51 protein-coding genes, 1 other RNA gene and 1 pseudogene (1 of these 53 cut by a window edge) are annotated in these 56,482 nt (G+C 65.9%); 24 read left to right on the plus strand and 29 right to left on the minus strand.

The window, feature by feature from the left end; translation table 11 throughout:
- The 6 genes from ssrA to ACR652_RS08580 all read left to right on the plus strand — a co-directional run.
- Positions 1-251, plus strand: a transfer-messenger RNA (tmRNA) gene (gene ssrA, locus ACR652_RS08555); the annotation flags it as partial.
- A gap of 69 nt (positions 252-320) precedes the next feature.
- Complete coding sequence (locus ACR652_RS08560; protein ID WP_434506091.1) at positions 321-920, plus strand: SspB family protein; 600 nt, start codon at positions 321-323, stop codon at positions 918-920.
- Positions 921-933: 13 nt separating this feature from the next.
- The gene (locus ACR652_RS08565; protein WP_434506092.1) at positions 934-1,137 is read left to right on the plus strand and encodes a DUF4169 family protein; all 204 of its coding nucleotides are present in this window, start codon (positions 934-936) and stop codon (positions 1,135-1,137) included.
- Complete coding sequence (locus ACR652_RS08570) at positions 1,134-1,400, plus strand: ribbon-helix-helix domain-containing protein (protein ID WP_434506093.1); 267 nt, start codon at positions 1,134-1,136, stop codon at positions 1,398-1,400. Before ACR652_RS08565 ends, ACR652_RS08570 begins: the two co-directional genes overlap by 4 nt.
- A 110-nt stretch (positions 1,401-1,510) precedes the next feature.
- Positions 1,511-1,768 (plus strand): hypothetical protein, encoded by a 258-nt coding sequence (locus ACR652_RS08575; protein ID WP_434506094.1) that lies wholly within the window; start codon positions 1,511-1,513, stop codon positions 1,766-1,768.
- A gap of 87 nt (positions 1,769-1,855) precedes the next feature.
- Complete coding sequence (locus tag ACR652_RS08580) at positions 1,856-4,177, plus strand: ATP-dependent helicase (protein ID WP_434506095.1); 2,322 nt, start codon at positions 1,856-1,858, stop codon at positions 4,175-4,177.
- Positions 4,178-4,193: 16 nt separating this feature from the next.
- On the opposite strand, the gene murA is transcribed toward ACR652_RS08580, so the two are convergent.
- Positions 4,194-5,489, minus strand: a complete 1,296-nt coding sequence (murA, locus tag ACR652_RS08585) for a UDP-N-acetylglucosamine 1-carboxyvinyltransferase (RefSeq protein ID WP_434506096.1) — start codon at positions 5,487-5,489, stop codon at positions 4,194-4,196.
- Between the two features lie 324 nt (positions 5,490-5,813).
- Entirely contained in the window at positions 5,814-7,031 is a 1,218-nt protein-coding gene (locus ACR652_RS08590; RefSeq protein WP_434506097.1) for a beta-ketoacyl-[acyl-carrier-protein] synthase family protein, read from the minus strand.
- A gap of 231 nt (positions 7,032-7,262) precedes the next feature.
- On the opposite strand from ACR652_RS08590, the gene ACR652_RS08595 reads away from it, so the two are divergent.
- The 3 genes from ACR652_RS08595 to ACR652_RS08605 all read left to right on the plus strand — a co-directional run bounded on the left by ACR652_RS08595 (position 7,263) and on the right by ACR652_RS08605 (position 8,961).
- Entirely contained in the window at positions 7,263-7,877 is a 615-nt protein-coding gene (locus ACR652_RS08595; protein WP_434506098.1) for a 50S ribosomal protein L25/general stress protein Ctc, read from the plus strand.
- A gap of 74 nt (positions 7,878-7,951) precedes the next feature.
- Positions 7,952-8,557 (plus strand): aminoacyl-tRNA hydrolase, encoded by a 606-nt coding sequence (gene pth, locus ACR652_RS08600; protein ID WP_434506139.1) that lies wholly within the window; start codon positions 7,952-7,954, stop codon positions 8,555-8,557.
- Between the two features lie 104 nt (positions 8,558-8,661).
- Complete coding sequence (locus tag ACR652_RS08605) at positions 8,662-8,961, plus strand: ComEA family DNA-binding protein (RefSeq protein ID WP_434506099.1); 300 nt, start codon at positions 8,662-8,664, stop codon at positions 8,959-8,961.
- Between the two features lie 141 nt (positions 8,962-9,102).
- Here ACR652_RS08605 and ACR652_RS08610 read toward each other — a convergent pair whose 3' ends face one another.
- The 14 genes from ACR652_RS08610 to msrB form a co-directional block, all read right to left on the minus strand.
- On the minus strand, positions 9,103-10,320 hold the full coding sequence (locus ACR652_RS08610) for an LL-diaminopimelate aminotransferase (RefSeq protein WP_434506100.1): 1,218 nt from the start codon (positions 10,318-10,320) through the stop codon (positions 9,103-9,105).
- A gap of 74 nt (positions 10,321-10,394) precedes the next feature.
- The gene (locus ACR652_RS08615; RefSeq protein WP_434506101.1) at positions 10,395-11,678 is read right to left on the minus strand and encodes an MFS transporter; all 1,284 of its coding nucleotides are present in this window, start codon (positions 11,676-11,678) and stop codon (positions 10,395-10,397) included.
- A 14-nt stretch (positions 11,679-11,692) separates the two neighbouring features.
- Positions 11,693-12,544 carry an NADPH-dependent oxidoreductase gene (locus tag ACR652_RS08620; protein ID WP_434506102.1) on the minus strand — a complete coding sequence of 284 codons (852 nt, stop codon included), beginning with the start codon at positions 12,542-12,544 and terminating at the stop codon, positions 11,693-11,695.
- Positions 12,545-12,704: 160 nt separating this feature from the next.
- The gene (locus ACR652_RS08625) at positions 12,705-14,069 is read right to left on the minus strand and encodes a glycerate kinase type-2 family protein (protein WP_434506103.1); all 1,365 of its coding nucleotides are present in this window, start codon (positions 14,067-14,069) and stop codon (positions 12,705-12,707) included.
- Positions 14,070-14,262: 193 nt separating this feature from the next.
- The gene (locus ACR652_RS08630) at positions 14,263-15,237 is read right to left on the minus strand and encodes an HpcH/HpaI aldolase/citrate lyase family protein (RefSeq protein WP_434506104.1); all 975 of its coding nucleotides are present in this window, start codon (positions 15,235-15,237) and stop codon (positions 14,263-14,265) included.
- Positions 15,238-15,318: 81 nt separating this feature from the next.
- Positions 15,319-18,066 (minus strand): phosphoenolpyruvate carboxylase, encoded by a 2,748-nt coding sequence (locus ACR652_RS08635; protein WP_434506105.1) that lies wholly within the window; start codon positions 18,064-18,066, stop codon positions 15,319-15,321.
- A 99-nt stretch (positions 18,067-18,165) separates the two neighbouring features.
- Positions 18,166-19,050, minus strand: a complete 885-nt coding sequence (sucD, locus tag ACR652_RS08640; protein WP_434506106.1) for a succinate--CoA ligase subunit alpha — start codon at positions 19,048-19,050, stop codon at positions 18,166-18,168.
- An 18-nt stretch (positions 19,051-19,068) separates the two neighbouring features.
- Entirely contained in the window at positions 19,069-20,241 is a 1,173-nt protein-coding gene (locus tag ACR652_RS08645) for a malate--CoA ligase subunit beta (RefSeq protein ID WP_434506107.1), read from the minus strand.
- Between the two features lie 137 nt (positions 20,242-20,378).
- On the minus strand, positions 20,379-21,008 hold the full coding sequence (gene fchA, locus ACR652_RS08650) for a methenyltetrahydrofolate cyclohydrolase (protein WP_434506108.1): 630 nt from the start codon (positions 21,006-21,008) through the stop codon (positions 20,379-20,381).
- Position 21,009: 1 nt separating this feature from the next.
- Positions 21,010-21,870 carry an NADP-dependent methylenetetrahydromethanopterin/methylenetetrahydrofolate dehydrogenase gene (locus tag ACR652_RS08655; RefSeq protein ID WP_434506109.1) on the minus strand — a complete coding sequence of 287 codons (861 nt, stop codon included), beginning with the start codon at positions 21,868-21,870 and terminating at the stop codon, positions 21,010-21,012.
- A gap of 85 nt (positions 21,871-21,955) precedes the next feature.
- Positions 21,956-22,897, minus strand: a complete 942-nt coding sequence (locus ACR652_RS08660) for a D-2-hydroxyacid dehydrogenase (protein WP_434506110.1) — start codon at positions 22,895-22,897, stop codon at positions 21,956-21,958.
- An 89-nt stretch (positions 22,898-22,986) separates the two neighbouring features.
- The gene (locus ACR652_RS08665) at positions 22,987-24,180 is read right to left on the minus strand and encodes an aminotransferase class V-fold PLP-dependent enzyme (protein ID WP_281804749.1); all 1,194 of its coding nucleotides are present in this window, start codon (positions 24,178-24,180) and stop codon (positions 22,987-22,989) included.
- Positions 24,181-24,265: 85 nt separating this feature from the next.
- Positions 24,266-26,002 carry a formate--tetrahydrofolate ligase gene (locus tag ACR652_RS08670; RefSeq protein WP_434506111.1) on the minus strand — a complete coding sequence of 579 codons (1,737 nt, stop codon included), beginning with the start codon at positions 26,000-26,002 and terminating at the stop codon, positions 24,266-24,268.
- A gap of 621 nt (positions 26,003-26,623) precedes the next feature.
- On the minus strand, positions 26,624-27,040 hold the full coding sequence (msrB, locus tag ACR652_RS08675; RefSeq protein WP_434506112.1) for a peptide-methionine (R)-S-oxide reductase MsrB: 417 nt from the start codon (positions 27,038-27,040) through the stop codon (positions 26,624-26,626).
- Between the two features lie 119 nt (positions 27,041-27,159).
- On the opposite strand from msrB, the gene ACR652_RS08680 reads away from it, so the two are divergent.
- Positions 27,160-28,734, plus strand: a complete 1,575-nt coding sequence (locus ACR652_RS08680) for a phytoene desaturase family protein (protein WP_434506113.1) — start codon at positions 27,160-27,162, stop codon at positions 28,732-28,734.
- Here the strand turns inward: ACR652_RS08680 and ACR652_RS08685 are convergent.
- From ACR652_RS08685 to ACR652_RS08695, 3 genes and pseudogenes are all read right to left on the minus strand, one after another.
- Positions 28,721-29,137 (minus strand): META domain-containing protein, encoded by a 417-nt coding sequence (locus ACR652_RS08685; protein ID WP_434506114.1) that lies wholly within the window; start codon positions 29,135-29,137, stop codon positions 28,721-28,723. The genes ACR652_RS08680 and ACR652_RS08685 overlap by 14 nt on opposite strands.
- 79 nt (positions 29,138-29,216) lie before the next feature.
- A complete protein-coding gene (aqpZ, locus tag ACR652_RS08690) occupies positions 29,217-29,933 on the minus strand; it encodes an aquaporin Z (RefSeq protein WP_434506140.1) in 717 nt (238 codons plus the stop codon).
- A 168-nt stretch (positions 29,934-30,101) separates the two neighbouring features.
- Positions 30,102-30,554 (minus strand): annotated as a pseudogene (locus ACR652_RS08695) (HdeD family acid-resistance protein); the annotation flags it as partial.
- A gap of 228 nt (positions 30,555-30,782) precedes the next feature.
- Between ACR652_RS08695 and ACR652_RS08700 the strand changes: the two are divergent.
- Complete coding sequence (locus tag ACR652_RS08700; protein WP_434506115.1) at positions 30,783-31,553, plus strand: ABC transporter permease; 771 nt, start codon at positions 30,783-30,785, stop codon at positions 31,551-31,553.
- Between the two features lie 51 nt (positions 31,554-31,604).
- Here ACR652_RS08700 and ACR652_RS08705 read toward each other — a convergent pair whose 3' ends face one another.
- Positions 31,605-31,832, minus strand: coding sequence for a hypothetical protein (locus ACR652_RS08705; RefSeq protein WP_434506116.1), 228 nt, complete (start codon positions 31,830-31,832; stop codon positions 31,605-31,607).
- Positions 31,833-31,843: 11 nt separating this feature from the next.
- On the opposite strand from ACR652_RS08705, the gene ACR652_RS08710 reads away from it, so the two are divergent.
- Entirely contained in the window at positions 31,844-32,896 is a 1,053-nt protein-coding gene (locus ACR652_RS08710; protein WP_434506117.1) for an alginate O-acetyltransferase AlgX-related protein, read from the plus strand.
- Between the two features lie 9 nt (positions 32,897-32,905).
- Here the strand turns inward: ACR652_RS08710 and ACR652_RS08715 are convergent, their stop codons facing one another.
- Both ACR652_RS08715 and ACR652_RS08720 read right to left on the minus strand, forming a co-directional pair.
- Positions 32,906-36,049 carry an efflux RND transporter permease subunit gene (locus tag ACR652_RS08715; protein WP_434506118.1) on the minus strand — a complete coding sequence of 1,048 codons (3,144 nt, stop codon included), beginning with the start codon at positions 36,047-36,049 and terminating at the stop codon, positions 32,906-32,908.
- Between the two features lie 8 nt (positions 36,050-36,057).
- Positions 36,058-37,221 carry an efflux RND transporter periplasmic adaptor subunit gene (locus ACR652_RS08720; protein WP_434506119.1) on the minus strand — a complete coding sequence of 388 codons (1,164 nt, stop codon included), beginning with the start codon at positions 37,219-37,221 and terminating at the stop codon, positions 36,058-36,060.
- A gap of 248 nt (positions 37,222-37,469) precedes the next feature.
- Here ACR652_RS08720 and ACR652_RS08725 point away from each other — a divergent pair, with 248 nt between their 5' ends.
- The 3 genes from ACR652_RS08725 to ACR652_RS08735 all read left to right on the plus strand — a co-directional run bounded on the left by ACR652_RS08725 (position 37,470) and on the right by ACR652_RS08735 (position 39,129).
- Positions 37,470-37,766 (plus strand): HdeA/HdeB family chaperone, encoded by a 297-nt coding sequence (locus ACR652_RS08725; RefSeq protein WP_434506120.1) that lies wholly within the window; start codon positions 37,470-37,472, stop codon positions 37,764-37,766.
- Positions 37,767-37,781: 15 nt separating this feature from the next.
- Complete coding sequence (locus tag ACR652_RS08730) at positions 37,782-38,075, plus strand: HdeA/HdeB family chaperone (RefSeq protein ID WP_434506121.1); 294 nt, start codon at positions 37,782-37,784, stop codon at positions 38,073-38,075.
- Positions 38,076-38,313: 238 nt separating this feature from the next.
- Complete coding sequence (locus tag ACR652_RS08735) at positions 38,314-39,129, plus strand: outer membrane protein (protein WP_434506141.1); 816 nt, start codon at positions 38,314-38,316, stop codon at positions 39,127-39,129.
- Positions 39,130-39,349: 220 nt separating this feature from the next.
- Here the strand turns inward: ACR652_RS08735 and ACR652_RS08740 are convergent, their stop codons facing one another.
- From ACR652_RS08740 to kdsA, 7 genes are all read right to left on the minus strand, one after another.
- A complete protein-coding gene (locus tag ACR652_RS08740; protein ID WP_434506122.1) occupies positions 39,350-39,706 on the minus strand; it encodes a hypothetical protein in 357 nt (118 codons plus the stop codon).
- A 287-nt stretch (positions 39,707-39,993) separates the two neighbouring features.
- Positions 39,994-41,364: a glycosyltransferase family 4 protein gene (locus ACR652_RS08745; RefSeq protein WP_434506123.1), complete on the minus strand. Its 1,371-nt coding sequence runs from the start codon at positions 41,362-41,364 to the stop codon at positions 39,994-39,996.
- A gap of 72 nt (positions 41,365-41,436) precedes the next feature.
- Positions 41,437-43,404, minus strand: a complete 1,968-nt coding sequence (locus ACR652_RS08750; protein ID WP_434506124.1) for a beta-galactosidase — start codon at positions 43,402-43,404, stop codon at positions 41,437-41,439.
- A gap of 165 nt (positions 43,405-43,569) precedes the next feature.
- Positions 43,570-44,091 carry a chromate transporter gene (locus tag ACR652_RS08755; protein ID WP_434506125.1) on the minus strand — a complete coding sequence of 174 codons (522 nt, stop codon included), beginning with the start codon at positions 44,089-44,091 and terminating at the stop codon, positions 43,570-43,572.
- Positions 44,088-44,651 carry a chromate transporter gene (locus ACR652_RS08760; RefSeq protein WP_434506126.1) on the minus strand — a complete coding sequence of 188 codons (564 nt, stop codon included), beginning with the start codon at positions 44,649-44,651 and terminating at the stop codon, positions 44,088-44,090. The genes ACR652_RS08755 and ACR652_RS08760 overlap by 4 nt, the downstream gene beginning before the upstream one ends.
- Positions 44,644-45,558: a hypothetical protein gene (locus ACR652_RS08765; protein ID WP_434506127.1), complete on the minus strand. Its 915-nt coding sequence runs from the start codon at positions 45,556-45,558 to the stop codon at positions 44,644-44,646. The genes ACR652_RS08760 and ACR652_RS08765 overlap by 8 nt, the downstream gene beginning before the upstream one ends.
- A gap of 150 nt (positions 45,559-45,708) precedes the next feature.
- Entirely contained in the window at positions 45,709-46,557 is an 849-nt protein-coding gene (gene kdsA / locus ACR652_RS08770) for a 3-deoxy-8-phosphooctulonate synthase (protein ID WP_434506128.1), read from the minus strand.
- A 203-nt stretch (positions 46,558-46,760) separates the two neighbouring features.
- Here kdsA and ACR652_RS08775 point away from each other — a divergent pair, with 203 nt between their 5' ends.
- From ACR652_RS08775 to rfbB, 9 genes are all read left to right on the plus strand, one after another.
- Positions 46,761-47,549, plus strand: a complete 789-nt coding sequence (locus ACR652_RS08775) for a 3-deoxy-manno-octulosonate cytidylyltransferase (protein WP_434506129.1) — start codon at positions 46,761-46,763, stop codon at positions 47,547-47,549.
- Positions 47,546-48,190, plus strand: coding sequence for a histidine phosphatase family protein (locus tag ACR652_RS08780; RefSeq protein WP_434506130.1), 645 nt, complete (start codon positions 47,546-47,548; stop codon positions 48,188-48,190). Before ACR652_RS08775 ends, ACR652_RS08780 begins: the two co-directional genes overlap by 4 nt.
- A 229-nt stretch (positions 48,191-48,419) precedes the next feature.
- Positions 48,420-49,046: a hypothetical protein gene (locus ACR652_RS08785; RefSeq protein WP_434506131.1), complete on the plus strand. Its 627-nt coding sequence runs from the start codon at positions 48,420-48,422 to the stop codon at positions 49,044-49,046.
- Entirely contained in the window at positions 48,959-51,703 is a 2,745-nt protein-coding gene (locus ACR652_RS08790; protein WP_434506132.1) for a glycosyltransferase family protein, read from the plus strand. Before ACR652_RS08785 ends, ACR652_RS08790 begins: the two co-directional genes overlap by 88 nt.
- Positions 51,704-51,732: 29 nt before the next feature.
- Positions 51,733-53,256 (plus strand): hypothetical protein, encoded by a 1,524-nt coding sequence (locus tag ACR652_RS08795; protein WP_434506133.1) that lies wholly within the window; start codon positions 51,733-51,735, stop codon positions 53,254-53,256.
- Complete coding sequence (locus ACR652_RS08800; RefSeq protein WP_434506134.1) at positions 53,253-54,338, plus strand: hypothetical protein; 1,086 nt, start codon at positions 53,253-53,255, stop codon at positions 54,336-54,338. Before ACR652_RS08795 ends, ACR652_RS08800 begins: the two co-directional genes overlap by 4 nt.
- 113 nt (positions 54,339-54,451) lie before the next feature.
- Positions 54,452-55,165 (plus strand): hypothetical protein, encoded by a 714-nt coding sequence (locus ACR652_RS08805; RefSeq protein WP_434506135.1) that lies wholly within the window; start codon positions 54,452-54,454, stop codon positions 55,163-55,165.
- Entirely contained in the window at positions 55,158-56,249 is a 1,092-nt protein-coding gene (locus ACR652_RS08810; RefSeq protein WP_434506136.1) for a GSCFA domain-containing protein, read from the plus strand. The genes ACR652_RS08805 and ACR652_RS08810 overlap by 8 nt, the downstream gene beginning before the upstream one ends.
- Positions 56,250-56,400: 151 nt before the next feature.
- Positions 56,401-56,482: the 5' portion of a dTDP-glucose 4,6-dehydratase gene (gene rfbB / locus ACR652_RS08815; RefSeq protein WP_434506137.1), read on the plus strand. Its footprint extends 971 nt past the window's final position; the window shows 82 of its 1,053 coding nt (coding positions 1-82); its start codon is at positions 56,401-56,403; its stop codon lies off the right edge, out of view.

A 56,482-nucleotide genomic window follows, 5' to 3' on the forward strand; every position in this document is an offset into this window, starting at 1 on the left:
CCGGCGCCTCCACCCCAGCCCGTGCGCCGCGCGGGCTGCGGCGGGGGCGAAACAGGATCGACGGGGGCGTAAAGGGTGCTTTTTCGCTCGGCATGATACCGCCGTTATCGGGTCAAACCTTATAGTTGCCAACGACAACTATGCTCCGGTGGCCGTCGCTGCGTAATGCAGCGCTGGTACTGGGATCAAAGCCCTAGGGGGTAGCACCTCTAGGCGGGGCCCGGAGGCGCCTGGCAACAGAAGCCTCCACTTCTTTTTTGGCGCGGCCCAATTTGGACGGGGCGCGGCGGAGCCTGGCAGCGGGCCCCAGGGAAATGCGCATGTCGACCGATCTTATTCGTTACGACCTTCTCGTTCAGGACGCGATGCGCGGCGTGGTCCGCAAGGTTTTGGCGGATGTCGCGGCGAGCGGCTATCTGCCGGGAGACCACCATTTCACCATCAGTTTCCGCACCGACGCCGAGGGCGTGCAGATTTCGCGCCGCCTGCAGGAGCAGTGGCCGCAGGAACTGACCATCATCCTGCAACACCAGTTTTCAAATCTCGTCGTCGACGACGAGGGCTTCGGCGTGACGCTGTCCTTCCGCTCGATCCCCGAACATCTCTACATCCCTTACGCCGCCGTCACCGGCTTCTACGACCCCTCGGTCGAATTCGGCCTGCGCTTCGAGACCGCCGACATCGACGAAGAAGAGGAGGAAGAGGAGGAGGAGGACGCCGCGCCGCCGCCGCGTCCGAGCCTCGTGACCGCCCGCCCCGCTTCGGGGAAGGCGGAGAGCAGGCCCGCCCCCGCGAAGACTGAGAAGCCGGCGGCCGAGAAGGTCAAGAAAACCGAAGCGCCGGCAACTGGCGGCGAGGCCGCGGAGGGCGACGGCGCCGCCAAGGTCGTCTCCATCGACGCCTTCCGCAAGAAACCCTGATCGGGCGGATCGAATGGGCGACGTCGTCAATCTCCGCCGCGCCCGCAAGGATCGCGCGCGGCGCGAGAAGGAAGCGCAGGCGCAGGAAAACCGCGTCGCCTTCGGCCGCCCCAAGGGCGAGCGCGAGCTGAGCGCCGCGCAGAAGCGGCTGGACAACGCCCGTCTCGACGCGCACAGGCGTGAAACCCCGCCCGAGACTTCGGACGCGCCCGAATGACCGACGCGCCCGCGCCAGGGCCGGGCCGCGTGGTCAAACATTCGATCGTCATCGCCGGCCATCGCACCAGCATCTCGCTTGAGGACGCCTTCTGGCGCGCGCTGAAGGACATCGCCGCCGCCGACGGCCTCTCGCTCGCCGGACTGGTCGCGCGGGTGGACGCGCGGCGGGGCGGGGCGAATCTCTCCTCCGCGCTGCGGGTGTTCGTGCTGGAAAGAGCGATGGCGGGCGCGCTGCGCGCGGAGCGCCCCGCGCCTCTCTAGCCTCGCAATCTCCGCCCTCCCCGCCTGCCGCTTGCCAGTCTCCTCGAAATGGGCCAGCTTGGTCGGCGCCGATCCCTGAACCCCAGCGGATCGCCTCATGGAGGACGCCAATGAAGAAAAAAATCCTTCTGATCGCCGCGCTCGCAGGCGTCGCCTGGTTCGCGCAGGTCGAGACCTCCGAGGCGATCGTCTGCGCCCGCGGCTATTATCGCGCGGGCTGCGTCGGCCCCTATGGCGGCGCAGCTGTGCGCGGCCCGTACGGCGGCTATGCGGTTCGTGGCCCCTATGGCGGCGCGGCGGTGGGCGGTCCGCGCGGGGGCGTCGTGCGCGGACCCTATGGCGGAACGGCCGTCTATCGCCGCTGGTGAGGCCGTCGGCGAGGCCCTTTCTCTAAATCGGTGATTCGCCTTCCGTTCTCCTATATGTTCCGGCAGGAATCATGAGGAGCAGGCGGTTTGACCGATTTCGACGATTACGCGCCGCAGGCGGGCGGGCTTGCGGCGCGGGCCGCGGCGGCGGCGCAGAGGCCGCGCTATCTTGACGGGCTCAATCCCGAACAGCGCGCCGCCGTCGAGACGCTCGACGGCCCGGTGCTGGTGCTCGCCGGCGCCGGCACCGGCAAGACGCGCGCGCTGACGACGCGCATCGCCCACATCATGGCGCTCGGCAGGGCGCGGGCCTATGAGATCCTCGCCGTCACCTTCACCAACAAGGCCGCGCGCGAAATGCGCGAGCGCATCGAAATGCTGGTCGGCGAAGGCGCACAGGCCATGCAGTGGCTCGGCACCTTCCACGCCATCAGCGCCAAGATCCTGCGCCGGCACGCCGAACTCGTGGGGCTCAAGCCCAATTTCACCATTCTCGACACCGACGACCAGATCCGTCTGCTCAAACAGGTGTTGCAGGCCGAGAACATCGACGACAAGCGCTGGCCGGCGCGCGCGCTCGCCATGCGCATCGACGGCTGGAAGAATCGCGGCCTGTCGCCCAATCAGGTTCCGGCGGGGGAGGCGGAGAGCTTCGCCAGCGGCAAGGGGGCGCAGCTCTACACGCTCTATCAGGAACGTCTCAAAATCCTCAACGCCGTCGATTTCGGCGATCTTCTGCTCGAATCCCTGCGGCTCTTTCGCGAACACGCCGACGTGCTCGCGGAGTATCAGCGGCGGTTCAAATATATTCTGGTCGACGAATATCAGGACACCAACATCGCGCAATATCTGTGGCTGCGGCTGATCTCGCAGGGGCGGCAAAACGTCTGCTGCGTGGGCGACGACGATCAGAGCGTCTATGGCTGGCGCGGCGCGGAAGTCGAGAACATCCTGCGCTTCGAGCAGGATTTCCCCGGCGCCAAAATCGTGCGTCTCGAACGCAATTACCGCTCGACCGGACATATCCTCGCCGCCGCCTCGCATCTCATCGCGCATAATGAGGACCGGCTCGGCAAGACGCTGTTCACCGATGGCGAGGAGGGCGAGAAGCCGACGCTCACCGGCGTCTGGGACAGTCAGGAAGAAGCGCGCGTCATCGGCGAGGACATCGAGCAATTGCAGCGCAAGGGGCATTCGCTCGAAGAGATCGCGATCCTCGTGCGCGCCTCCTTCCAGATGCGCGAGTTCGAGGAGCGCTTCGTCGAGATTGGCCTGCCCTATCGCATCATCGGCGGGCCGCGCTTCTACGAGCGCGCGGAAATTCGCGACGCGCTCGCCTATCTGCGCTGCGTCGCGCAGCCCTCCGACGATCTCGCTTTCGAGCGCATCATCAACACGCCCAAGCGCGGCCTCGGCGACGCGACGGTGCAGATGCTGCACGCCTACGGGCGGCGCGAGCGCATTCCGCTGATGCAGGCGGCGCGCTCCCTCGTCGAGACGGAGGAGCTGAAACCCAAGCCGCGCGGGGCGCTCAAGAGCCTGATCGCTGATTTCGACCGCTGGAACGGTCTGATCGACGCGAAGCCCCAGCACGAACTCGCGGAAATGGTGCTGGACGAGTCTGGCTATACGGAGATGTGGCGGCAGGACAAGTCGCCGGAGGCCGCCGGCCGGCTCGAAAACCTCAAGGAACTCGTGCGCGCGATGGAGGACTTCCCCGACCTCGCCGCCTTCCTCGAACATGTCTCGCTGGTGATGGAGGCCGAGGACTCGAAGGAGCAGCAGCGCGTTTCGGTGATGACGCTCCACGCCGCCAAGGGGCTCGAATTCGAGACCGTCTATCTGCCGGGCTGGGAGGAAGGGCTTTTCCCGCATCAGCGCGCGCTCGACGAGCAGGGCCGCGCCGGTCTCGAGGAGGAACGGCGGCTCGCCTATGTCGGGCTGACGCGGGCGAAGCGGCGCGCCAGGATCTTCTTCGCCAGCAACCGGCGCATTCGCGGCCTGTGGCAGCCGACCGTGCCGTCCCGCTTCGTCGACAATCTGCCGCCGACGCATGTGGAGGTGGTGGAGGCGCCGAGCGGGTCGCACTATGGCGGCTACGCCGTGTCCCGCTTCGCCAATCTCGACGTCTACGGCTCGTCCTATTCGACGCCGGGCTGGAAGCGCGCGCAGGCGGCGCGCGCCGAGCCGGCGCGAGAGAAACGGCCGCACGCGAAACCGCCGCTGACCATCGAGGGCGAGGTCGTCGCGCGCTCCTCCGGAGGGTCGCGCTGGACCGCCGGAGCGCGGGTCTTCCACATGAAATTCGGCCCCGGCACGGTGGCCGCCGTCGACGGCAACAAGCTGACCGTCGACTTCGACAAGGCGGGACGCAAGATGGTGCTGGAAAGCTTTCTCCAGGCCGGGTGAGTTGCCGCGGGAGGCATCAGCCCTGCCCGCTGATGCGCTCGATCTGCGCGCCACAGTCGGAGAGCTTCTTTTCCAGCCGCTCGAAGCCGCGATCGAGATGGTAGACCCGGTTGATCGTCGTCTCCCCACGCGCGGCCAGGGCCGCGATGACGAGCGAGACCGAGGCGCGCAGGTCGGTGGCCATCACCGGCGCGCCGTCGAGATGATCCGAGCCCGTGACCACCGCCGTATCGCCGTCGAGCCGGATATGCGCGCCGAGCCGCGCCAGCTCCTGCACATGCATGAAGCGGTTTTCGAAAATGGTTTCGGTGATGCGCGAGACCCCGTTCGCGCGCGTCATCAGCGCCATGAATTGCGCCTGGAGATCGGTGGGGAATTCCGGGAAGGGCGCCGTCGTCACGTCGACCGGGGAGATGCCCGCGCCGTTGCGCGCGACGCGCAGGCCTTCATTGGTCTCGGTGATCTTCGCGCCGGCCGCGACGAGCGCATCCACCGCCGCCTGGAAGAGATCGGCGCGCGCGCCGGCGAGCAGCACGTCGCCGCCGGTCATCGCCACCGCGATCGCATAGGTGCCGGCCTCGATGCGGTCGGGCATCACGGCGTGGCGGGCGCCGGACAGCGAGGTCACGCCCTCGATCTCGATGGTGGACGTCCCGGCGCCCGAGATGCGCGCGCCCATCCGGGTGAGACATTCGGCCAGATCGACAATCTCCGGCTCGCGCGCGGCGTTGCGCAGGACGGTGGTCCCACGCGCGAGCGAGGCGGCCATCAGCGCCGTATGGGTGCCGCCGACCGTGACTTTCGGAAAGTCGATCTCGGCCCCGACGAGGCCATTCTTCGCCGAACCGACGACATAGCCGTTTTCAATCTCGATCCGCGCGCCGAGCTTGTCCAGCGCCATCAGCAGCAGATCGACGGGCCGCGTGCCAATGGCGCAGCCGCCCGGCAGCGACACGCGGCACTCGCCCATGCGGGCCAGAAGCGGCGCGAAGACCCAGAAACTCGCCCGCATGCGCGAGACGAGCTCATAGGGCGCCGTGGTGTCGACAATCTCGCGCGCGGTGAAATGCACCGTGCGGCCGGCGTTCTCCGTCTCGCCCCGGCGCTTGCCGGAGATGGAGAAATCGACGCCGTGATTGCCAAGGATGCGCTCGAGCTGGGTGACGTCCGCGAGCAGCGGCATGTTTTCGAGCGTCAGGGTTTCCGGAGTGAGGAGCGAGGCGATCATCAGCGGCAGGGCTGCGTTTTTCGCGCCGGAAATGGGGATGACGCCATTGAGCGGCGCGCCGCCGACAATCCTGATCCTGTCCATTACCCCTCGCTGTCCGTCTTTCGCGCTGCTGACCTCAACGCCCGTTCGCGGGCCTTGCGGCGCGCCAGATTGGCCCGGAGCGCCGCGGAAAGGGCGGCCGTTTTCTTCCGGGCTTCGGAGTCATGAGCTTTTTCGCTCGAATCCGACGCTTTTACGGCGGGGGAGGGCGATTTGCCTTGTTCCGTCATCGCTTCGACTTTCAGGAAAAACTCAAGCTCTTCCTAGGGCGTCGCGGCAGGGGTGGCAAGCGCGGGGGTTCCGGCTGGCGGAGTTGGTCCGAAGGCGGGGCCGACACAGGCTCCTCGCCGCCACGCCGGTCGCCCGTCAGAGCGCCTTCACGACAAGCGTCGCGTTGATCCCGCCGAAGGCGAAGGAATTCGACAGGGCGACCCTGATCGGCATCCGGCGCGCTTCATTGGCGATGGGGTCCACCGGACATTTAGGGTCCGGCTCGAGGAAGTTGATCGTCGGCGGCGCGATCTGGTCGCGCAGCGCGTTCACGGTCACGGTCAGCTCCAGCCCGCCGCTCGCGCCCAGCGCATGACCATGGATCGGCTTGGTCGAGGAAACCGGCGGCGGCCGGTCGCCGAAGACGAGGCGCATCGCCTCCGATTCGGTCATGTCGTTGGCGTAGGTCGCCGTGCCATGGGCGTTGAGGTAATCGACCGCCGACGGCTCGAGTCCGGCGCTCTCCAGCGCCTGCCGCATGCAGCGCGCCGGGCCTTCGACATCGGCGCGCAGCGGATCGAAGGCGTCGCTCGTCGTGCCGTAGCCAGCAAGCTCGCACAGCGGCGTGGCGCCGCGCGCCTGCGCGGATTCGAGCGTCTCCAGAACAAAGACGGCGGCGCCTTCGCCCAGCGTCATGCCGTTGCGTTTCGCCGAGAAGGGCCGGCAGAGATCGGGCGTGAGGACGCGCAGCGCCTCCCAGGCGCGCATTCCGCCATTGGTGACGCAGGCCTCGGCGCCGCCGGCGATGGCGCGGTCGGCGCGGCCCGCCCGCAGCATTTCAAACGCCTCGCCAATCGCCTGTGTCGCGGAGGAACAGGCCGAGGCGAGGGCGAAGGTCGGCCCCTTGGCGCCATAGCGCATGCCGAGCGTCGTCGGCGCGGCGCTCGGGATGAGGCGCGGCACCGACAGCGTGTCCGGCCGCTTGCCCTCGACATATTCGCCGTAGGAGGTCTCGTCGATCGTCGTGGCGCCGCCGATGCCGGTGCCGATCACCACCGCCGTGCGAACGCCGCCGACGTCCTTGCGGCCAAAGCCCGCCTGCGCCACCGCCTCGTCGGCGGCGACGATGGAGAACTGGGTGAACGGATCGCAATAGGGCAGAAGCTCCGGCTCGATGAAGGCGGCGGGGTCGAATTCCGGAACCTGGGCGGCGATCTTGATGCGGCCCGGATAGGGGCGCGGCAGCCGCAGCGTCCGGATGCAGGAGGCGCCGGTTTTGGCGGCGATCCAGAGATTCTGCGCGCCGACGCCCGCCGCGGAGACCGCGCCCATGCCCGTAATGACGATCCTGCGGCGCGAATGGTCTGTCGTCATGACGGCCTGTCCCCTGCAAATGCTCCGGCGGACGGGCCGCCGGATTTTCTTCCTTAGAAAATCTTCCGCCCTCCTGTTAATGTCGCGGGGGCGCCTGACGCAAGCGAGGCGTTGACGCAGCCGCGGCTTGCCTCTTTCGGCGCCCTCCCCTATAAGCTCGCGCCCAGCGCCTGCGTTTCCGACACCCCTGGAGGCGAGCGGCGCTTTTTCTTTTTACAAAGGACACCGACAATGGCCGAGATGAAAACGCTCGCGGCCACGGTGCGCAGCGGGACCGGCAAGGGGGCCGCCCGCAGCGTTCGCCGTGAGGGCCGTATTCCAGCAGTGCTCTATGGCGGCGGCGAAGCGCCCACTCCGCTTTCGCTCGACAAGAAATCCACCACCCAGCTGATCTTCGCGGGCCACTTCCTCACGACGATCTTCGAGCTCGACATCGACGGCAAGAAGGAGCGCGCCATTCCGCGCGACTATCAGCTCGACGTCGTGCGCGACTTCCCGATCCATGTGGATTTCCTGCGCCTGAAGCCCGGTTCGCGCCTCAAGGTGAACGTGCCGGTCCACTTCATCAATCAGGAAACCTCGCCCGGCCTGAAGCGCGGCGGCGCCCTCAACATCGTCTACCACTCGGTCGAGATGACCGTGCCGGCCGACAACATTCCGGAAGCGATCGTGGCCGATCTCGCCGGCATGGACTTCAACGATTCACTGCACATCTCGCAGATCCCGCTGCCGGAGGGCTGCAGGCCCACCAATCCGGACAAGAACTTCACCGTCGCCAGCCTCGCCCCGCCGGCGGGCGGCGCCGAGGAAGCCGCCCCGGCCGCGGCTCCGGAAAAGAAGAAGTAAGCGGGCTTTCGCCGCTTGTGTGAATGGCCGGGGTCTTCCCGGCCATTTTCGTCTTCACCGCAAGAAACGCGCCCATGCTGCTCTTCGTCGGCCTCGGCAATCCGGGGCGCCAATACGCCAGAAACCGCCACAACATCGGCTTCATGGCGCTCGAGGCCATCGCCCGGCGCCACGGCTTCCCTTCGGCGCGCGCGCGCTTTCAGGGCCTCGCCACGGAAGGGACGATCGGCGGCGAGAAGGTCATGCTGCTCCAGCCGCAGACCTACATGAACGAGAGCGGCCGCGCCGTGGGCGAGGCCGCCCGCTTCCACAAGATCGCCCTCGGCGACATCGTGGTCTTCCACGACGAGCTCGATCTCGCGCCGGCCAAATGCCGCATCAAGGTCGGCGGCGGCGTCGCGGGCCACAACGGGCTGCGCTCCATCACCGCCCATGTCGGCAATGACTACAAGCGCGTGCGCATGGGCATCGGCCATCCCGGCGACAAGTCGCTGGTGCATGGCTATGTGCTCAACGACTTCGCGAAGAGCGAGGAGCCCTGGGTCGAGGCGCTCTGCGACGCGCTGGCCGACAATGCGGCTCTTCTGGTGAAGGGCGACGACGCCGGCCTGCAGAACCGGCTCCATCTCGCGCTGGAGGCGAAGGGCTTCGACACGGTCAAGCGCGTCGGAGAAAAGTAATCAAATTAAATGCCGCATGAACGCCGCTCTCAGCGGCCGTTCAGCCCGGATGCGCGATGCTCCAGACCATCGGGACAGGGTCTCGATCTCATGGAGTTTCAACGATGATCCGCACGCTTCTGCTCGCCGCCGCCGTTTTCGTCGCCGCTCCCGCCTTCGCCGAAACGCCCGCCGCCAAACCCGCCACTCAAGCCTCTCCCGCCAAGATGGCGACCGAAGCCCAGAGGCTCGACCTCAATTCCGCGACAGTCGAACAGCTTTCGGGCGTCAAGGGTTTCGACAAGACGATCGCCGAAGCCATCGTGAAGGCCCGCCCCTTCAGGAGCGTCGACGATCTGACGGCGAAAAAGATCGTCTCCAGCCATGTTCTGGCGCCGGTCAAGGACCAGCTCATCGTCCGCTGACCGGCGATCGACCAGGAGACGACGCCCGCCCCGTCCGGCGGGCGTTTTCTCGTCGGCGCCTCCCGGTCTGATTGGATTAGACCGGGTTCTCGTTTTTTGCCTGTCGCGCTTTATTCGGTTTCCGCTTCGGCGGAAAGCGCCCTAGCCGCGGGCCGCGAGCGGCACGACGTTGTGCAAATGCTGATCGGCCGAGTCGAAGAAGCGGCGCAGATTGCGCGCCGCCTGGCGGATGCGCTGCTCGTTCTCGACCAGCGCGAGGCGCAGATAGCCCTCGCCATGTTCGCCGAACCCCTCGCCCGGCGCCACGGCCACATCCGCCTTCTCGATGAGAAGCTTCGAGAACTCCAGACTGCTCATGGCGCGGAATCGCTCCGGCACTGGCGCCCAGGCGAACATCGACGCGCTGGGCGACGGAATCTGCCAGCCTGCCTGCGCGAAGCTCTCCACCATCACGTCGCGGCGTTTCTTGTAGATGGCGCGCATCTCCTTCACGCAATCGTCCGGTCCGTTGAGCGCGGCGGTGGCCGCCACCTGGATCGGCGTGAAGGCGCCGTAATCGAGATAGCTCTTCACGCGCCCCAGCGCCGCGCAGAGCCGCTCATTGCCGACGGCGAAGCCCATGCGCCAGCCGGCCATGGAGAAGGTCTTCGACATGGAGGTGAACTCCACCGTCACGTCGATCGCGCCCGGCACCTGCAGGACCGAGGGCGGCGGATCGTCGTCGAAATAGACTTCGGCGTAGGCGAGATCGGAGAGGATGAAGATGTCGTGCTTCTTGGCGAAGGCGACGAGGTCCCTGTAAAAATCCAGCGACGCCACTTCCGCCGTCGGATTGGACGGATAGCAGACGATCACCGCGATCGGCTTGGGGATGGAATGAATCATCGCGCGCTCGAGCGCCGCGAAATAATCCGGCGTCGGCGCCGAGGGCACGGAACGGATGACGCCGCCCGCCATCAGGAAGCCGAACGCATGGATCGGATAGGAGGGGTTGGGCACCAGCACCACGTCGCCCGGCGCGGTGATGGCCTGCGCCATATTGGCGAAGCCCTCCTTGGAGCCGAGCGTGGCGACGACCTGCGTCTCGGGATCGAGCTTCACGCCGAAGCGGCGGGCATAATAACCCGCCTGGGCGCGACGCAGGCCGGCGATGCCCTTGGAGGCGGAATAGCGGTCGGTGCGCGGGCGCCCGGCGGTTTCGACGAGCTTCTCCACAACATGTCTGGGCGCGGGCAAATCGGGATTGCCCATGCCCATGTCGATAATGTCGGCGCCGGACGCGCGCGCCTTGGCCTTCAGGCGATTGACCTGCTCGAAGACGTAAGGCGGCAGGCGCTTGATGCGATAGAAATCCGACATTTCGATCCGTTCCGATTCATGAAGCGGTGAGTCTAGCGGCTTTCGCGCCGCTTCGCCAAACGCCGCTTCGCCCGTCAGCGGCCGGCGACGCGCAGGATCAGCAGCGCGGTCAGCAACGGCCCGGCCGCGAGGGCCAGCAGCGCGTGAGAAAACTCCCCCGTCGCGCCTTTTATAAGGCCGACCAGCCATGGGCCGGCAAGGCCCGACAGATTGCCGATGGAATTCACTACGGCGACGCCGACGACCGCGTCGGCGGGGCCGAGCGCGAGCGTGGAGAGCGTCCAGAAGGTCGGAAGCACCGAAGCCGAGCCGACGGCGGCGAAAGTGAGCGCGACCATCGCGAGAAGGCGCGAGGGCGCATAGGCCGCCGCCGCGAGTCCCCCGGCGCCGACGAGGCAGGCGAGCGCCGTATGCAGGGCGGGATGGCCGCGACGGTCGAGGCTGCGGCTCCACAGCACCATGGCGATCGCGCCGCAGGCATAGGGGATGGCGGCGAGAAAACCCGCCGCGAGAACGCTCGCGCCGAAGCTCTTGATGATCTGCGGCAGCCAGAAGCTCAGGCCATAGAGCGCCATGACCGCCCCGAAATAGGCGGAGCCGAGCAGGAGCGTGCGGCGATCGGTCAGCGCGCGCCAGTGGTTTTCGTCATGCCCCGGCTCTTCGCGCGACAGGGTCGCCTCCAGCCAGGCGCGCTCGTCGGCGTCGAGCCAGGTCGCCTGCGCCGGGCGATCCGGGAGGGAGAAGAAGCAGACGACGCCCAGCGCCACGGAGGGAAGCGCCTCGACGAAATAGAGCCAGCGCCAGCCGGAGACGCCCGCGACGCCGTCCATCAGCGTCATGATCAGGCCGGAAATCGGCGAGCCGATGGCGCTCCCCAGCGGCACCGCGATGAGAAAGCCCGAGAGGATGCGCGCGCGCTGGGCGGCCGGAACCCAATAGGTCAGGTAGAGGATGGCGCCCGGCGCGAATCCCGCCTCCGCCGCGCCGAGCAGCAGCCGCAGCGCGACGAAGCTGTTCTCGTTCCACACGAAGGCCGTGGCCGCCGCGATCAGGCCCCAGCTCACCATGATGCGCGCGAGCCAGATGCGCGCGCCGACGCGGTGCATGACGTAATTGCTGGGCGCCTCGAAGAGGCAATAGGTGATGAAGAAGACGCCCGCCGCCCAGCCGAAGAATTCCGGCGAGAAGCCCATCTCCCTGTTCATGGTGAGCGCGGCAAAGCCGACGTTCACGCGGTCGAGATAGGCGACGAAGAAGCCCGCCATGAGCAGCGGCACAAGCCGCCAGGCCACTTTGGCGATGACGCGCTCTCCATCGACCGGAGCGGCCCGCGCGGGCCTGACGAGCGTGTCGGTCACGGGCCTCTCGTTGTTCAGCGCAGTTCGAAGCCGAGCGCGTTCAGCGCCGCGCGCAGGCGGTCGCGGCCGCTCATCGCGTCGGTTCCGCGCACGCGCGAGAGCACCTGACGGATCCAGCCCTGTTCGGGAAGACCCTGCTCCTTCTGAAAGTCCTTGAAGACGACGTCGAGCGTCTCGATCGCCTCCCGCTGGGCGTCGCCCCACTGATACTGCTCGCGATGCAGCACCGCCGCCTGGCCCAGGCGCGGCTTGACGCCGGCGTTGGCCGCCGGGTCGGGCGCGCCGACCGTCATGCCGAAGACCGCGAAGACATTCGGCGGCAGGTTCAGCTCCTTCGCCACCTCTTCCGGCTTGTTGCGCATGGCGCCGATATAGCAGCAGCCGAGCCCCAGCGTCTCCAGCGCGACGACGGCGTTCTGGGCGGCAAGCGCCGCGTCGACCACGCCGGTCATGAAGATTTCGAGATAGGGCAGCGCGGCGGCGTCGCGCCCCTTCTCCTTGCCGAGAAGCTCCAGCCGGGCGAGATCGCACAGCCAGATCAACAGCAGCTTGCAGTCGCGAATGTGCTTCTGGCCGCCGGCGAGATCGGCGAGGCGGTTCTTGCGGTCCTCGTCCTCGACCGCGACCACGCTCCACACCTGAAGATTGGAGGAGGTCGAGGCCGATTGCGCGGCGGCGCAAATGGTCTCCAGAGCGCCGGGCGGCAACGGCTGATCGAGATAGTTGCGGTGGGAGCGATGCGCGAGCAGCAGGTCGAGCGTGTCGTTCCAGATCGCGGGCCTGGGCGAATCGGCGCGGCGATAGCGCTCGAACATGGCGGCCGCGCCGCGCGCGTCGAAAGTGTCGGGGCTGACGGGCTTGTTCATGGAGCTTCCCGGATGGTTCATCGTGTCGCCACACCTCATGCAGGAATGCGTCGTGGCGGCGTACAAGGCGGCGCCGGGCGTCAGGCCCGGCGCGGTTTCGGCGTCAGTCTAACAAGCTTGCCGCGCCGCTCCAAGAAGCTTGCGGCGCCGCAGCGAACCCTTACTTCTGGAGCCCCAGCAGACGCATCAACTGCCCGCCGAGCCCCTCCCCGGCGGCCGGAGCGGCGGGGGAGGCGGCGTGCTTGGCGCCGACGCGCCCGGGCACCAGAATGGCGCGGAAGTCGTTGACGTTCGTCCGCGTCGGGCCAGTGACCACGAGATCGCCCAGCGCCTCGAAGGCGGTGAAGGCGTCGTTGTTGGCGAAGAGCGCCTTGAGATCGACGCCCTTGACCTGGGCGCGGGCGAAGCTGTCGGGCAGCATCATGGCCCCGGCGTTGGTCTCCACGCCGTCGATCCCGTCGGTGTCGCAGGCGATGGCCGAAACGCCCCCGAACCCTTCCAGCGCCAGCGTCAGGCCGAGCAGAAACTCCGCGTCACGCCCGCCCTTGCCATTGCCGCGCACGGTGACGGTCGTCTCGCCGCCCGAAATGATGGCGACCGGCGGCTGGAACGGCTGGCCGTGATTGGCGATCTGCTTGGCGATACCGGCGTGCACCAGCGCCACGTCGCGCGACTCGCCTTCCAGATCGCCGAGGATGCAGGGGGTAAAGCCCGCCTTGCGCGCGACGGCGGCGGCCGCGTCGAGCGAGCCTTGCGGCGTGGCGATGAGGATGTTCTCGACCCGGTTGAAGATCGGATCGCCGGGCTTGGGCGTCTCGCAGTCCGGGCTGGAGAGATGATCCAGCACCGCCTTCGGCGCGTCGATCCGGTATTTGGCGATGACCGCGAGCGCGTCCTCGCGCGTCGTCGGATCGGGCACGGTGGGGCCGGAGGCGATGACGGACAGGTCGTCGTTCGGCACGTCGGAAATCATCAGCGCCACGACGCGCGCGGGCGCGGCGGCGCGGGCGAGACGGCCGCCCTTGATCGCGGAGAGATGCTTGCGGACGCAATTCATCTCGGAGATGTTCGCGCCGCTCTTCAGCAGCGCCTTGTTGACCGCCTGCTTCTCTTCGAGCGTGACGCCTTCGGCCGGCAGCGCCATCAGCGCCGAGCCGCCGCCGGAAATCAGCGCCAGCACCAGATCGTCCTCGGTGAGGCCCTGCACCTTTTCGAGAATGCGCTTGGCGGCCTCGCGGCCGGCGGCGTCCGGCACCGGATGCGACGCTTCGATCACCTCGATCTGGCTGGTGGGCGCGCCATGCTCATAGCGCGTGACGACCAGGCCCTCGAGCGGCCCGCCTTTCCAGTTCGCTTCCACCGCCGCCGCCATGGAGGCGGCCGCCTTGCCGGCGCCGATGACGATGGTGCGGCCCTTGGGCGGCTCGATCTTCGCAAGGTGCTGCGGCAGGCAGAGGGACGGATGCGCGGCGCCGACGGCGGCGTCAAACATGGCGCGGAGAAGCTGGCGATGGTCGTCGGACATGATGGCTTTCCGGGAAAATTATTTGGGGTTTGGAGGGACCCCCTCCCCACCCCTCCCCCGCTGACGCGGGAGAGGGAGCAGATACCGGCCTTCATCCACAACGCTGATCACGAGCGTCCCCTCTCCCGCGTTGCGGGGGAGGGACAGGGAGGGGGCCAACCCTCTCCCCGCGAGCGGGGAGAGGGGGGTCTTATCAGGAGCCGGAGATGGAGTTGGCCTTCTCGATCAGCGCCTCGGCCATGCGGATCGAGGCGATGTCGATCAGACGGCCGTCGAGCGACACGGCGCCCTTGCCGGCCTTGGCGGCCTCTTCCATCGCCGCGAGAATGCGGCGGGCCTTGGTCACTTCGGCCTCGGACGGCGTGAAGACCTCGTTGGCCAGCTCGATCTGCGAGGGGTGGATCGCCCACTTGCCCTCATAGCCCAGCACCGCGGCGCGCTTGGCGGCGGCCTTGTAGCCTTCCGGATCATTGAAGTCGCCGAACGGGCCGTCGATCGGGCGCAGGCCATAGGCGCGGCAGGCGACCATCATGCGGGTCTGGGCGGCGTGCCACTGGTCCATCCAGTAGTAGTCGCGCGAACCGTCTTCCTTCTTGTCGGTGAGAACGCCGTAATCCGGGTTCACGCCGCCGATGACGGTCGTGCGGGCGCGGGTCGAGGCGGCGTAGTCGGCGACGCCGAAGGACATGGCCTCAAGGCGCTTCGACGACTGGGCGATGGCCTCGACATTGGCCATGCCGAGCGCGGTCTCGATGAGGATTTCGATGCCGATGCGCTTGGTGCGCTTCTTGTACTGCTCGATCTGCGTGATCATCATGTCGATCGCGTAGACGTCCTGCGGCACGCCGACCTTGGGAATCAGCACCACGTCGAGACGCGGGCAGTTCTCCAGAACGTCGACGACGTCACGATAGCAGTAATGCGTATCGAGGCCGTTGATGCGCAGCGTCATCACCTTCTTGCCCCAATCGATGTCGTTGAGGCCCTGGATGATGTTCTTGCGCGCCTGCTCCTTGTCGTCCGGCGCGACGGCGTCTTCGAGATCGAGGAAGATCTGGTCGGCCTTCGACTGGGCGGCCTTCTCGAACATGCCCGGCGCGGAGCCCGGAACGGCCAGCTCGGAACGGTGCAGGCGCGGCGTGGCCTGTTCAATCAGGGTAAAGCTCATAATGTCCTTCCTTCCTCTTTAAGTGCAAAGATGCGCTTCGGCGGGCTTGCAAAACCGCAGGAGAAGCGCGCCAGGATGCATTTAGCCGGTGGCCCCGAGGCCCGCGGCGATGCAGCTGATGGAGATGAGCAGAGGCACTTTCGCGTCCTCCTTCTCGGCGTCGCTCTGCGCCGACCGGAACCGGCGCAACAGCTCGACCTGCTCACGATTGACGTCGTTGATGACCGGGAGACGGTGCGCGAGTCTCGCGGCGTATTCCTTGAAGCGTTCGGTCAGCTCGCGGTCGCCGGTGACGCGCAGGACCATGTCGCGCGTCAGCGCGCATTCGTCCTCGATCATCCTGAAGATCTTGTCCCGCACGGCTTCGTCGGCGACGAGCCCGGCGTATTGCTTCGCGATGCCCATGTCGACCAGCGCCAGCGTCTTCTCCACCTCGTCGAGGATGAGGCGGAAGAGACGCGAATCCTCGAACATCCAGCGCAGAAGCTCCAGCCCCCGGTCGCCGCGCGCGTCCACAAACGCCTTGAGGCCGGAGCCCACGCCATACCAGCCGGTGATCGAATGGCGGTTCTGCGCCCAGGCGAAGACCCAGGGGATCGCGCGCAGATCGGCCAGGCTCTTGGCGCCGAAGCGGCGCGCCGGGCGCGAGCCGATGTTGAGCAGCGAAATTTCCTCGAGCGGACTCGCGGCCTGGAAATAGGTCACGAGATCGGGGTCGGAGATCAGCTTGTGATAGGCCGCGAAGGAAGCTTGCGAGATTTCTTCCAGCGCCTCGTCGAAATCCTTGCGCGGGACCAGCGCGTCCTCGCGCTCGGAGCGCAGCGCATGGGCGAAGACGGAGGAGGCGAGCAGCTCCATCTGATAGGCCGCCGTGCCGCGGTTCGCATATTTGAAGGAGACGACCTCGCCCTGTTCCGTGGAGCGGAAACGGCCGCGAATGGAGCCCGCGGGCTGCGCCGCGATGGCGTGGCCAGTCGGCGCGCCGCCGCGCGAAACCGAACCGCCGCGGCCGTGGAAAAAGGCGATGGCGACGCCCATCTCATTGCCGACCTCGGTCAGCCGCGCCTGCGCCTTGAACAGCTCCCAGTTCGACGACAGGAAGCCGCCGTCCTTGTTGGAGTCGGAATAGCCGATCATCACTTCCTGAAGATCGCCCTGCGCCTGCGTGCTGCGGCGAACGACCGGGATCTGCAAGAGATCGCGCATGATCGCCGGCGCGTCCTGAAGGTCGCCGATGGTCTCGAACAGCGGCACCATCGGCAAAGTGATGTAATCGCCGCCGGGGCCGCCGGCGAAAAGACCCGCCTCCCGCGCCAGCAGATAGACGCCGAGCACGTCATTGGCCGAAGAGGTCATCGACAGGATGAAGCTGCCGAAAGCCTCGCGGTCGAGGCTCGCGCGCATGTCGGCCACGACCTCGAACATCTCGATCACGTCGCGCGTGTCGGGGGTGAGCGCATCGCGCGGGATCGGCGCGGCGCGGGGCGCGTCGAGTTCTTTCAGGAGCCACGCGCGCCATTCCGGCGACAGCAGCTCGGGCGGCGTCTCGCCCCCGGTCCTGATCCGCCACAGCTCATGCAGCGCCGAGGTGGTGCGCGTCGTGTTCTGGCGAATGTCGAGGCGCACGGTGCTGAAGCGGAAAATCTCCACGGCGCGACGCAGCGGGCGCACGAGATCGATCGCCAGCGCCTCGCTCTTCGCTTCCGCCAGCACCGATTCGAGCAGCAGCAGATCGCCGATGAGCTTGTCGGCGCTCGTATAGCGCGGGCCGGAGGTCGGCTCGCCGTTGGTCGCCGCGAGCGTGTTGTCGATCTTGCGCAGGATCGTCGTGACGAACTGGCGATAGGGCTCCTTGTCATTGCGCTGGGCGATGGCCGGGCCGTCGTGCAGCTCGGCGAGACGACGCTCGAGCTCCTCCAGAAAGGCGGGCGGAATCGCGGCGGCGCGCTCGCTGATCGACAGCATGCGCACGAGATCGACGACACGCGTGCGATAATAGTTGAGGCTCGCCGTCGCGTTCTGGCGCATGGTGCGGCGGGTCACCTCATTGGTGACGAAGGGATTGCCGTCGCGGTCGCCGCCGATCCAGGACCCGAACTGGAAGAACGGCGTGACCTCGAACGTCTCGTTCGGATAATGGCGCTTCAGGGCGCGCTCGAAGGCGGACAGCAGCTCCGGCGCGAGGTCGAAGATGCTCTCCTGGAAGAAATGCTGTCCCCAGGCGACTTCATGCTCGACGGTCGGTTTTTCGAGATGCAGCTCGCCGGTGAGCCAAAGCAGTTCGACCTGATCATAGATCGCCTTGACCAGCGCCTCGCGCTCGCGATCGGTCCAGCGGGTGGATTCCAGTTCGCGCATCAGCAGATAGATGCGGCGGTATTTTTCGAGGATCGAAACGCGCTTGGCTTCCGTCGGATGGGCGGTGATGACGGGGCGGATGCGCAGGGTCTGCAATTGCGCGTGAACGTCGGCGGCGCTCACGCCGGCGGCGGCCGCGCTGGACAGCACATAATCGAAGGTGCCGAGCAGCTTGTCGTGGCCCTTCTCGCGCTCGATGCGCCGGCGCCGGCGCATGGCGTAGGCCTGTTCCGCGATGGAGACGAGCTGGAACAGAATGCCCTGCGCCTGAAGCGCGCGCGCCATGTTGCGCGGCGTGAGCCCCGCCGCCCCCTTGGAGTCGCGCACCACCGCCTCGATCTCCGGCATGTGCCGGTGAATCACGGCCAGCAACTGCTCGCGCAAAAAGGCCGAGGCCTCCGTGACAGAACGCGTTGCGAAAGCCGAAGGAAGGCTGATCGCGCTTCTCGTGTTCTGTGTCTCGGCGCTCATGCAAACTCCTTGCGCGTTTTGAGAAACGCCCTCAGGCGGCGTGACGGCCGCGCCGAAAGCCGGCGCGGCGCGTGGTGACATGACGGCCTCCGGGCGCCCTCAGCGCCCGAGCACCCGCGCGACGGTCGAACCGAATTCCGCCGGATTGGGCGCCACGGTCAGTCCATAGGCCTTCATGGTCTCGGTCTTCTCCGCCGCGCTATCGCCGGCGGCCGAAATGATCGCTCCCGCATGTCCCATGCGACGGCCCTTCGGGGCCGTGAGGCCGGCGACGAAGCCGATCACCGGCTTGGAGAAGTTTTCCTTGATCCAGGCGGCGGCCTCCGCCTCCTGCGGCCCGCCGATCTCGCCGATGATCAGCACGGCCTCGGTCTCCGGGTCCTTGTCGAACAGCACGAGATGGTCGAGGAAGGACGAGCCGTTGATCGGATCGCCGCCGATGCCCACCGAGGTCGAGATGCCGAGCCCGACCGCCTTGAGCTGCGAAGCCGCTTCATAGCCCAGCGTGCCCGAGCGCGAGATGAGGCCGACCGAGCCCTTGCTGTAGATATGTCCCGGCATGATGCCGAGCATGGCCTTGCCGGGCGAAATGATGCCGGCGCAATTGGGGCCGACCATCATCGGGCGGCGGTCCTTGGGGAAGCGCAGGAAATAGCGCTTCACCTTCATCATGTCCTGGGCGGGAATGCCGTCGGTGATGGAGCAGATGAGGCGAACGCCCGCATCCGCCGCCTCCATGATGGCGTCCGCCGCAAAGGGCGGCGCGACGAAGGTGATCGTCGCCTGCGCGCCCGTCGCCCTCACGGCTTCCTTGACCGTGTTGAACACCGGCACGCCGTGATGCGTCTTGCCGCCCTTGCCGGGCGTGACGCCGGCCACGACATTGCTGCCGTAGTCGATCATTTCCTTGGTGTGGAAGCTGCCCTTGTCGCCCGTGATGCCCTGGACGAGGATGGGCGTTTTTTCGTCAATGAGAATGCTCATGGATGTCCCTCCCGCCGCTTACTTGACGCTTTTGTAAGCGGCGACGGCCTTCTCGGCCGCGTCGGCGAGCGTGTCGGCCACGATGATCGGAATGCCGCTCTCGGCGATGATCTTGCGCCCGGCCTCGACATTGGTGCCGGCGAGGCGCACGACCAGCGGCACGCCCTGGATCTGCTCCTGCCGCACGGCGTCGACGACGCCCTGCGCCACCCAGTCGCAGCGGTTGATGCCGGCGAAGATGTTGACCAGCACCACCTTCACGCGGCGGTCCGAGAGCACGAGGCGGAAGGCGGTCGCGACGCGCTCCGGCGAGGCGCCGCCGCCGACGTCGAGGAAGTTCGCCGGATTGCCGCCAGCGTGCTTGATCATGTCCATCGTCGCCATGGCGAGGCCGGCGCCGTTCACGATGCAACCGATCTCGCCGTCGAGGCCGATGTAATTGAGATTGTGCTCATGGGCCTGCGCCTCGCGCGGATCGCTCTGCGAGGCGTCGTTCATGTCGACGATGTTGCGGCGGCGGAACAGCGCATTGTCGTCGAAGGACATTTTCGCGTCGAGCGCGAGCACCTTGTCGTCCTTGGTGATGACGAGCGGGTTGATCTCGAGCATGGTGGCGTCATTGTCGCGGAAGGCGCGATAGGCGCCCATGATGGTCTGCACCGCCCGCGACACCTGCTTGAGATTGAGGCCGAGCTGGAACGCGAGCTCGCGCGCCTGAAACTGTTGCAGGCCGACCGCCGGCTCGACGATCACCTGAAGCAGTTCGTCCGGCGCCGTGCGGGCGATCTCCTCGATGTCCATGCCGCCATGCTTGGACGCGATAACGCGCACGCGTTCGAGCTTCCGGTCGAGGACGTAGCCCAGATAGATCTCGCGCTCGAACGGATCGGCGACTTCCACATAGACGCGCTGGACCGGCTTGCCTTCCGGCCCCGTCTGCGAGGTCACCAGCCGCTTGCCGAGCAGATCGCGCGCCGCCTGTTGCACCTCGTGATAGGTGCGGCAGAGCTTGACGCCGCCCGCCTTGCCGCGCGCGCCGGCGTGAATCTGCGCCTTGACCACCCAATGGGAGCCGCCGAGTTCGGTGGCGGCGTAAACGGCCTGGTCGGGGCTGTAGGCCACGGTGCCGGGTGGAACCGCGACCCCATGGGCCGCCAGTATTTCCTTGGCTTGGTACTCGTGGACGTCCATTTCCCGATCCTCCCCGGTTTCCGTTTTCGTTGGGAGAGACCCCTCCCTGACCCTCCCCTTGCCGGGGAGGGACATTCACCCCTCGCGCGTCGCTCCCTCCCCTGCAAGGGGGAGGGCCGGGGTGGGGGTCGCCCCGATCAGCCGATCTTGCCGCGCACCACCTCATAGACCGCTTCGGTCTCGGCGCTCGCCTTGGCGAGCAGCGCATTGACCTCGGCGAGCTGCTTTTCAGCGAAGTCGCGGTCCTTGATCGACTTGGCGTTGATGAAGACGTTGAGCGCGCAGCTCCGCAGGCCCGCATTGGCGGCGAGCACGGCGACGCCGGCGTCGCTGATGACGTTGAGATTGCCCTTGTCGGCGGCTTCCTTCGACAGGGCGATCACCTCGTAGCAGACCTTGCAGGTCGCGAGCGGGGCGAGCGTCGCCGTCTTCAGCGCGTCCTGAATCGCGGCCGAGCGCGCGGCCTTCTCGTCATCCGTCGCGCGCGGCAGGCCATAGGCGCCCATCAGCGTGTTGAAGGCGACGACGTCCTCGTCGATGCCCCTGGTCAGCTCTTCACGCAGCGCCTCGGCGCGGGCGAGGGTCTTTTTCAGATCCTCGGAGACGGCCTCGTAATTCTTCTTGCCGATGGTCAGATTGCAGACCATCGAGACCAGCGCCGCGCCCATGGCGCCCGACAGCGCCGCCGCGCCGCCGCCGCCCGGAGTCGGCGCGTCGCTGGCCAGTTCGTCGAGAAATTTGCCGATCGTTTCCGTCTTCGCGCTCATGTCAGGCCAGCTCTTTCGCAAGGGCGTAAATGTTTTCGCAGTCGAACACCTTGTCGGCGCTCTCGAAGAGCTTGCCGACGCATTCGCGATGCAGTTTCAGCTTGAGGCCGCCCAGACCCAGCGCGCCGATCACGGTCTTGCCGTGGCGCTCCTTGGCCTTGTCGGTCGCCTCGACGCCGGCGACGCCGAGCGGCGGTTGCGCGTTGCAGTCGGCAATAAGCTCGACGGTCGGATTGTCCTTCCAGTCGGCCTCGGCGAGCAGCTCGACGCCGATGGCGCCGGCGCCGAAGACGACCTGCGCGCCCTTGATGGCTTCGGCGCGGGCGGCGTTGTCACGGGCTTCGACAGCCTTCGGCGTGAAGCCGAAACGCTCCTGAATGGCTTTCGCGGCGGCGTCGGCGCGGGACTGCTCGCGCGAGGTGATGGTGACCTCCGCGCCTTCGATGTTCAGCATGGCGGCGGCGCGCATGCCCACCGGACCGGTGCCGGCGAGCACGACGGCCTTCTTGCCTTTCAGATCGCCCGCCTTGGCGAGCAGCGCGACGCCCGCGGCGGCGGTCGTGTTGGAGCCGTTGGAGTCCAGCATGCAGGAGACGCGGAAGTTGGAGAAGAAGCGCTTCTTCACCGCCTTGAACACCGCCTCGCCCGCGACCATGGAGCCGCCGCCGACGAAGATCGCCGTAAACTGCTTTTCCTTCGGGCCGCGCGTGTAGATGCAGCCGTCGACGAGCGCGCCGACATTCTCGGGATTGACCCCGCCATAGCCGATGATGTGGTCCGCGCCGCCGTCGTAACCGACGACGGTGTCGAACACGCTGGCCACGGGATCAGTGTCGAACAGGAAAAGAAGCTTCTTGGTCATGTGCGTCTCACGCTCTGGCGGACGGGCCGCCGCTTTGCCGTCCCCGCGCGGCGCGAGGGGACGGAGCAGAAAATGTCTCGTTATCTCAGGCCGTCACCACATTGCGCGGATCGCCGGCCACGAAGGCGTCAATATTGTCGACAAGCTGATCGGCCAGCACCTGCATCGCTTCCTTCGAGGCCCAGGCGACATGCGGCGTGATGATCAGATTCGGAATGGTCGGATCGAGCAGGACGTTGCCGTTCTTCGGCGGCTCGGCGGTCAGCACGTCGAGGCCGGCGCCGGCGATCACGCCCTTGCGCAGCGCATCGGCGAGCGCCTCCTCGTCGATAATGCCGCCGCGCGCCGTGTTGATGATGCAGGAGGTCTTCTTCATCGACGCCAGCTCCTTGGCGCCGATCATGTTCTTCGTCTGCGGCGTCAGCGGAATGTTGAGCGTCACCACGTCGGCCTCGCGGAGAATGGTGGCGACGTCGACCTTGCCGGGAATGTCGGTCACGTCGTTGATCAGCACCTTCATGCCGAGCGCCTGGGCGCGGGTCTCGACCTGCTTGCCGAGCGCGCCATAGCCGATGATGCCGAGCGTCGAGCCGGCGATGTCGTAAATCGGATAGTCGAAGTAGCAGAACTGGTTGACATAGCCCCAGCGGCCATGGCGCACGCTGTCGACATAGTTCACGAGATTGCGGCGCAGCGCGAAGATGAGCGCGAAGACATGCTCGGGGAGCGTGTTGTAGGCGTAATTGCGGATGTTCGAGACGGTGATTCCGTTGGCCGTGGTGTAGGCCTTGTCGATCACATCCGTGCCGGTGGCGGCGACCGCGATGAGCTTCAGCTTGGGGAGCTGCTTCAGCGTCGCCTCGCGCAGCGGAACCTTGTTGGTGATGATGATGTCGCAGTCCTTCGCGCGCTCCACGATCTGGTCGGGCGAGGTCTGCGCATATTCCGTGTACTCATGCGGGAAATTGGGTTTGCGCACATTGGCGTCGAGCGTTTCGCGATCCAGAAAGACGATTTTGTGCGACATGAACTTTCCCCGGTTTTACTGGTCTCTTTCGTGCTCTCCCGTCTCGGGAGAGACCCTCTCCCCGCGTGCGGGGAGAGGGATCAGCCAAATTACATCTTGAGGAGCGGATTGGCGCGATAGACCGCCTGAGCCGCCGCGACGCCGGAGCCGGGCTGGATCTTGATGCCGTTGTCGAGCATCGCCATTTCCGCGCCGGCGATGGCGCCGAGCAGCATCAGCTCGTTGAGGTCGCCGAGGTGGCCGATGCGGAACACCTTGCCGGCGACTTCCGACAGGCCGGCGCCGAGCGCGAGGTTGTAGCGCTTGTAGGCGGTCTCGATGACCTTGGCGGCGTCGAAGCCTTCCGGCACCACGATGGCGGTGACGGTGTCCGAATTCCACTTCGGCTCCTTGGCGCAGGTCTTCAGGCCCCAGGCCGCGACAGCGGCGCGCGTGCCTTCGGCCAGATGATGGTGGCGCTTGTAGACCTGGTCGAGACCCTCTTCGAACAGGATGTTGAGCGACTCCTTCAGGCCGTAGAGCAGCGGAACGGACGGCGTATAGGGGAAGTAGCCGTTGGCGTTCTGCGCGATCATGTCCTGGAACTCGAAATAGGCGCGGCGACCCTTGTTGGTCTTGCCCTTTTCGATGGCCTTCGGGCTCGCCGCCATCAGCAGCAGGCCGGCCGGCAGCATGAAGCCCTTCTGCGAGCCGGAGACGATGACGTCCACGCCCCATTCGTCCATCTTGAACTCGAGCGAGGCGACCGAGGACACGCCGTCGACGAAGAGCATCGCCGGGTGCTTGGCGGCGTCGATCGCCTTGCGGACGGCGCCGATGTCCGAGGTCACGCCCGTGGCGGTCTCGTTGTGGGTGGCGAGAACGGCCTTGATCTCGTGATTCTTGTCGGCCTTCAGCGTCTCCTCGATCAGCTCCGGATCATTGCCGGTGCCCCACGGACGCTCCTGCACGATGACCTCGAGGCCCTGACGGCGGCAGAGGTCGATCCACAGATGCGAGAACTGGCCGAAGCGCTGGGCGAGAACCTTGTCGCCGGGCGACAGCGTGTTGGTGATGGCCGCTTCCCAGCCGCCGGTGCCGGACGCCGGGAAAATGAAGGCGTGGCCCTTCTCGGTGCCGAACACCTTCTTGAGGCCCGGGAACAGCGGCTTCACGAGGTCGGGGAAGGTCGGCGAACGATGATCTTCCGAGGCGACGGCCATGGCGCGCACGATGCGGTCGGGAAGATTGGTCGGGCCCGGCACGAAGAGGAAGTTTTTGCCGGGAACGCGGGAATTCTGCATTTTTTGCTCCTTGTTGAGCCGATTGGTTTGCAGGATGAGCGAACCGGCGGCGCCTTGCGGGCGCCGCTGATCTTTTCGAAAGCGGCTAGAACAGGCCGGAGATGCGGCCGTCGGCGCCCACTTCGATGTTGTTGGCGGCCGGGACCTTCGGCAGGCCCGGCATCGTCATGATGTCGCCGCACACCACGACGACGAACTCCGCGCCGGCCGAGAGACGCAGCTCGCGAACCGGGATGGTGTGGCCCGAGGGCGCGCCCTTGGCGTTCTGGTCGGTCGAGAAGCTGTATTGCGTCTTGGCGATGCAGACCGGCAGATGGCCGAAGCCCTCCTTCTCCAGCTCCGCGAAGCGCGCCTTGACGCTCGAGTCATAGGAGATGTCGGCGGCGCCGTACAGCTCCTTCGCAATCGTGCGCACCTTCTCGGCGAGCGGCATGTCGTCGGGATAGAGCGGCTTGAAGTTCGAGGGCTGCGTCTCGATGGTCTGCACCACCGCGCGGGCGAGATCGGCCGCCCCGGCGCCGCCGGAACCCCAATTGTCGGCCACGACGCAATCGACGCCTTCCGCCTTGCAGAGCCTGTACAGCGCCTCCATCTCGGCCGGCGTGTCGGACGAGAACTTGTTGACCGTGACCAGCGCCGGCACGCCGAACTTGCGCACGTTGGCGATGTGGCGCTTCAGATTTTCGAAGCCCTTCTCGACCGCGGCGACATTCTCGCCCTTCAGATCGTCCTTGGCGACGCCGCCGTGCATCTTGAGCGCGCGGATGGTCGCGACGATCACCGTGATGTCGGGCTTGAAGCCCGCCTTGCGGCATTTGATGTCGAAGAACTTCTCCGCGCCCAGATCGGCGCCGAAGCCGGCTTCCGTCACGACATAATCGGCGAGCTTGAGGCCGGACCTGGTGGCGATGACCGAGTTGCAGCCATGGGCGATGTTGGCGAAGGGGCCGCCATGGATGATCGCCGGGTTGTTCTCGAGCGTCTGCACGAGGTTCGGCGCGATCGCGTCCTTGAGCAGCGCGGCCATGGAGCCCGCCGCCTTCAGCTCGGAGGCGCGGATGTTCTTCTTCTCGCGCGTCTGGCCGACGACGATGTTGCCGAGGCGCTTCTGCAGATCGGCGAAGTTCGAGGCGAGGCAGAAGATCGCCATGACTTCCGAGGCGACCGTGATGTCGAAGGCGTCTTCCCGCGAGAAGCCGTTCGACACGCCGCCGAGCGAGGAGACGATCGAGCGCAGGGCGCGGTCGTTCATGTCGACGACGCGGCGCCAGGAGATGCGGCGCGTGTCGAGGGCCAGCGAATTGCCCCAGTAAACGTGATTGTCGATCAGCGCCGCGAGCAGATTGTTGGCCGCGCCGATGGCGTGGAAGTCGCCGGTGAAGTGGAGGTTGATGTCCTCCATCGGGACGACCTGGGCGTAGCCGCCGCCCGCCGCGCCGCCCTTGACGCCGAAGCAGGGGCCGAGCGAGGGCTCGCGCAGGCAGCACAGCGCCTTCTTGCCGATATGGTTGAGGCCGTCGGTGAGGCCGACCGTGGTGGTCGTCTTGCCTTCGCCCGCCGGGGTGGGGGTGATCGCCGTGACGAGGATCAGCTTGCCGTCGGGCTTGCCTTCCAGCGACGAGATGTAATCGAGCGCAATCTTGCCCTTGTAATGGCCGTAGGGCTGGATGTGCTCGGCGGCGATGCCGAGCTTGTCGCGCGCCACATCGACGATCGGCCGCATCTTGGCGGCCTGGGAAATCTCGATATCCGACTTGGGCGAAAGGTGCTGGTTGTCTTTCCCGCTCGCGCCCGGCGCGGCGGCTGACGTTGTTGTCGACATATAGCTCCACTCCCTCTCGAGCCCGTGTCCCAGGCCCTTTGAAATTATCGACCTCAGGCGCAAGCGGCGGCGTCCCGCTCGTCTCGCGTCGCCGGTCCCTTAAACGACCGCCGGTAAGTTCGCTCCTGGCCCGTTGCGGCCCTGGCTCGCGCCCGGCCAGCCCTCCGCGCGCAATGAGCCCATCGAACGTCCTTGATGCAGCGCTTCGTATGACGGCAATAAAAATTGCCCGTCAAGCAGCCATTCGCGCGCGCGCGTGGACCGTTGCAGCGCAGCAATCGGAGGCTTCCCGCTCGCGCGACGATGGCCGCCGCGCCGCCGGCATATTCTTCAAGCGGGGCTAGGCTGCTATCCGAGACCCACCCCAAAGGATGGGAACAGAAGATGCGGCCTCGCAGAAGATTTCCAAGTGAAATGCAGCTTTACAGGATTTCCGGTCAGGCCAAGATGGCGGGCGCCGGAATCGCCTGTCCGTGATCTTGCGGTCAGGGGGGCCCTGCCCGACCCTATCCGGGTTGGGGGTAAGCGGGGCGCCAGTTGCGCAGGAAACAGGCAGGTAAAAAAATTTTTTTGTCGCACCTGCCTGTCGCAGCGTCGCCTCTATGGCGCGATCAGGAAGCCTTATCGAGCCTCTTCGCTCTCGGGAATGAACTTCAGCGCGACGCCATTGATGCAGTAGCGCAGGCCGGTGGGTGGCGGGCCGTCCGGAAAGACGTGGCCGAGATGGGAGCCGCAGCGGCTGCAATGCGCCTCGGTGCGCGACATGCCGTAGCTGAAATCCCGTCTCGATCCGAGCGCGCCCGGCAGCGGATCGAAAAAGCTCGGCCATCCCGTGCCGCTCTCAAATTTCTCGCCGGAGCGGAACAGCGGCTGGCCGCAGCCCGCGCATTCGAACACGCCGCGCCTTTTTTCGTCGTTGAGCGCGCAGCTTCCGGGGCGTTCGGTACCGTGGCCCCGCATCACCTCATATTGCTCGCGGGTGAGGCGCGCGCGCCATTCCTCGTCCGTGCGCGTGACCGGGAAGCTTTCTTCTGTCATTGACGCGTCCTTCAAGGGCAGCGGCCTTGCGCCGCGCCATGTTATGTTGGAACTGACTCCGGCTTTGGCCAGACCGCGCCCTTGTCGGGGCTTTTGCAGGAAGAGGCGACGACCTTTCGATGAGCGACAAGACTTTCGACGCCGTGGTGATCGGCTCCGGGCTCGGCGGCCTCACCGCGGGCGCTCTCCTCGCCAACGCGGGCTACAGCGTCTGCCTGCTGGAGCGCAATTTCAGCATCGGCGGCGCGGCCTCCGTCTACAAGGTCGGCGATCTCTGGGTCGAGGCCTCCCTGCACCAGACCTCCGACGCGCGCAATCCCCGCGACGTGAAACATCATATCCTGAGCCAGCTCGGCATTCTGGATGAAATTGAATGGCGGCCGACGGGGCCTCTCTACAAGGCGCAGGGCGGGCCGCTCGGCGAGCCCTTCGAATTGCCGGTCGGCTTCGAGGCCGCGCATGACGCCCTCGCCGGGCGCTTTCCCGACAAGAGCGCGGCGATCAAGCGCTTCCTCGGCGAAGTCGAGCAGATTCACGACTCGCTGTGGACGATGAAGCAGGCGCGCGAGGAGGGATCGCTCGCCAAATTCTCGCGCGGCCTGTGGGAAGTGCAGCCCGCCGCCGACGGCTGGATGAACTCCCTCGACGAGATCTTCACCCGCGACTTCGCCGGCGCCGAAGGGCTGAAGGCGGCTCTGGGCGCGAACCTGCTCTATTATGGCGACGATCCGCGCAAGCTGTGGTGGATCTACTATGCGCTGGCGCAGGGCGGCTACATCGCCTCGGGCGGCGCCTATATCAAGGGCGGCTCGCGGCAGTTGAGCCTCAAGCTCGCCAAATGCATCACCCGCACCGGCGGACAGGTGCGCATGGGCCGGCTCGTCACGCAGATCGAGACGGACGCCGACGGCGCCGCCATCGCCATCCGCCATGTGGCGCGTCGCGCGGGCGACAATGAGGAGCGGATCGCGGCGCGGGTGGTGATGGCCAATTGCGCGCCCTCCGTCGCCGCCTCACTGATGGCAGCGCCGGCGCGGGCGAAAATGGACGAGGCCTTCGCAAGCCGGCCGCTGTCGACATCGCTGTTCTCGGCCAATTTCGGGCTGAGCGCGAAACCCGCGACAGTGGGCGTCGACGATTTCCTCACCATCACCATGCCCTCCTCCATGAAGCGCTTCGACCAGTATGGCGACGGAGCGACGGCGATGGCGGGCATGCCCGGGAAGGAGCTGCCTCTGCACGCCGTCTCCAATTTCACCGCCGTCGACTCGGGGCTCTGGGACGAGCCGCCCATTCTGCTGAGCGTGCTCGGCCTCGATCGGCTCGACAACTGGACGGGGCTCTCCAAGGAGGAAGTCGTCTCGCGCCGCGAAGCCTGGCTCGATGCGATTCAAGCGCGGCTGGAGCGAGATTATCCCGGCTTTTCCGGCCTCGTCAGCTCGCGCATGCTGCTCAACGCCTTCTCCATGTCGAGCTATCTCAACACGCCGGAGGGCGCGGTCTATGGCTTTGCCCCCCTGCCCCCGGACGAGCCGATCCTGATGGGCTTTCCGCGCACGCCTGCGACCCCCATCGGCGGGCTCTATCTCGCGTCCGCCTTTGGCGGCGAACATGGGTTCAATGGGGCGATGCTCTCGGGGGCGGAAGCCGCGCGGCTCGCGACGCGGCGGCTGGAAGGGATTACGGCCGGGTGAGGATGCGCGGCTTCTCCCGCGCCAGCGTGACGAGCGGCTGGCCGCCGTCGTCGAGAAAGACGAGCCGGCCGCCCTCCAGCCGATAGCCGCGGGTGGCCTCGAGAGCGCTGAGATATTGGCGCTCGACGCCATCGAGCGGCGGCGGGCAGGCCATGCGCGTCGTCATCATCGGCCCGAAGGTCAACTTCCCGTCCGAGATCGCGGGCGTTCCCGCGATCCTGTTGCAGCCGATCGTCGAGGCGAAGCGGCCGTTGGCGGCAAATTCCGCGCGCGTCTTCGCCGCGTCGAGGTCCTGTGCGCCTGACAGGGCGACGATGCGCCATTTTCCCGAAAGCGCGGGCGCCGCAAAAGCGGGCGCGGCGGAGAAAGCGGCGACAGAAGCGGCGAGCAGCAAAACGCGCATGATGTCCGTCCCTTCATAAAAAGAAAGCGGGTCCGGACAGGGAGTCCGAACCCGCCATCGGCAAGGAGGCGCGACGGCGTTACACGTCGTCGGCGAGCGCGAAACGGTGGACGAGGCCGCCGATCAGACCGCCCAGCAGCGGCGCCGCCCAGAACAGCCAGAGCTGCTGCAACGCCCAGCCGCCGACGAAGAGCGCCTGGCTGGTCGACCGCGCCGGATTCACCGAGGCGTTGGTGACGGGAATGTCGACGAGGTGGATCAGCGTCAGGGCGAGGCCGATGGCGATGGGGGCGAAGCCGACCGGCGCGCGCCCTTCCGTCGTGCCGAGAATGACGAGCAGGAAGAACGCCGTCAGCACGGTCTCGATGAGGAAGCCCGACTGCCACGTATAGCCATTGGGCGAATGATCCTCATAGCCGTTGGCCGCGAAACCATTGGCGAGCGAGAAATCGATGTTGCCCTCGCAGATCTTCAGCAGCACGAACGCCGCGACCGTCGCGCCGATGAGCTGGGCGATCCAGTAGGGCCCGAGTTCCTTCCACGAGAAACGGCCGGCGATCGCGAGACCAAGCGACACAGCCGGGTTGAAATGGCCGCCCGAGACGGGGCCGAAGGCGTAGGCGCCCGTGAGCACGCTCAGACCGAAGGCGAGCGAGACGCCGGTGAAACCAATGCCGAGCTGGGGAAAGCCAGCCGAAATCAACGCGCTGCCGACGCCGCCAAAGACGAGCCAGAATGTCCCGAGAAATTCGGCGAAAAGCTTGCGGCCGAGACCCGGCGCATAACCATCTTGCATATGAACGCTCCTGTTTTCACTGCCCTTGAAATCAACAGCCTGCGCCTCCTGCGCACGCTTGAGCGACATGCCGACGCCAATCCAGGTCGCGCCGGCGATGATGAGATCGACGCCGAGAAAGGTCCCCAGCACCCAGAGACTCGACACCGGCCACTGAACGAGAATGACGCCGCCGAGCGCCAGGGTGAGAACGCCCGACAGCGCCACCATGGCCCATGGGCCGGTGTTGGGAAGCTGAAAGGCGAGATAGGTGCGCACCAGCCCCGAGGCGACGAGGCCCGCGCCGAGGAGCAGCGTCAGAAAACCCGCCGCCAGCAGGGGGTTCTGGATGACGGCGAGGCCGCCGACGAAATACAGAAGGCCGATGATCGTCCACAGGAAGAATTTTTTCCAGGAGCGCACGACGACGGCGTAGATCATTTCGACCACGCCGCTCACGACCATCGCCGCGCCGACGACCAGCACGGTGAGGACGGTCGATCCGACGACGCTGCCAAGCGCCACGAAACCCGCCAGCGCCACGACAGCGCCGAAGGCGACCATGAACCCCCATTTGTCACGCAGCGCCGCCGCCTCGGCGGCGCGCGAACCAACGGGATCGGGCAAAGAGAAACTGGTCATGCATGGCCTCCGGAATACCAGTTGGCGCTTTGAGCAAACTTAGCGGTAAGCCCGGCAGAATGGCAACTCGCGGCGAAAGCCGCCCGATGATCTGATCCTTGCGCCCACAAAGAGCGTAAAGCCCAAGTCATATAGGTGAAATCGCCAGAACCGCAACAGTGGCGCCCCCGCGCCGCGCCTCCCGTCGCGCGGAGTTGACCTCGGCCTTCAGCTTGGCAATGATGCGCCATGCCGCACGATGATCCACACGCAGACTTCGGACGCGCTCAGGATTTCGGCGCCAAACTGCGCATGTCCGCGCGTCTGGTCGGCGTGGTCCTGCTGCAGGACATGCGCACCCGTTACGGCGGCCGCAATCACTTCGGATATCTCTTCGGCATCGCCTTGCCGGTGCTGCACATGAGCGTCATCACCGGCTTTTATTATCTTCGGACGCTGATCGCGCCTGTCGGCGAAAGCGCCGCCCTGTTCGCGGCGACGGGAATCGCGCCCTATCTTCTGTGCCTGTATCCCGCGCGGCAGATGTGCGGCGCCATCGCCGAAAACCGGCAGCTCCTCAGCATCCCGATGCTGCAACCCCTGCATCTGATGATCAGCCGCGCCATTCTGGAGCTGTTGAGCGCCATCGCCGCGCTGCTGGTGTTCCTATGCTTCCTTCAGAGCCTCGAAAAGGACATATGGCCGAATGATCCGGTCGAAGCGGCGAAGGCGATCGGCGCGGCGATCTTCATGGGCGTGGGGCTCGGCTTCTTCAATCTGGTGATGAGCGCGATCCTCGGGCGCTTCTACCAGATGGCCTTCACGTTTCTCGTCATCGGCCTCTATCTGAGCGCCGGCGTGTATTTTCCGATCTGGAGCATGCCCGAGGATGTGCGGGAATATGCAGTCTACAATCCCATTCTGCAGCTCGTCGAATGGCTGCGCTCGGCCTATTACACGAGTTATGAGGTCGAGACGATCAACCCGCGCTGGTCATCGGCGTCGCGGCGACGGCTCTGACGCTGGGTCTGATCGGCGAGCGCTTCCTGCGCGGCAAGATCCTGTCGTGAGTCAGAGGGCGCCGATGTCTATGCCCATGGGCTCGCCTTTCCGTATCGGCCCCGAGCCCTGCCGCGCCACGGCGCGCACGGCATGGGCGCCGTCGCCGAGGCGCACGATCCGCCCAATGAAGTCGGACGCGTCGGCCATGGCGATGGGCGCGCGTATGGCGACCATCTCGCGTCCCTTGTGGCCGTAGCGATAAAAGGCTTCGACCTCGATTGGCTCGCTTTCCGCCATTGTTCCCCCGCATGTCCCGCCTCCCCGGATTATGGCGCGCATGGCCGCCCGCGCGCAATCCGTCATGCGCGCGCGGGAGGCTGGCGCCGCCGCAATCGCCGCTTGTCTACGAAGGCCGCGACGGATGGCTGTTTCTGACCGGCGGCTCCAACTATGTCACGACGCTCTACCAGCGCGAGGGCGGCAATCTGCCTGACGCCGCGCTCGCCCGCTGGCGCGACGAACTCATCGACAGACAGGCGCGCTGCGACGCGCTGGGCGTCCGCTACGCCCATCTCGTCGTCCCGGACAAGCTGACGATCTATGGGGACAGCCAGGCGGCCGGCCTTGTCGACCCGGCGCTCGCTCCCGCGCGAAGGCTGTCCGAAATGCTGACGCAGCATCGCGGCGCTGTGCGCCATGTCGATCTCATCGGCACGATGCGCGCCCGGCGCGACGCCGCCGATCTCTATTGGCGCACCGACACGCATTGGACGCCGGCGGGCTGTCGCCTCGCCTATGACGCGCTCTGCGCCGCGCTCGATCTGGCGCCCAATGAAGAGCTCGACTCCCGCCCCGTCACCGAGGGCGGCCGGCTCATGGATCTCGGCGCCAGGCTCGATCCCCCGGCGTGGGAAACGATCCGCGAACCGCGCTGGCTGCGCGACGCGTCCCGCATTTACGAAAACGCCGTGCTGCGCCTGCTGGAGACCCCGAGCCTTGGCGGGGAAATCCATGTCGGCTGTCATGCGCGATTCGAAAACCCGGGGGCGCCCAACACGTGCAGACTGATGCTGTTTGGCGATTCCTTCTGCGCGGCCAGCCCCCACCGGCTCACGGCGCTGCTCGCCGAGACGGTGACCGAGCTCGAATTCGTCTGGTCGGCGAATGTCGACTGGCGGATGGTGACGCGCCGCAAGCCGGATATTCTCGTCACCGAGATGGCCGAGCGTTTCATGTCCGCGCCGCCGGCGGCGAATTTCAGCCTGCGCCGGACCGAGTGGCGCCAGCGCCTTCTGGCCCGACGCCGAGGCTTCGAACGCTGGCTGCGGGAACGGCGCTCCGCTCCGGGCGTCTCGACGTAGCGGCGCCGATCAATGCGACCGCCCGCGCGCCCGCAAGGCGAGCGCCCGCGACAGCACGTAAAAGATCGGCGTGAAGATCAGTCCGAACAGCGTCACGCCGATCATGCCGCTGAACACGGCGACGCCGAGCGACTGCCGCATCTCCGCGCCCGCGCCATGGGACACGACGAGCGGCAGCACGCCGAGGATGAAGGCGAGCGAGGTCATCAAGATCGGACGCAGACGCGTGCGCGCCGCCTCGATCGCGGCGGTGAACCGGTCCTTGCCCTCGTCCTCGCCCTGGCGCGCGAACTCCACGATCAGGATCGCGTTTTTCGCGGCGAGGCCGATGAGGACGACGAGGCCGATCTCCACCAGAATGTTCCGGTCGAATCCGCGCAGCGTGACCCCGCTCATCGCCGCCAGCACGCACATGGGCACGATGAGAATGACGGCGAGCGGCAGAACGAGGCTTTCGTAAAGCGCCGCGAGCAGCAGAAAGACGAAGACCACCGCGAGTCCGAACGCCAGCGCGGCGGTGTTGCCCGCGAGCTTTTCCTGAAGCGCGATCTCGGTCCATTCGAAGCCGAAGCCCGGCGGCAGCATCTGCCGGGCAAGCCCCTCGATCATCGCAATCCCCTGCCCGGAGGACATGCCGGGAGCAAGATTCACCTGCAGCTCGGCGGCCGGATAGAGGTTGTAGCGCGGCACGCGGAAAGGTCCCGTCGTGTCGCGGAAGCTCGCGATGGCGCCGAGCGGCGTCATTTCGCCCGTGGCGCTGCGCGTCTTGAGCTCGGAGAGATCGCGCAGCGTCAGCCGGTGCGGATTGTCCGCCTGCGCCATCACGCGATAGGTGCGACCGAGAATGTTGAAGTCGTTGACGAAGACCGAGCCGAGATAGACCGACATGGTCTCGAAGACGCGTGAGATCGGCACGCCGATCATCTCGGCCTTGGTGCGGTCGATGTCGGCGAAAATTTGCGGCGTGCGCGTGTTGAACAAGGTGAACGCCTGCGCCACCCCCGGCATGTGCATGGCGGGGCCGGCGACTCCCCATGTCGCGCCCTCGAGCGCGGCGAGCCCCATGCCGCCGCGATCCTGCACATAGCCCTTGAGGCCGCCGCCGGTGCCGATGCCCGGCACGGCCGGCGGCTCGAGAACGAAGACGAAGGCCTCCTTGATCGGCGCGAGCGCCGCGCGCAGATCGTCGCGAATGGCGATGGCGCTGAGCGCGTGTCCGTGACGCTCGGCGAAGGGCTTGAGCGTGACGAAGATGACGCCGGCGTTCGGCGCATTGGTGAAGGTGGCCCCGTCGAAGCCGGTGAAGACGACGCTCGCCGCCACGCCGGGCCGCGACAGGATGATGTCGCTCGCCTGCCGCATCACGGCGTCCGTGCGATCGAGCGAGGCGCCCGGCGGCAACTGGAAGGCGGCGATGAGATAGCCGCGATCGAGCGTCGGCACGAGGCTCGTGGGCGTGCGGCGCAGCAGCTCCACCGCGACGCCGATCAGCGCTCCATAGGCCACGAGCGAGACCAGCCCGACGCGCACCAGCCGCGCCGTCAGCGCGCCATAGCGCGACGACAGGTCGTCGAAGAGATGGTTGAAGCGCGCGAAGAAGGCGTGGACCAGCGTCATCAGCCGGCCTTCCGGCTCCTTCCTCTCCTCGCTTCTGGGCTTGAGGAGAATCGCGGCGAGCGCCGGCGACAGGGTCAGGGAGACGAAAGCGGAGATCAGCGTCGCCGAGGCGATGGTGATGGCGAACTGCTTGTAGAAGGCGCCCTGCAGGCCGGTGATATAGGCCACCGGCACGAAGACGGCGCAGAGCACGAGCGCGATCGCGATCAGCGCGCCGCCGACCTCGTCCATTGTCTTATGCGCCGCTTCCTTCGGAGTCATGCCATGGTCGAGATAGCGCTCCACGTTCTCGACCACGACAATGGCGTCGTCGACCACGATGCCGATGGCGAGCACCAGACCAAAGAGCGACAGCGTGTTGAAGGTGAGCCCCAGCAGCTTCATCACCAGAAAGCTGCCGATGAGCGAGACCGGAATCGCCACGACCGGAATGATGGCGGCGCGCCAGGTTTGCAGGAACAAAATGACCACGACGACGACGAGCAGGATCGCCTCGACGAGCGTGCGCACCACCTGATCGACCGACTGCTGGATGAATTCCGTGGGGTTGTAGACGATCGAATAATCGATGCCCGCCGGGAACTGCTTCTTCAGCTCCCGCATCGCGTCTTCGACCGCCTCCGAGGTGGCGAGCGCATTGGAGCCCGGCTTCTGGAAGATCGCGATGGCGGTGGCGGGGTTTTTGTCCAGATAGGCGTTGACCGTGTAATCCTGGGCGCCGATTTCGACGCGCGCCACGTCCCGCAGCCGCACCTGCCCATCCGCGTCGGAGCGCAGCACGATATCGGCGAATTGCTCGGGTTCGGAGAGCCGGCCGAGCGTGCGCACCGAGAGCTGGAAGGCGCCGGGCGAGGCGGCCGGAGGCTGGTTGATCGCGCCCGCGGCGACCTGGAGATTGGCGGCGCGCAGCGCCATGACGACCTCGCCCGCCGTCATGCCGCGCGCGGCGATCCTGTCGGGATCGAGCCAGACGCGCATGGAATAGTCGCGCGCGCCGAAGACGCGCACATCGCCGACGCCCTCGAGCCGGGCGAGCACGTCGCGCACATAGAGCGTCGCGTAATTGGAAATATACTGCTGGGTGCGGGAGCCGTCCGGCGAGCGCAGATGGACGACCATCATCAGATCGGGCGAGGCTTTCTTGACGACGACGCCGAACCGCTGCACCTCTTCCGGCAGACGCGGCGTGGCGATGGCCACGCGGTTTTGCACCAGCACCTGCGCGAGATCGATATTGACGCCGGTCTTGAACACGACATTGATGGTCAAGAGCCCGTCGCCGGTCGATTGCGACGAGATGTAGAGCATGTCGTCGACGCCATTGACCTCCTGCTCGATCGGCGAGGCGACGGTCTGGGCGATGACTTCCGCGGAGGCGCCGGGGTAGGTCGCCGTGATCATGACCGTCGGCGGGGCGATGTCGGGATATTCCGAAACCGGCAGCGTGCGCTGGGTGATCAGACCCGCGATCGTGAGCAGCACGGACAGGACGGCGGCGAAGATCGGCCGTTCGATGAAGAAGTGCGGGAAGCGCATCAGCTCGCTCAATTGGCCAGGGGCGCGATCACGCCGTCGACCGGCGCGACGACGGCGCCGGGCCGCACCATCGGATTGGCGAGGCCGGCGGTGATCACCAGATCGTCGCGGTCCAGACCGGACAGGACGACGCGAAGCCCCTTGTGCAGGGGGCCGAGCGTGACGGGCTTCGCCGCCACCTTGTGGTCGGGCGTCACGACCATGACCACCTTGCTCGTCTGGTCGGATGAGACGGACGCGTCCGGGATGAGCAGCGCCGCAATGTCTCCGCCATTGACGCGCACGCGGCCAAAGGCGCCGGGCGTCAGGAAGAAATCCTTGTTGGACAGCAGGGCGCGCGCACGGATCGTCCCGGAATGAATGTTGAGCGCATTGTCGAGGAAGTCGATCACGCCCTTGCGCGTCCAGTCGGTCTCGTCCGCGAGACGCACGAAGGCGGGGGTCTGCCCGGCCTTCTGATGGCCCGCGCCGTTGCGGGCGTAATGCAGGAAATCGGATTCCGACATGTCGAATTCGAAGTAGATCGGATCGAGCGCCACGATCGTCGTCAGCAGCGTCGCGCCGGCCTGCACGAGATTGCCGACGTCGATCCTGCGATCGGACACGCGGCCGGCGATCGGGGCGCGCACCTGCGTCCATTCAAGGTTGAGCTCGGCGTTGCGCAGCGCCGCCTCCGCGCCCATGAGTTGCGCGCGGGCCGAATCGGAGCCTCCGCGCCGCTGGTCGAGATCGCGCCGCGTGATGGCGCCGCCGCCCACAAGCGACTCGCCGCGCACAACGTCCTTCGACAGCATGGCGGTCTGCGCCTGCATGCGCGCGACGTCGGCGCGCGCGCTGTCCACGGCGATCTGATAGGGCCTCGGATCGATCGTGAAGAGGAGGTCTCCAGCCTTGACGATCTGGCCGTCGCCGAAATGGATCTTGTCAACCGCGCCGGAGACGCGCGGCCGCACCTCGACGCGCTGCATGGCGACGAGCCGCCCGGTGAATTCGTCCCAGCGCGGAACCGTCTGGGCAAGCGGATGCGCGGCGGTGACGCTGGGGAGCGGCGGCGGCGGCGCGTCCACCTGCGCGCTGGCGCCGAAACGGACAGCGGCAACGGCGACAACGGCAAAAAGACCCAGACCAATCCAAACAAGGCGCGGCGCTGCGCGAACCCGCGACCAATCCATGAGCTGACCTGCCTGCGAGGAGAAATGGCGCCGAGGCGCGACGCGCGCGAACTTAAGATAGTCTCTCAGCCTCGTCCACAGCAGCCCCCCCAATATGGGCGCGCCCGCCGGGCCGATCAGGAAAAGCCTAGGCTGGCTTGGACTTATCCAATATCTGTGCCATTGTCCCGCGCCCGGAGGCTCGGCTGGGAAACCGCGCCGCGCCGCCGCGCAGGAATGCATTCGCAGATTTCTTTGGAGGAGAGCTGATGAAAAAAATGCTCGCCGCGCTGGCGCTTGCCGGCGCGCTCACGCCTTCGCTGTCGCAGGCGCAGGTCAACATCGACATGTCCAAGATCACCTGCGGCGAGGTGCTCGCCATGTCGCCGGACGACCAGGCCGATTTCGCCGCCTTCATGAGCGGCTTCTTCTCGCAGCGCGCCGGCCGCACCTTCATCGACATGACCCTGTTCCAGAAGAACACGGCCAGCGTTCTCGACTGGTGCAAATCCAACAAGGGCGAGTCGGTGATGGTGGGCCTCGAGCGCGCGACCGAGAAGAAGTAAGAGGGACGGCACAACATGATCCGCAATCTCATTCTTGCCGGCGTCGCCGGCGCTTTCATGATCGCCGCTCCGGCCTCGGCGCAGGTCTCGATCGAAATGTCGCAAATCACCTGCAAGGATTTCTCCGGCTACGACGCCGACACGCAGAACTTCATCGGCAACTGGATGCGCGGCTACTGGATGTCGGCGAAGAATCTCACGGTGGTCGAATCGCGCTACGTCAAGCGCAACACCGACAAGATCGCGAAATACTGCAAGAAGATGCCGAAGGCGCCGCTGATGGACGCCATTCAGAAGAACGCCCGCTGATCATAAAAACGCGAGGGCCTCGTCCTGAACGTCGCGCGTCGCGCGTCCGACAGGACGAGGCCCAACACGCCATTGTCGAAGTTCTTTCGCAATTTTCATCAAATTTGATTCAAATTGACGCTTTGTTCACCCTGTCCGGGTTTTTGGTTCGACGGGCGGCTTTGGATAACGCAAGGTATCCAGGAGCTTTCGGTGTCCAGAGCGTCCTGCCCGGAAGTAAGAGCGTAAGGATCCCATGATGAAAAAAATCGGTCTTCTCGCGGCGGCTTCTTTTGCCGCGCTGAGCGTCGGCGCAGCGGTCGCGGCCGACCTCCCGTCCCGCAAGGCGGCTCCCGCCTACATGCCCCCGCCGCCCCCGCCGCCGCTGTGGACCGGCTTTTACGCGGGCCTCAATCTCGGCGGCGGCTGGACGGCCAACAAGGTCAATGCGGCCAGCCTGACGCCCTATTCGGACGTCGCGGGCAATCTCTACTTCCTGCCGGGCAACACGCAGGGCGGCAGCAACGCCGGCGGCGTCGTGGGCGGCGGCCAGATCGGCTACAATTTCCAGATCGGCCCGAGCTTCGTCGTGGGCGTCGAGACCGATATTCAGGGCACGAGCATGCGCTCGGGCGGCAATTCGAACACGATTCTCTATCCCGATCCGGTTCTGCCGGGCTCGTTCCTGATTCCGCTCTCGCCCGCCGGGAACCCGGGCATCGCGCTGAACTGGTTCGGCACCGTGCGCGGCCGCGCCGGCTTCCTGTTCACGCCCACCCTGCTCCTCTACGGCACGGCGGGCTTCGCCTATGGCGGCGTCTCGGGCGGCTACTCCAACTTCAGCAGCACCCGCACCGGCTGGACCGCGGGCGGCGGCGTCGAATGGATGTTCCTGCCGAACTGGTCCGCCAAGGGCGAATATCTGTTCACCGATCTCAGCAGCGGCGGCAACACGGGCGCGTGGGGCTTTAGCGCCGGCTATCACCACCACCCGCAGTTCAACACCGTGCGCGCCGGCGTGAATTATCACTTCAACTGGGGCGCCGCCGCCGCTCCGGCCGTCGCGAGCTATTAAAGAGCTCGGAGCCTGCGCGCAGGGCGCATGAATGATGGAGCCCGGCCCATGTGGCCGGGCTTTTTTTTTGCAAAGCGCGCCTCGCGCCTCGCATGCTTCCAGAGCAAGGTCGCGACTGTTCGAGATGAAAGGCGCGGGAGCCTCGAAGCCCTCGCGCAAACGCAAGCGCCCCTCCGCCTCTCGGGCGTGGGGCGCCTGCATGTCACGCCGACATTCGGGCTTAATGGTCGCTGAGCGGAGAGGCGACAGGTGCGGTCGGGAAAACTGGAATCGTCGACGTTGTTCCACCGCCGCTGAAAGCCCCTGACGCGCCGAGGCCGGCGATGGTCCCGCCCGCGACGAGCGCCGCTCCGAAAAGCGCGAGTCCTGTCTTGTCGTTCCCCTGGTCGCTGAGATCCTGGCTGTAGAAATCGCAGCGGATGAGTTTCCCGGTCGCCTTGCTCGTCACCGGCCGGCCCGTCTGGTCGTCGATAATGTACCCGCCCTGGCAGCGCTGAGCGGCCGCAGCGCCATCAATGGAGGCGGCGAGCAAGACTGTGACGAGCATGATGAGCGGATAAGACTTTCTCTCATACATGGTTAATCCCTCCATAATAAAAGCCAGCCTAAACCCCTGAGAATAATGAATGTTTTCAATTCATCAGCAAGCTTGGCAAAGGAGGAGCAGCAAAAAAAACCACCGCATCGAGAGAATTTTCACACGAGGTTACAGGCGCTTACGTGTATAGAGTCGCGCCATGACTTCGTGTTTCATGTTTACAGGCGTGTAAAACTTGGCTTTACACAGACTTTCGACGACGCCGAGCCCGACCCGGCGAACGAAAGCTTGACGAAACGGAGGGCGGGAGCCGCGTTCCGATTCGATCAGACCGGGAAACGCTCCTGCGCGCGAGCCTGGAACGCTCGGGCCAGTTCGAAAAGTTGGGTGGCCGAGTCACGCCAGCTCACAGCCGCGACGACAGGCGCGCGCGGTTTTTCGAGAAGCGCGCCGCGCATGAGATCGGCGAGGCGGTCGCGGTCCAGCACCGGAAAATAGTGCGCGCTCTCGCCCGCCGCCTCGTGGAACACGGCGATGTCGCTCGCGATGACGGGAGTTCCGTAATGAGCGGCCTCGACGATGGGCAGACCGAACCCTTCGGCGAAGGAGGCCAGAACCATCGCCCGCGCGCTGCGATAGAGCAGGGCAAGATCGGCGTCGCCTGCCCGATCCAGCCAGAACAGGCGCTTCCCGAACTCGGGATGCCGGGCCAGCCGCTTCTCGAAGGCGCGCATTCCCCAGCCTCGGCCGCCCACGATCACATAGCTTGTGTCGGCGCCTTCGGCCCAGAGTGTTTCGACCGCGTCGAGCGCAACGGGATAACCTTTGCGCGGCTCCACCGTGCCCACGCCAAGGAAAAAAGGCCTTCCGTCGGCGATGCGTCTGGCGCGCGCGGACGGCGTGTCGCCTCCGGCCGGGAAATCCGCGCCCAGGCGCCACGATGCGATCGGAAACGCCGGCGGGGCGCCGGTTTCCTTCAGAACATAGTCGCGCAGACTGTCGGCGGCGGCGCGCGAATCGGCGATCACGCCATCGCTCGTCAGAACGACCCGTCGCATCCAGTCTCCGAAACGCTGGGTCAGATGCGGCGGGAAAGCTGACGGGTAGAGCAGCGGCAGAATGTCGTACAGGCAAACGACGGAGAGGGCGCCCTTTGCCTTTGCGTCCTCGAGAATCGGCAAATATTCGTCGAGGTGATTCCAGCTCGCGTCCGCCATGACGAAAACATCGCCCGCGGCGAGATCGATCGTCTCGGCAAGATCCTCGCGCCGGTAATAGCTGAGAAGCCGGCCATCGTGGATCGCGACGGGAATGGCCGCGCCGATCTCCCATCCGTTGCGCCCCATCTCGCGCGCGACCCTTTGAATTCCTGTGTTCTTGCCCGAGCGAAGCGTGCTCGTCATGTCGATCAGGAGACGCTGCCGGCCCGCGAAGGCGCCGCCGGCGAAGCCAGCCGCGGTCTTGACCACAGGCGCCTCGACGCGACTCCATGACGGCGGCTTTTTGCGCCGCGTGATGCCCAGGCGGGACAGACGGGCGCCCGCCTGCCGCAACAGCCGGGTCACCGTCCAGTAAAGCTCCTTCGCCCGCAGGCGCAGGAGCCTCGCGAGCCGCCCGCCACGTTGATCATAGGCGCGCTCGGCCTGCGCCACCGCGTCCAGATAGGCGCTGATGACATGCGCGTCGTTCTTCTCCATGCCTTTCCGTAGCACATCTCCATGGCGCCCACAGCGCGACGCGCGCCGGCAATCTCACTCAGGCGACCAATCTCATTTGGCCGCCGCCCGCGTCTCGGCGACGGCGACGCCGCAAGGCTCCAGCATGTCCTCGCCGAGCAGAAACGCCCGCTCGCCCAGAAAGGGGCGGAGATCGGCGGCGTCGGGTCCGTAATTGAAGAAATGCCGCCTGCCGCCCTCGTCCCTGATCCGAAGCCCCTCCGGCAATCGAAGCCCTGTCAGGCCGGCGCTCTCGAAGAGGCGGCGCAGCACGGCGTCCATCAGCCGCTCATCCGGCCAGCCGGCCAGATAGAAGGCGTTTTCGCTACGGGCGAGCGCCGTCTCTCCATCGACGGCGCGAAGCTCCGCCGCCGCCGCGCCGCCAAGCTTGAGGAACTCGCGCCAGCGATGGAAGACGCCCGCGTCCCCGATCGCAACTTCGGCGCCCGGCCGCAGGCTTTCCACGCGCGTGACGGAGACGTCGACCAGGCGGCGCAGGGGCCCGGGCGGCAGATCGGGCGGGATTTGGAAATCAACCGTTTTGGAGCCCGCGCGGGGCCCGAGCAGGATGACGGCGCCGCATGTCTCCAGCGCCGCGACAAAGCTTTCGCGCGGCGCGAAAAGCCCCGGCGCCAGAATCAGCCGGCGGTCCTTCACCGCGTCCGGTTCGGGCGGCACGACGTCGATCGACGCGCCCGCGCGCCGCAAGGCCCGGTAGACGTCGAAAACGAGATCGAAATAGCTGAAGTCGCGCCCCTGCGGCTGAATGGCCCAGGCCCAGGCGCTCTCGTAATCGAAGACCAGCGCGACATCCGCCCGCGACGTTTTCGGAAACGGGCCGCAAGACGCGAGATCGCGCATGACCCGGGCAATCTCCCCGCAGGCCGCATTGGGTTCGGAATTGGGGAGAAGAAGCCCCTCGTGCATCTGCTCCTGGGCGAAGGGCGCCTGCCGCCAGCGGAAATAGCTGACGACCTCCGCGCCGGCGGCGAAGGCCTCGTGCGTCCACAGACGCACCGCGCCCGGCGCCGGGGCCGGGTTCCAGGCGCCCCAGTTCACGGCGCCCGGCTGCTGCTCCATGACCCACCAGCGACCGCGCCCGCAGGCGCGGTAGAGGTCGTGGTGGAACGCCTGAAAGTCGGGATCCCCGACGCGCATGTAGCGCGATTTGAAGGCGTCGTCGCGCCGGCTCCGCTCGAGAAAGCCCAGCGGATAGCTGTCCCAGGCCGCCGCATCCAGATCCTTCGACAGGCCATAATGGTCAAAGGCGTCGAAGGCTCCCATGAAATTATGCAGGATCGCGCGCCCCGGCGAGAAACGCCGGATGATCTCGACCTGCCGTCGGTTGAACGCGATTGCCTGATCCGAGGAAAAGCGGCGGAAATCGAGGACATGCGCGGGATTTGGCTCCGTGACGGTCAGATGAGGAAGACCAATCTCGTCGAAAGCGGAAAGCTCCATCGACCAGAAGACGTTTCCCCACGCCCGATTGAGCGCCGCAATGTCGTTGTGTTTGCGCGCGCACCATTTCTGGAAAGCGACGCGCGCCGCCGGCGAGTAGCTTTCGACCGTGTCGTGACAGCCATATTCATTGTCGGTCTGCCAGGCGACGACCGCCGGATGCCGCCCGAAGCGCTCGGCGAGCACGGTGACGATACGCGCGCATTCGCCCGTATAGCCTTCATGGCTGAAACAGTAATGGCGGCGCGATCCAAAGGCGCGCGGACGCCCTTCCTTGTCCTGCGCGAGCATGTCCGGCATTTTGCCGACAAGCCATCGCGGCGGCGTTGCGGTCGGCGTGCCGAGCACGACGCCGAGCCCCGCCTCGTGGAGAACCTCGATCGCGCGCTGGAGCCAGTCCAGATCGTAAACGCCTTCGGCCGGCTCCAGCCGCGACCAGGCGAACTCGCCGATGCGAACGAAGGAGAGGCCGAGTTCGCGCATGCGGCGCGCATCCTCGCGCCAGCGGTCTTCGGGCCAGTGCTCCGGATAATAGCAGACGGCGAGTTTCGGTTCGATCATGGTAGCCGACGGACGTGTGAGGAACAGGCCCGTGCGTCACGGGCCAGGGCGGTCGTCCGCTTCCTGCAATCTTTTTATGACAGCTTTTCTTCGTCGGCGGCAAAGGCGACGCCCTTGCGGCCCGCTCCCGGCGCCTAGAGCGGGTCCAATTGCGCCCGAAAGGGCCTAGCGGAAGAAAAGCACGCCCGCGACAGCGGCGGCGACCATCAGCGGAAGAGGATTCATGTTGGTCGCCATCAGCACCGCGAAGACGAGCGTCGCGACCGCGACGGCGTGCCAGCCCACCAGCACGACCTTGCCAATGCTCACCACGCCCCCGAGCAAAAGGCCGATCGAGACGACGCCAAGCGCGCGCTGGATCGAGGCGCGCCAGGGCCAGCCGGCGAGATGCTCCCAGACGCGGCCGACCCAGAAGGTGAGCAGGCCCGTCGGCAGGAAGAAGGCGAGCGTGACCGCGATCGCGCCGATCGGCCCGGCCACCCATTCGCCGATGCCGGCGATCATCATCATGTTGGGGCCGGGCGCCATCTGGCCGATGCTGTAGAGATGGACGAGCTCGTCCTTGGTCAGCCAGTGGAAGACATTCACGGTCAGCGTCTGCATTTCCGGGAACGCCGCCATGCCGCCGCCGATGGTGAGCAGCGACAGATAGGCGAAGACGCCAATGAGCCCGACCATCTGCTTCATGGCCGACCCCCGTTCTTACGGGGGCGGAACCAGAGCGTCGCGACGGGAGCGACCAGCGCCAGCGCCAGCAGCACCGACTCGTGCAGCAGCGTGACGCACACGAGCGTCGCCCCCGCAAAGACGGCGTCGGCCGGGCGGCGGATCGTCTTGAGGCCAAGCTGCACCGTGACATAGAACACCATGCCCACCGCGCCGGCGGAGACGCCGTGCAGGGCGGCGCTGACGAGCGGATGGTCGTGGCGGCCGGAATCCAGCGCCATGGCCGCCGCGACCATGATCAGGCCGCCGGGCAGGCAGATGCCGATGAGCGCCACAGCCGCGCCGGCGGCGCCGCGCAGCCGGTCGCCGACGAGAATCGCCATATTGGAGGCGTTGAGGCCGGGCAGCGACTGGCAGATGGCGAGCAATTCGACGAAGGTCTCGTCGTCGATCCATTTGAGCGAGCCGACCAGACTTGCGCGCAGATAGCCGACCACGCCGCCGCCGAGGCTCGTCGCGCCGATCGTCAGAAAAGCACGGAAGATCTGGCCGATGGAAACCTGGGGCGCGGGCTCACTCATGGCTTTGCGGCGGATTGCCCTTCAGCCGGTAGACGGCGCCGGTCTTGGTCGTGCCGAGACTGATCCAGTCCTGGGCCTCGTGCTGCAGCGCACTGAAGAACTCCGCGCATTTCTGGAGCGCCTTGGCGCTCAGCGCGTCCCGCCGCTGAAACTTGTGCTGGAAGGAGAACTCGCCCACGAGCTGTCGATGATCGCCGCGCGCGCGCCACACCGACACATTGCTGGCGGCTTCCAGACCCTTGCCGAAATCGAGCGTCCCGAGCTGCTGGAGAACTTCCTCGACCGCCGTGCGGTGGACCAATTCGAGATGGGCCTTCTTCTCGACGAGCAGCGGCCGCAGAGCGGGCAACGCCCCGACGAGAGTCGCCGTGTCCGTGAGATCCTCGTCGAAGCTCAAGGGATTCAGCTTGAATTCGACATTGTGCGAATAGAGCGAGCGGGAGCCGCCGATCCGCGTCTTCTCCGGCAGCCACTCCTCCTTGAACTTGATGCGCCAGGCGCCCGGGATGTTGGGCCGCACGTCGAGCTGCGAGGCCATGTCGAGATCGGGATGACGAAACTTGAAGACGATCTCCGGCTCGCCCGCCGGGAAACCATCTTCATAAGCAATGCGGCGGCGCAGGATGAAGGCGTTGTTGTAGAGCTTGAAATCCTTTGTGTCGAGAAACAGCACCTCGCGAATCTGCGGCCGCAGGCCTTCGCAGGGCTCGGTCTCGAAATCGACGCGCAACTGCTTCGCCACTTTTCGAACCAGCTTTCCAAACTCGTGGAAGGTCTGGATGGACGTGAAGCGCTGGCCGTTCAGAATGATCTTGGCTTCAATGTAATGGACTTCGTCGAGCGGATGCCCGTCGATATAGGAGCCTTGCGGCCCCGGCGGCGCGGCAAAGGTCTGTTGGTCCGTCAAGCGACTTCCCTTTTTTGCGGAGACGCGAAACCGTGCGAAGAGCAACGAATGTCGCATTCGCGCGCGACACAGGTCAAGCGCGGACCTCTTATCGGACGCTCAAATCGTTCGACATATTAGGAATTTTTGTAACGAGGCGGAGCTGAGGCGTCACGGCTCGTCCGTCACCGACACCGGGCGCGCTTTTGCGATGGCGTCGAACGCCATCAGGGTCTCGATGAAGGCCGGCATGGCGCGCAGCGGCAGCATGTTCGGCCCATCCGAAGGCGCCTTGTCGGGGTCCGGGTGCGTCTCGGCGAACACGCCCGCGACGCCGACGGCGACAGCCGCCCTTGCAAGGACCGGCGCCATGCGGCGGTCGCCGCCGGAGGCGAGACCCATCCCGCCCGGCTGCTGAACCGCATGGGTGGCGTCGAAAATGACGGGATAGCCCGTCTTCGCCATGATCGGCAGGCCGCGCATGTCGACGACGAGCGTGTTGTAGCCGAAGCTGACGCCCCGCTCGGTGAGCAGAATCCGCTCATTGCCCACGCTCGCCACTTTCGCGGCGGCGTTGCCGATGTCCCAGGGCGCCATGAACTGGCCCTTCTTGATATTGATCGCCGCGCCCGTGGAGCCCGCCTCGACGAGCAGGTCTGTCTGGCGGGAGAGAAAGGCCGGGATTTGCAGAATGTCGACGACCTCGGCGACGGGGCGGCACTGTTCCTGCGTGTGAATGTCGGTCAGCACCGGCACGTTGAACCGGGCGCGAATCTCGGAAAAGACCGCCAGCGCCTTTTCGAGGCCGAGGCCGCGCACGCCGGCGACCGACGTCCTGTTGGCTTTGTCGAAAGAGGTCTTGTAAACGAGCCCGACGCCCGCGGCCGACGTCATCTCGACCAGCGCCGCCGCGCATTCCAGGGCGTGATCGCGGGACTCGAGCTGGCAGGGGCCGGCAATCAGCCGCAGCGGCAGATCATTTCCGAAAACGACGTTCCCAACACTCACGTGACGTTGCATGGCTACTCTTCATCCCTCGGCCCAAAACGCCGGCGCAGGCAGCAAGGGACTCTCTGGAAGTGAGGTCGATGCGCCCGCCCTGGAGCCGCGCGCTCGCTTTCGGCGCAGGCTATCGCCGCGGCCTCAGGCCGTCAATTTCGCGGGCGCTTGTTTCCCCGGCGGCCGCCCGCTAAGAGAGACGCTCCACCGGCAGGCGACTCTTCATGAAAACGGCGATCGTCATTCCCGCGCGCTACGCCTCGTCGCGCTTTCCGGGCAAGCCCCTCCACCCGGTCCTTGGCGTGTCGATGCTCGAGAGAGTGTGGCGAATCGCCACAAGCGCCCGGAACGCGGCGGACCTCCTCATCGCGACGGAAGACCAGCGAATCGTCGACTTCGCCCAGGGCTTTGGCGGACGCGCGGTCCTGACCTCCGAAGCCTGCGCGAACGGCACCGAGCGCACCGCCGAGGCGCTGAAGACCGCCGGCATAGGCGCCGAGATCATCATCAATCTTCAGGGCGACGCCTTGCTGACTCCGCCCTGGGTTCTGGACGCCATGATCGATGAGATGCGGGGCGATCCCGGCGCCGACATCGTCACGCCGGCTGTGCGGCTGGAAGGGCGCGAACTCGACGATTTTCTGGAATTGAAGAAGTCCGCGCCCGCGAGCGGCACATCCGTTGTCTTCGACAACCGGCGCCATGCGCTCTATTTTTCCAAGCGCGTCATTCCCTTCATGCGGCAGACCGGCCACGCGGCGATTCATCGCCACATCGGCCTTTATGCGTTTCGCGCCGACAGCCTCGACCGCTATGTGCGGCTCCCGCAAACGCCACTGGAAAAGGCCGAAGGCCTCGAACAGTTGCGCGCGCTCGAACATGGCATGACGATCAAGGTGGCGATCGTGGATTATCGCGGCCGCAGCCATGGCTCGATCGACTCGCCCGAAGACGTCGCCTTCGTCGAAACGATCATCGCCCGCGAGGGCGAGCTCGTGGGGCTGAAGTCATGACGCTGCTGATCCTCGCGCGTCACGGCAACACATTCGAGCCCGGTCAGCAGGCGGTCTGGGTTGGCGCGCGCAGCGATCTCCCTCTCACTTCGAAAGGTCGGGAACAGGCCGCCGCTCTCGGCCGGGCTCTTCTGCACGCAGGGCTGGCTCCGGCCAGAACGATCACAGGCCCGCTGAGGCGAACGCGGGAGACCGCGTCGATCGCCATCGCCGAGGCCGGCGGCTCCCCGGAACAGATCGAGATCGACGAGCGTCTGCGTGAGATTGACTACGGAGCCTGGGAAGGCAAGAGCTCCGATGACATCCGGCTCGAAGGCGCCGGCGCCGAACTCCACGCCTGGGAGACAGACGGCGTCTGGCCGGCCAATGCGGGCTGGCCGTCTTCGCGCGAGGCTTATCTGCAATCTCTCGCCGGCGTGCTCCGCAGCGTTCGCGAGTCGCGGCGGGAGCCGTCCCTGATCGTCTCCTCCAATGGGCTGTTCAGGCTCCTCGCCGGCGCCCTTGCAGGCCCGACATTCGCCGGGAAGATGGCGACCGGGCGTCTGGCGCTGCTCCGCCTCCCGGGCGAAGACGAGGCGCAGATCCTCGGCTGGAATCTGTCGCCCGACGCGTTCCCGGCCTTTGTCGCAGAGCGTCTCTGAGACATCGTCGGCAATGGTCGGACGCGCGGCGAGGCGATGCGGGCGCGCGGCGCGGCGCGGCGCGGCGCGGCGCGGAGGTCTCGCCGGCTTGCGCACGATTGTCAACGCCGGTGGAGGAACTTGACGCAGCCGGCTCCCGGCGAGCCGCAAAGATGAAAATTTCGTTTGCTTATTGTTAAGATCAAGATAAAAGCGACTCCTGAGTTTTTGCTCCCGGAGTCGAGACTTGATGGATGCAAGGGCGCATTCCGCCACCCCAGCCCTGACCGAACGCGTCGTTTTTGTCACGAATGATGCGGAAGCGCCCAGCCTCTTCCTCAACTTCATTCAGCCGCTCAAATCCGTCTCTGGCCTCGAGACGGCCTTTGTCACGGAAAATGACCTGAAGGCCGACGCGCAGGAGCTCGGAGAGTGGCGCGTTTCTCCCGCCGCCGTGGAGCGGCTGACAAGCCGCCTCGCGGACTTCGATCCGACGCTGATTGTTTTCTGCCGCTACAGCGGACCCTGCGCGCCAGAGATCGTCGAATGGGCGCGCGCCGCCGGAAAGGCGACGATCTATCATATCGATGACGACCTCCTGCAGGTTCCAAAGGACATCGGCGAAGAGAAGGCGCGCTATCACAATCAACCGCGGCGGCTGCACACCGTCCGTTATCTGCTCGACAATGCGACGCTGGCCTATTGTTCGACCGAGACATTGCGGCAGGGCCTCTTTGGCGACGCCGTCAGTCCGCGCATTCTGGCCGGAGACATCTGCAGCGCGGCGGATTGTCTCGCGCCGCCGACGACCGACGAAGCGCCTTCATCGGCTACATGGGCCTTGGCAGCCACAACCTCGATTTCGCGACCGCCGTGACGGGACTCGCGAGACTTCTGGAGGCGCGGCCAGACGTCCGCTTCGAGATATTCGGCTCGATCCGGCTTCCCGGCGACCTGAAGCGATTCGATGAGCGTATTCGACTCGTCGAACCGGTGCGCGATTACGGGCGCTTCATGGAAAGGCTTGCGTCCCTGAAGTGGACGATCGGCATGTGCCCTCTCGCCCCGACGCCCTTCAACAACAGGAAGACCAACACCAAATGGGTCGAATATTCCGCCTGCGGCATGGCCGTCGTGGCGACGCGGGGAACCGTCTATGACGCCTGTTGCGCGGACGGCTGCGGCATGCTGGTCGATGGCGCCGAGGAATGGTTTGGCGCCTTCGACAGGCTGCTTGGCGACAAGGCGCTGCATCGCGCCCAGGTCGAACGCGCGCAGCGGCGGCTGCGCGACGACTACAGCCGCGACCGGCTGAAACAGCAGATCTTGTCCGTCTTCGCGCGCGCGCGCGCCCTCGCCGATCAACCGATCCTGACGAAACTCTCCCTGGATGAATTCGACGGCGATCGCGCGTGGGGGTGGGCCTGGCGCTCAACGGAAACCGCCGGCGTTCAACCGCGCGAGCCGGTGCAGATCTGGAGCGGCGACGTTCTGATCGGCCACACGCCGCGTCGGCATCACCGGCCCGACGCCGACGCCTATCTGGGCGCGCCCGCCTGGCCGAAAGGCTTCTCCGCGCCCATCGGCGCGCTGAACGCGCTCTGCCGGCTCATGGGCGGGCCGGAGAGCGGCTTCGAGCCGACGATCCGGTTTCGCGAAGAGCTGCTGTCGACGTTCGCCCAAGGACCGCGCTGGCAGGATCTGGCCGCCCATCGGACGCTGCGTTCAGCCGACGCGACGCTTGGCTGGCCCTTGCATGATCTGTGGTGGGGCAACAGCCATCTCCTGAAGGCGCGCGCGACGTATCAGTCGCGCGGAGACGGACAGGCCGAGACCAGGGCGCTGCGGGTTTTCCAGCCGTCGAGACAAGCGGACGGGCGCCTTGCGCTGGCGGTGGCGGACGAGGTCGCCATTCACGAGCGGCAGGGAGTCTGCGCTTTCGGCCTGCGCAATCCGTTCATGCCGGTTTTGCTCGTCGGTTATGACGGAGACGGGCATGTCGATTTCATCGATCTCATCCCCTTCCCCTCGCTGTTGCGCGGCGGGCTTCACGCGGCGGAGGCGGCGGCGGTCGACGACTCCGGCGGCGGCCTCGCGGCTGTGCGTCGGTTGAATGACGCCTATCTGGCCGAAGCGACCGGATGGGGCGCCGATCAACTGTCTCCGTCCCTGGCCGACATCAGGGTCGATCTGGAAACGGCGACGGGAGCCGAGCCCATCTTCGATCATCAGATCCGCGAATGGATCGCCCTGATGTTCCGCGTTCCGGTCGCCGGCGCCAACGCCGAGCGCCGCGTGGCGTCAGACCTCGGCGATCGCGCCTTCGTGGAATACGCCGACGCGCTCTTTGGCCGGGAGGCGCCGGCGCGCCCGCGTGACGGACGCCTCAGGCTGACCCTGCCGAGCTGCGCCATTCCCGCCATCGGCGCCCTCGTCTCGCGTCGTCTGTCATCTGGCGCGACAGCCTCGCGCGCGGCATGTGTGGTGGTCGACGACTCTCTCCCGCATCGCAGATATGTCCTGGCCCTGCCGGAAGCGCCGAAGACGGTGCGCGCGACGCTCGCGGAGGGGAGGACAAGCTTCCCCGTCCTTTCGCCCTTGACGGACGATAAGGCGGCCACGGCTGCCGACGCTCTGCCGGCCGCAATCTTGATACGCGACCTGTCGCCTCTCGCAAAGGAAGCGCTTCTCTATCCGACGCCGAGAGACGCGCCGGTCATTCTGCCGTCGAGCGACGCCGCTGGACCCGCGAGAATTTCGATTTTCCTGCGCGCATGCGACCCTGCCGCCGACATCGGCGTCCTCCTCGACTCCGTCGCGAGACAAAAGACGACCGCGAAGCTCGAGGTCATTTTGATCGCCGCGGGCGGCGGGGCAAAACAGCGCGACGCGTATCGCGGCCTTCTGCGGGAAACCTTCCCGACCTCGGGTCATCTGGTGGAAGCGGGCTCCGCCTGGGGCGAGGCGGCGGCGATCAATGAGACGGCCGCCTCCGCCTCCGGGGACGCCTTCGTGTTCGTGGAGTCGAGGATCATCCTCCACGATCCGCGCACGCTCGAAACGATCGCACGTCTCTCGCTGCTTGACGAGGTGGGGACCGTCGGCTGCATGGAGCTCAGACGGCACAAGGCGGACGGCGCGCCGGTCTTCGGCGCCGCCGGTTATTTCCCCGGTCGGGTGGATTTCTCCGTGGCGCCGGCTCTCGCGCTTCAGGAAATCGATTGCAGCGCCCTGCTCGCCGGCGAAATCTACCCCGTGGCGGCGAATTCCGCGCGTTTCTTCGCCCTCTCCGCGCAAGCATGGCGGCGCCTCGGCGGCATGAGCCCGCGTTATCCGAGAGAGGGCGCGCACATCGACCTTGCGCTCCGACTCGCCAACGCGGGACTTGCCAATATCTGCACGACGCTCGTCTCGGTGTTCTCGGAAGCCGACGACCCCCCGAAATTTATGCACGATCTCGCGGCGGCCTCCCATCTCGACCTGTGGCGGCTGCTGCCGGCGCTGAAATCAAGCGCCGTCATCAGACCCTTTTAGCTCCCGCTCGCAACTCGACGGATGATCGCATGCGTCTGCTCTTTCTTGTCCCCAGCAGCGCCCACAAGATGACGGCCGGAAGCCGGATCCGCTATGACAGGCTGGCTCACAACAACAGTTATTTCGACGTTTCCATCAAAAGTCTCGCCGAGATTTCCATCGAGGACCTCTCGGCGTGCGATGTCCTGATCCTCTCCAAGACCTATTCCGTTGAAGCGATCGCGATCGCCCGGACCGCAAGATCGCTCGGCAAGCTCGCCGGCCTCGATCTCTTCGACGATTACTTCACGCAGTGGCGGGACGCACGCCCGTTCCGATTTCGGCAATGGCTGCGAATCGCGTCCCGGACCTGCGACTTCGCCTTGTGTTCGACCCCAGTGATGCGCCGCGCCGTCGCGCATTACGCGCCCGATCTGCCAATTCATGTCTTGCCCGATCCGTTCGAGGAATCGGAGACGGAGACGCTTGCGCAGATCGTGTCTGAGAAGCTCGCCCGCGCGCAACGCGACCGCAGGATCGACGCGCTATGGTTCGGCATCGGATCGAATACGACCTTTCCCGTGGGGCTTCGTGATCTCTCGGCCTGTTCGTCCGGGCTGCGCACGCTTGCCCTGTCTGGATTCAAAACCCGGCTGACGATCCTCACGAACAGCCCCGCCCTGAAGACGGAGCGCCTCGCGCAGCTCAGCCGGCTCCCGATCGACTATCGGCTCGACGAGTGGTCGCTCGAAGCGGAACGGAAAGCGCTGGCCGAAGCCTTCGTGTGTTTTCTGCCCGTCAATGGACAGAGCTTCAGCCGCGCGAAGTCTCTCAACCGCGCGCTGACCTCGATCTCGGCGGGCGCGCAGGTCCTCTCTCCAGGATTCCCACTTTATGCGGAGCTTGATCCGGCGATCTACGTCGACCCGGCGGAGCTCGTCAAAGACATCGAGACCGGCCGCTGCCGCATTCGGCGCGAGACCAGCAACCAGATCTGCGCGATGATGGCGCAAGTCTCGAGCGTCGGCTCACTCGCGCGTGATCTCTTCGACTTCCTTTCATGCGCGATTCAAACGCGCCCGGTCCGCCGCCCGGCTGGCGCGCCTGAAAAAATCGCCCTGATCTATGGCGCGCATCAGGACATCGCGGCCGTGAAAGGCGCCAATTCCGCCGGCCTCCTGTCCGTGCGTTCGCCCTTTGCGCGCGTTTCAAGGGCCTATGACATCCATGTCGACTATCGCCCGGACCGGCGTTTCGAGATTTGGGTGACTCCGGAGATGAAGCCCTACGTGGCGAAGGCTCTGGAGCCGAAATTCTCCCCCCCGGAAAAAAGGGGAAAGCAGAAGATGAACAGGGTCGACGTCGGCGACGCGGTCGCCCTCGATCATGCGCCGATCCTTTCATCCGGCGACCTGCGGCCGATCCTTCACGAGACCGAGGCGTATCGTCATCTGCTTGGCGAGGTGGAGCGCGTCTGTCGACGGCTGTTCCCGGATTTCAGCTTTTTCCTCTCCGAGGTCAACGCCTACCCAGCCGCTCCAAATGCAGAGCGGTCGCCGGTGGTCGACTCATGAAACAGGCCATTTTTCTCATTACGCTCAATCAGGACATCGCTGTCTCGCGCCCTGTCGCGAGGTTCTTCCGACGCGATGCGCGCCTCGAGATCGTCTTTCTCGTCGCCGACGCCTTTCGCAAGCGCGACGTCACTGGCGTCTGGATCCGCGAGCTGATGGAGCTGGCGCGCGAGCTGTGCGCGCAAGTGATCAGCATCGAGGAGCCGGCTGACGCCGTCAGACGCCTCATCGGTCGGGAAGGACTGCTGCTCTCCGCAAGCGAATCCGTGCTGCCCGCGCATGAACTGGCCCACGCCGTGTTCCTTGGCGCGCCGCCCTCACTCACGCGCATTTCCCTTCAGCATGGTCTCGAATGCATCGGCTTTCATCACAACGAGGCGCATAACCAGACCTGGCGCCATATCATCGGCATGACCGGAGACGTGGCGGTGAGCTGGTTCGAGATCGACGCGCTGCGCTCCGTCCAGCCGGACCAGAGAGCCAAGATCATGGCTGTCGGTCCGCCCATTGGCCTGGAGGCGCCCCATGCGACGGCGCAGCATCGCAGAGGTCGAAGATACAGCGACGCCATACACGGGCTCGTGTGCGAAAATTTGCACTCCGTGCGGTTCAAGGACAGGGACCGGGACGTTTTCGTCTCCCAGCTCCTCTCATTCGCGCGCAAGCTCGAGGACCTCAACGGCGCGCTTGATCTGCGCCCGCACCCCGGCGGGCGTTATCTCCAGAAGAACCAGGCGCCCCTTCCCGCAAACGTCACAATGAACAGCGCGCCTTTGTACAAGCAGTCGCTGGACAAGTTCGCCTTTTGCATTTCCGGGCCGTCGAGCGTGATCTTCGATATGGTCTGGGCTGGCGTCCCGGTGGCGGTCTGGGCGCCTGATGAGCCGGGCCGGGATATCGGCGTCTATTCATCCTTGCATCTGGTGTCGGATGAGCGCGAGTGGCTGGATTTCGCCTTGGCCGCCGCGCGTGATCCGCAGCCGTTTCTGGCCCGGCAAGCGGATTTCCTTGCAAAGCTGCGAATTCCGGCGGACATACCGGCGCGTTATCGCGAGCTTGCCGCGCTCGCCCATGGCCCCTGAGTCCCATTTCCCACGCCGCCGCCCCCGTCGACAGACCTCGCCGCCATCACGCAGACGCCGGGGAAGTCGATAAAGGGATTGACGATCTTGAGCTTCACTTTAGAAAAGCACTCATGGACGCCAAAATCCTCATTGTCGGGCAAAGCCACACCGAGGCCCTCGCAAAGGCTTTGCGCCGGCAGGGCGACCCAGGGATCGAGGTCGTCAACGTCAACCGCAAGGACCGCAAGACCTCGCTCGAGGAAAAAATACGGGTCGGAGGGCACATTCCCGCCCCCGCCGGATTCGATCTGGTCGTCTCCATGATCGGTGGCAATTTTCATAATACATTCGGACTGATCGAGAACCCCGAGAGATTCGAGTTCATCGAACCCGGCGAGACCGGGTTCACGCCCACCCCCGGTCGCCAACTGATCTCCTATGGTCTTCTTCATCACTTCTTCTCGGAGTCTCTCACGAAAGGCTATCTCAGGAACATTCCCCTGTTGCGAGATTACTATGGCGCGCGCTTCCTGCAGGTCTCGACGCCGCCGCCCGTCGAGGACAACGATCATATTCTCAACAACCCCGGAGGATATTTCTCCGACAAAGTGCAGCTTGGCGTCGCCCCGCCCGCCCTGAGACTGAAACTGTATCGATTGCATGAAACCGTTCTTCAGGCATTTTGTCGGCGGGAAGAGATCGCCCTGCTCCCGCCCCCGCCTGCCGCGTTGACCGCCGCGGGCTTTCTCGACAGACCGTTCTGGAACAACGATCCCACTCATGCGAACGCCGCCTATGGCGCGCTCGTGCTCGACCAGATCCGTGGAGCGCTCCGAGATGGCTAATCCCTACGCCGGAAGGCCGGATTATCAATTCTGGAAAGGCGGTCGCGGTTTCGAGCGCCCCGAGACATTCGACCCCGTGACGTCGACGTCTTTCAAGATTGAACCGTCTGACGCCATCGTCACCGCCGGGAGCTGCTTCGCGCAACACATCGCCCGGCGCCTGCCGCAGAACGGATACAGGGTTCTTGTGACCGAACGGGCGCATCCGCTGATCCCCGACAAACATGCGGCGGATTTTTACTATGGCGTTTTTTCCGCCCGTTACGGAAACATCTATACGGCGCGCCAGCTGAGGCAGCTTCTCGAACGCAGTTATGGCGCCTTCGAACCGCGTGAAGCCGCATGGCCGCTCGAAGACAGCCGTTGGGTGGATCCCTTTCGCCCGCAGATTCAACCGGGCGGATTTGTCTCCATTGATGAGTTGTTGCTGGACAGGGAAATTCACTTCCTGGCCGTCAGGCGCGCCATCGACGAGATGTCGATCTTCATCTTCACGCTCGGCTTGACGGAGGCCTGGGTCGATCGCGCCGATGGAAGCGTGTTTCCGCTCGCGCCCGGGGTGGCGGGCGGGAGCTACGACCCCGGACGCCATGCCTTCGTGAACTTCAGCGCCCGTCAGACAGCCGACGATCTGGAATGGTCGCTGAATTTCATTCGGCAGCGGAATCCGGGCGTGAAATTCATCCTGACTGTTTCTCCCGTGCCTCTCAACGCGACCGCGGTCGATCGACATGTCGTCGTTTCAACATGCTACTCGAAAGCGGCCCTGCGCGTCGCAGCCGAGGACGTTTCCGGCAGGCTGAGCCATACGGACTACTTCCCCTCCTATGAGATCATCACGGGGCCGCATGCCGGCAATGGTTATTTTGCCGAGGACCGGCGCAGCGTGACCGAATCCGGCGTGGCTCACGTCATGCGTGTTTTTCTGCGGCATTATGGCGGAGACGCAAGCCGGAGCGCGGCCTTCGCTGGCGCTGACAGCAGCGAAACCGAGCGCCGCGCCGCCGCGCGCCAGGCCGCCGCAGACATGAACAGGGTGATCGAAATGCTTTGTGACGAGGAAGCGATCGACAACACAGACTAGTCTTCGACGCCGGCGTCCGCAGTCGCGCGCGACCCTCAACTTGTCTGGGAAGCTCCTGAATGATACGCACATCGCCACTTACGCACACTGGCGAAGCCCAGGCGATGCTTGCAAGGCTTCAGTCGTCCGATTGCCCGGGGAGAGTCACGGAATGAACGTCTTGATCACCGGCGGGGCCGGCTTCATCGGGTCTGCGGTTGCGCGTCGCTTGATCGACGACACGGATGCCAGAC

This window comes from Methylocystis sp. (assembly GCF_051061225.1).
Taxonomy (GTDB): Bacteria; Pseudomonadota; Alphaproteobacteria; order Rhizobiales; family Beijerinckiaceae; genus Methylocystis.

Bases quoted from the DNA above. Each gene is read 5' to 3' on its own strand.
- ACR652_RS08605 (WP_434506099.1), top strand. From the start codon at position 8,662: ATGATCCGCACGCTTCTGCTCGCCGCCGCCGTTTTCGTCGCCGCTCCC.
- ACR652_RS08610 (WP_434506100.1), bottom strand. From the start codon at position 10,320: ATGTCGGATTTCTATCGCATCAAGCGCCTGCCGCCTTACGTCTTCGAG.
- ACR652_RS08665 (WP_281804749.1), bottom strand. From the start codon at position 24,180: ATGCAGAATTCCCGCGTTCCCGGCAAAAACTTCCTCTTCGTGCCGGGC.
- ACR652_RS08725 (WP_434506120.1), top strand. From the start codon at position 37,470: ATGAAAAAAATGCTCGCCGCGCTGGCGCTTGCCGGCGCGCTCACGCCT.
- ACR652_RS08760 (WP_434506126.1), bottom strand. From the start codon at position 44,651: ATGAGTGAGCCCGCGCCCCAGGTTTCCATCGGCCAGATCTTCCGTGCT.
- ACR652_RS08595 (WP_434506098.1), top strand. From the start codon at position 7,263: ATGGCCGAGATGAAAACGCTCGCGGCCACGGTGCGCAGCGGGACCGGC.
- sucD (WP_434506106.1), bottom strand. From the start codon at position 19,050: ATGAGCATTCTCATTGACGAAAAAACGCCCATCCTCGTCCAGGGCATC.
- ACR652_RS08570 (WP_434506093.1), top strand. From the start codon at position 1,134: ATGACCGACGCGCCCGCGCCAGGGCCGGGCCGCGTGGTCAAACATTCG.
- ACR652_RS08575 (WP_434506094.1), top strand. From the start codon at position 1,511: ATGAAGAAAAAAATCCTTCTGATCGCCGCGCTCGCAGGCGTCGCCTGG.
- ACR652_RS08785 (WP_434506131.1), top strand. From the start codon at position 48,420: ATGGATGCAAGGGCGCATTCCGCCACCCCAGCCCTGACCGAACGCGTC.
- ACR652_RS08710 (WP_434506117.1), top strand. From the start codon at position 31,844: ATGTCCCGCCTCCCCGGATTATGGCGCGCATGGCCGCCCGCGCGCAAT.
- ACR652_RS08805 (WP_434506135.1), top strand. From the start codon at position 54,452: ATGGACGCCAAAATCCTCATTGTCGGGCAAAGCCACACCGAGGCCCTC.
- ACR652_RS08645 (WP_434506107.1), bottom strand. From the start codon at position 20,241: ATGGACGTCCACGAGTACCAAGCCAAGGAAATACTGGCGGCCCATGGG.
- ACR652_RS08740 (WP_434506122.1), bottom strand. From the start codon at position 39,706: ATGTATGAGAGAAAGTCTTATCCGCTCATCATGCTCGTCACAGTCTTG.
- ACR652_RS08685 (WP_434506114.1), bottom strand. From the start codon at position 29,137: ATGCGCGTTTTGCTGCTCGCCGCTTCTGTCGCCGCTTTCTCCGCCGCG.
- ACR652_RS08660 (WP_434506110.1), bottom strand. From the start codon at position 22,897: ATGTCGCACAAAATCGTCTTTCTGGATCGCGAAACGCTCGACGCCAAT.
- ACR652_RS08780 (WP_434506130.1), top strand. From the start codon at position 47,546: ATGACGCTGCTGATCCTCGCGCGTCACGGCAACACATTCGAGCCCGGT.
- ACR652_RS08750 (WP_434506124.1), bottom strand. From the start codon at position 43,404: ATGATCGAACCGAAACTCGCCGTCTGCTATTATCCGGAGCACTGGCCC.
- ACR652_RS08565 (WP_434506092.1), top strand. From the start codon at position 934: ATGGGCGACGTCGTCAATCTCCGCCGCGCCCGCAAGGATCGCGCGCGG.
- ACR652_RS08720 (WP_434506119.1), bottom strand. From the start codon at position 37,221: ATGGATTGGTCGCGGGTTCGCGCAGCGCCGCGCCTTGTTTGGATTGGT.
- ACR652_RS08800 (WP_434506134.1), top strand. From the start codon at position 53,253: ATGAAACAGGCCATTTTTCTCATTACGCTCAATCAGGACATCGCTGTC.
- ACR652_RS08630 (WP_434506104.1), bottom strand. From the start codon at position 15,237: ATGAGCTTTACCCTGATTGAACAGGCCACGCCGCGCCTGCACCGTTCC.
- murA (WP_434506096.1), bottom strand. From the start codon at position 5,489: ATGGACAGGATCAGGATTGTCGGCGGCGCGCCGCTCAATGGCGTCATC.
- ACR652_RS08620 (WP_434506102.1), bottom strand. From the start codon at position 12,544: ATGAACAAGCCCGTCAGCCCCGACACTTTCGACGCGCGCGGCGCGGCC.
- ACR652_RS08635 (WP_434506105.1), bottom strand. From the start codon at position 18,066: ATGAGCGCCGAGACACAGAACACGAGAAGCGCGATCAGCCTTCCTTCG.
- ACR652_RS08705 (WP_434506116.1), bottom strand. From the start codon at position 31,832: ATGGCGGAAAGCGAGCCAATCGAGGTCGAAGCCTTTTATCGCTACGGC.
- ACR652_RS08745 (WP_434506123.1), bottom strand. From the start codon at position 41,364: ATGGAGAAGAACGACGCGCATGTCATCAGCGCCTATCTGGACGCGGTG.
- ACR652_RS08735 (WP_434506141.1), top strand. From the start codon at position 38,314: ATGAAAAAAATCGGTCTTCTCGCGGCGGCTTCTTTTGCCGCGCTGAGC.
- ACR652_RS08655 (WP_434506109.1), bottom strand. From the start codon at position 21,870: ATGACCAAGAAGCTTCTTTTCCTGTTCGACACTGATCCCGTGGCCAGC.
- fchA (WP_434506108.1), bottom strand. From the start codon at position 21,008: ATGAGCGCGAAGACGGAAACGATCGGCAAATTTCTCGACGAACTGGCC.
- ACR652_RS08700 (WP_434506115.1), top strand. From the start codon at position 30,783: ATGCCGCACGATGATCCACACGCAGACTTCGGACGCGCTCAGGATTTC.
- ACR652_RS08810 (WP_434506136.1), top strand. From the start codon at position 55,158: ATGGCTAATCCCTACGCCGGAAGGCCGGATTATCAATTCTGGAAAGGC.
- ACR652_RS08755 (WP_434506125.1), bottom strand. From the start codon at position 44,091: ATGAAGCAGATGGTCGGGCTCATTGGCGTCTTCGCCTATCTGTCGCTG.
- ACR652_RS08560 (WP_434506091.1), top strand. From the start codon at position 321: ATGTCGACCGATCTTATTCGTTACGACCTTCTCGTTCAGGACGCGATG.
- msrB (WP_434506112.1), bottom strand. From the start codon at position 27,040: ATGACAGAAGAAAGCTTCCCGGTCACGCGCACGGACGAGGAATGGCGC.
- pth (WP_434506139.1), top strand. From the start codon at position 7,952: ATGCTGCTCTTCGTCGGCCTCGGCAATCCGGGGCGCCAATACGCCAGA.
- ACR652_RS08715 (WP_434506118.1), bottom strand. From the start codon at position 36,049: ATGCGCTTCCCGCACTTCTTCATCGAACGGCCGATCTTCGCCGCCGTC.
- ACR652_RS08730 (WP_434506121.1), top strand. From the start codon at position 37,782: ATGATCCGCAATCTCATTCTTGCCGGCGTCGCCGGCGCTTTCATGATC.
- ACR652_RS08590 (WP_434506097.1), bottom strand. From the start codon at position 7,031: ATGACGACAGACCATTCGCGCCGCAGGATCGTCATTACGGGCATGGGC.
- ACR652_RS08775 (WP_434506129.1), top strand. From the start codon at position 46,761: ATGAAAACGGCGATCGTCATTCCCGCGCGCTACGCCTCGTCGCGCTTT.
- ACR652_RS08795 (WP_434506133.1), top strand. From the start codon at position 51,733: ATGCGTCTGCTCTTTCTTGTCCCCAGCAGCGCCCACAAGATGACGGCC.
- ACR652_RS08680 (WP_434506113.1), top strand. From the start codon at position 27,160: ATGAGCGACAAGACTTTCGACGCCGTGGTGATCGGCTCCGGGCTCGGC.
- kdsA (WP_434506128.1), bottom strand. From the start codon at position 46,557: ATGCAACGTCACGTGAGTGTTGGGAACGTCGTTTTCGGAAATGATCTG.
- ACR652_RS08670 (WP_434506111.1), bottom strand. From the start codon at position 26,002: ATGTCGACAACAACGTCAGCCGCCGCGCCGGGCGCGAGCGGGAAAGAC.
- ACR652_RS08625 (WP_434506103.1), bottom strand. From the start codon at position 14,069: ATGTCCGACGACCATCGCCAGCTTCTCCGCGCCATGTTTGACGCCGCC.
- aqpZ (WP_434506140.1), bottom strand. From the start codon at position 29,933: ATGCAAGATGGTTATGCGCCGGGTCTCGGCCGCAAGCTTTTCGCCGAA.